General features: G+C 72.9%; 55 protein-coding genes and 1 pseudogene (2 of these 56 running past the window's edge). 34 read left to right on the forward strand and 22 right to left on the reverse strand.

The genetic code is table 11. From position 1 onward, the window contains the following. The 11 genes from ACWGSR_RS23425 to ACWGSR_RS23475 all read left to right on the forward strand — a co-directional run. Positions 1-175: the 3' end of a phosphopantetheine-binding protein gene (locus ACWGSR_RS23425; protein ID WP_453568684.1), read on the forward strand. It extends 947 nt beyond the left edge of the window; only the last 175 of its 1122 coding nucleotides appear in the window; the start codon falls outside the window, past its left edge; its stop codon occupies positions 173-175. A 56-nt stretch (positions 176-231) separates the two neighbouring features. Beyond that, positions 232-489 (forward strand): phosphopantetheine-binding protein, encoded by a 258-nt coding sequence (locus tag ACWGSR_RS23430; RefSeq protein WP_366377409.1) that lies wholly within the window; start codon positions 232-234, stop codon positions 487-489. Further along, complete coding sequence (locus ACWGSR_RS23435) at positions 486-1733, forward strand: acyl-CoA dehydrogenase family protein (protein ID WP_453568686.1); 1248 nt, start codon at positions 486-488, stop codon at positions 1731-1733. The genes ACWGSR_RS23430 and ACWGSR_RS23435 overlap by 4 nt, the downstream gene beginning before the upstream one ends. A 103-nt stretch (positions 1734-1836) precedes the next feature. Then, a complete protein-coding gene (locus tag ACWGSR_RS23440; RefSeq protein ID WP_376232821.1) occupies positions 1837-3024 on the forward strand; it encodes an acyl-CoA dehydrogenase in 1188 nt (395 codons plus the stop codon). Then, positions 3021-3626 (forward strand): 4'-phosphopantetheinyl transferase family protein, encoded by a 606-nt coding sequence (locus tag ACWGSR_RS23445; RefSeq protein WP_453568689.1) that lies wholly within the window; start codon positions 3021-3023, stop codon positions 3624-3626. The genes ACWGSR_RS23440 and ACWGSR_RS23445 overlap by 4 nt, the downstream gene beginning before the upstream one ends. After that, the gene (locus tag ACWGSR_RS23450) at positions 3623-4747 is read left to right on the forward strand and encodes a hypothetical protein (RefSeq protein ID WP_453568691.1); all 1125 of its coding nucleotides are present in this window, start codon (positions 3623-3625) and stop codon (positions 4745-4747) included. The genes ACWGSR_RS23445 and ACWGSR_RS23450 overlap by 4 nt, the downstream gene beginning before the upstream one ends. Continuing rightward, on the forward strand, positions 4747-6327 hold the full coding sequence (locus tag ACWGSR_RS23455; protein ID WP_453568693.1) for an amino acid adenylation domain-containing protein: 1581 nt from the start codon (positions 4747-4749) through the stop codon (positions 6325-6327). The genes ACWGSR_RS23450 and ACWGSR_RS23455 overlap by 1 nt, the downstream gene beginning before the upstream one ends. 10 nt (positions 6328-6337) lie before the next feature. Next, positions 6338-6859, forward strand: coding sequence for a flavin reductase family protein (locus ACWGSR_RS23460; RefSeq protein ID WP_376232815.1), 522 nt, complete (start codon positions 6338-6340; stop codon positions 6857-6859). Between the two features lie 93 nt (positions 6860-6952). Further along, positions 6953-8551, forward strand: coding sequence for an AMP-binding protein (locus ACWGSR_RS23465; protein WP_453568695.1), 1599 nt, complete (start codon positions 6953-6955; stop codon positions 8549-8551). Positions 8552-8573: 22 nt separating this feature from the next. Further along, entirely contained in the window at positions 8574-8987 is a 414-nt protein-coding gene (locus ACWGSR_RS23470; protein ID WP_376232812.1) for a nuclear transport factor 2 family protein, read from the forward strand. Positions 8988-9059: 72 nt separating this feature from the next. After that, entirely contained in the window at positions 9060-11993 is a 2934-nt protein-coding gene (locus ACWGSR_RS23475) for an AfsR/SARP family transcriptional regulator (RefSeq protein ID WP_453568808.1), read from the forward strand. Here ACWGSR_RS23475 and ACWGSR_RS23480 read toward each other — a convergent pair. Further along, positions 11987-12196 (reverse strand): hypothetical protein, encoded by a 210-nt coding sequence (locus tag ACWGSR_RS23480; RefSeq protein ID WP_453568697.1) that lies wholly within the window; start codon positions 12194-12196, stop codon positions 11987-11989. The genes ACWGSR_RS23475 and ACWGSR_RS23480 overlap by 7 nt on opposite strands. 213 nt (positions 12197-12409) lie before the next feature. Here ACWGSR_RS23480 and ACWGSR_RS23485 point away from each other — a divergent pair, with 213 nt between their 5' ends. The 7 genes from ACWGSR_RS23485 (at position 12410) to ACWGSR_RS23515 (ending at position 20750) form a co-directional block, all read left to right on the forward strand. Continuing rightward, positions 12410-13330, forward strand: coding sequence for a LysR family transcriptional regulator (locus ACWGSR_RS23485; protein WP_376232807.1), 921 nt, complete (start codon positions 12410-12412; stop codon positions 13328-13330). A gap of 122 nt (positions 13331-13452) precedes the next feature. Then, complete coding sequence (locus ACWGSR_RS23490) at positions 13453-13722, forward strand: acyl carrier protein (RefSeq protein ID WP_376232805.1); 270 nt, start codon at positions 13453-13455, stop codon at positions 13720-13722. Positions 13723-13734: 12 nt separating this feature from the next. After that, on the forward strand, positions 13735-16896 hold the full coding sequence (locus ACWGSR_RS23495) for a non-ribosomal peptide synthetase (protein ID WP_453568700.1): 3162 nt from the start codon (positions 13735-13737) through the stop codon (positions 16894-16896). After that, positions 16893-18506, forward strand: coding sequence for an amino acid adenylation domain-containing protein (locus tag ACWGSR_RS23500; RefSeq protein ID WP_453568702.1), 1614 nt, complete (start codon positions 16893-16895; stop codon positions 18504-18506). Before ACWGSR_RS23495 ends, ACWGSR_RS23500 begins: the two co-directional genes overlap by 4 nt. Then, positions 18503-19159, forward strand: a complete 657-nt coding sequence (locus tag ACWGSR_RS23505; RefSeq protein ID WP_376232802.1) for a 4'-phosphopantetheinyl transferase family protein — start codon at positions 18503-18505, stop codon at positions 19157-19159. The genes ACWGSR_RS23500 and ACWGSR_RS23505 overlap by 4 nt, the downstream gene beginning before the upstream one ends. Then, positions 19156-19929 (forward strand): thioesterase II family protein, encoded by a 774-nt coding sequence (locus ACWGSR_RS23510; protein WP_453568704.1) that lies wholly within the window; start codon positions 19156-19158, stop codon positions 19927-19929. The genes ACWGSR_RS23505 and ACWGSR_RS23510 overlap by 4 nt, the downstream gene beginning before the upstream one ends. Before the next feature lie 5 nt (positions 19930-19934). Beyond that, positions 19935-20750 (forward strand): thioesterase II family protein, encoded by an 816-nt coding sequence (locus ACWGSR_RS23515; protein ID WP_453568706.1) that lies wholly within the window; start codon positions 19935-19937, stop codon positions 20748-20750. 56 nt (positions 20751-20806) lie between these two features. Here the strand turns inward: ACWGSR_RS23515 and ACWGSR_RS23520 are convergent, their stop codons facing one another. Next, positions 20807-21403, reverse strand: coding sequence for a short chain dehydrogenase (locus tag ACWGSR_RS23520; RefSeq protein WP_376232798.1), 597 nt, complete (start codon positions 21401-21403; stop codon positions 20807-20809). Between the two features lie 69 nt (positions 21404-21472). On the opposite strand from ACWGSR_RS23520, the gene ACWGSR_RS23525 reads away from it, so the two are divergent. Together ACWGSR_RS23525 and ACWGSR_RS23530 are read left to right on the forward strand one after the other, a co-directional pair. Continuing rightward, complete coding sequence (locus ACWGSR_RS23525) at positions 21473-22339, forward strand: LysR family transcriptional regulator (RefSeq protein WP_453568709.1); 867 nt, start codon at positions 21473-21475, stop codon at positions 22337-22339. Between the two features lie 40 nt (positions 22340-22379). Beyond that, positions 22380-23042, forward strand: coding sequence for a DUF5701 family protein (locus ACWGSR_RS23530; protein WP_453568711.1), 663 nt, complete (start codon positions 22380-22382; stop codon positions 23040-23042). A gap of 37 nt (positions 23043-23079) precedes the next feature. Here ACWGSR_RS23530 and ACWGSR_RS23535 read toward each other — a convergent pair whose 3' ends face one another. From ACWGSR_RS23535 to ACWGSR_RS23570, 8 genes are all read right to left on the reverse strand, one after another. Next, the gene (locus ACWGSR_RS23535; protein WP_453568713.1) at positions 23080-23592 is read right to left on the reverse strand and encodes a cupin domain-containing protein; all 513 of its coding nucleotides are present in this window, start codon (positions 23590-23592) and stop codon (positions 23080-23082) included. A 112-nt stretch (positions 23593-23704) separates the two neighbouring features. After that, positions 23705-24580 carry a YihY/virulence factor BrkB family protein gene (locus ACWGSR_RS23540; RefSeq protein WP_376232791.1) on the reverse strand — a complete coding sequence of 292 codons (876 nt, stop codon included), beginning with the start codon at positions 24578-24580 and terminating at the stop codon, positions 23705-23707. 138 nt (positions 24581-24718) lie between these two features. After that, the gene (locus ACWGSR_RS23545) at positions 24719-26602 is read right to left on the reverse strand and encodes an anthranilate synthase family protein (protein WP_453568715.1); all 1884 of its coding nucleotides are present in this window, start codon (positions 26600-26602) and stop codon (positions 24719-24721) included. 28 nt (positions 26603-26630) lie between these two features. Next, positions 26631-27287, reverse strand: a complete 657-nt coding sequence (locus ACWGSR_RS23550; RefSeq protein WP_453568717.1) for an isochorismatase family protein — start codon at positions 27285-27287, stop codon at positions 26631-26633. A 103-nt stretch (positions 27288-27390) separates the two neighbouring features. Next, a complete protein-coding gene (locus tag ACWGSR_RS23555; RefSeq protein ID WP_376232786.1) occupies positions 27391-28563 on the reverse strand; it encodes a 3-deoxy-7-phosphoheptulonate synthase in 1173 nt (390 codons plus the stop codon). 292 nt (positions 28564-28855) lie between these two features. Further along, entirely contained in the window at positions 28856-29557 is a 702-nt protein-coding gene (locus ACWGSR_RS23560; RefSeq protein ID WP_453568719.1) for a 4'-phosphopantetheinyl transferase family protein, read from the reverse strand. Between the two features lie 107 nt (positions 29558-29664). Further along, complete coding sequence (gene car / locus ACWGSR_RS23565; protein ID WP_453568721.1) at positions 29665-33066, reverse strand: carboxylic acid reductase; 3402 nt, start codon at positions 33064-33066, stop codon at positions 29665-29667. A gap of 377 nt (positions 33067-33443) precedes the next feature. Beyond that, the gene (locus ACWGSR_RS23570) at positions 33444-34310 is read right to left on the reverse strand and encodes a helix-turn-helix domain-containing protein (RefSeq protein WP_376232783.1); all 867 of its coding nucleotides are present in this window, start codon (positions 34308-34310) and stop codon (positions 33444-33446) included. Between the two features lie 103 nt (positions 34311-34413). Between ACWGSR_RS23570 and ACWGSR_RS23575 the strand changes: the two genes are divergently transcribed. The 3 genes from ACWGSR_RS23575 (at position 34414) to ACWGSR_RS23585 (ending at position 37876) form a co-directional block, all read left to right on the forward strand. After that, on the forward strand, positions 34414-35943 hold the full coding sequence (locus ACWGSR_RS23575; RefSeq protein ID WP_453568723.1) for an MFS transporter: 1530 nt from the start codon (positions 34414-34416) through the stop codon (positions 35941-35943). 401 nt (positions 35944-36344) lie between these two features. Next, positions 36345-37376: an ArsR/SmtB family transcription factor gene (locus ACWGSR_RS23580; protein ID WP_453568724.1), complete on the forward strand. Its 1032-nt coding sequence runs from the start codon at positions 36345-36347 to the stop codon at positions 37374-37376. An 83-nt stretch (positions 37377-37459) separates the two neighbouring features. Then, positions 37460-37876 carry a hypothetical protein gene (locus ACWGSR_RS23585; RefSeq protein ID WP_453568726.1) on the forward strand — a complete coding sequence of 139 codons (417 nt, stop codon included), beginning with the start codon at positions 37460-37462 and terminating at the stop codon, positions 37874-37876. A 101-nt stretch (positions 37877-37977) separates the two neighbouring features. Here the strand turns inward: ACWGSR_RS23585 and ACWGSR_RS23590 are convergent, their stop codons facing one another. Next, the gene (locus ACWGSR_RS23590; protein WP_453568728.1) at positions 37978-39495 is read right to left on the reverse strand and encodes a hypothetical protein; all 1518 of its coding nucleotides are present in this window, start codon (positions 39493-39495) and stop codon (positions 37978-37980) included. A gap of 94 nt (positions 39496-39589) precedes the next feature. Continuing rightward, positions 39590-40126: a hypothetical protein gene (locus tag ACWGSR_RS23595; protein ID WP_453568730.1), complete on the reverse strand. Its 537-nt coding sequence runs from the start codon at positions 40124-40126 to the stop codon at positions 39590-39592. Between the two features lie 214 nt (positions 40127-40340). Here ACWGSR_RS23595 and ACWGSR_RS23600 point away from each other — a divergent pair, with 214 nt between their 5' ends. Next, complete coding sequence (locus tag ACWGSR_RS23600; protein WP_453568732.1) at positions 40341-40712, forward strand: hypothetical protein; 372 nt, start codon at positions 40341-40343, stop codon at positions 40710-40712. A gap of 175 nt (positions 40713-40887) precedes the next feature. Here the strand turns inward: ACWGSR_RS23600 and ACWGSR_RS23605 are convergent, their stop codons facing one another. Continuing rightward, positions 40888-41571: an HNH endonuclease gene (locus ACWGSR_RS23605; protein WP_453568734.1), complete on the reverse strand. Its 684-nt coding sequence runs from the start codon at positions 41569-41571 to the stop codon at positions 40888-40890. A gap of 164 nt (positions 41572-41735) precedes the next feature. Further along, complete coding sequence (locus ACWGSR_RS23610; protein WP_453568736.1) at positions 41736-42992, reverse strand: MFS transporter; 1257 nt, start codon at positions 42990-42992, stop codon at positions 41736-41738. 138 nt (positions 42993-43130) lie between these two features. Between ACWGSR_RS23610 and ACWGSR_RS23615 the strand changes: the two genes are divergently transcribed. Next, positions 43131-44012, forward strand: coding sequence for a winged helix-turn-helix transcriptional regulator (locus ACWGSR_RS23615; RefSeq protein WP_453568738.1), 882 nt, complete (start codon positions 43131-43133; stop codon positions 44010-44012). A 64-nt stretch (positions 44013-44076) separates the two neighbouring features. On the opposite strand, the gene ACWGSR_RS23620 is transcribed toward ACWGSR_RS23615, so the two are convergent. Together ACWGSR_RS23620 and ACWGSR_RS23625 are read right to left on the reverse strand one after the other, a co-directional pair. After that, positions 44077-44742 (reverse strand): MSMEG_1061 family FMN-dependent PPOX-type flavoprotein, encoded by a 666-nt coding sequence (locus ACWGSR_RS23620; RefSeq protein WP_453568740.1) that lies wholly within the window; start codon positions 44740-44742, stop codon positions 44077-44079. A gap of 283 nt (positions 44743-45025) precedes the next feature. After that, a complete protein-coding gene (locus tag ACWGSR_RS23625; protein WP_453568742.1) occupies positions 45026-45445 on the reverse strand; it encodes a winged helix-turn-helix transcriptional regulator in 420 nt (139 codons plus the stop codon). A gap of 87 nt (positions 45446-45532) precedes the next feature. Between ACWGSR_RS23625 and ACWGSR_RS23630 the strand changes: the two genes are divergently transcribed. Continuing rightward, a complete protein-coding gene (locus ACWGSR_RS23630) occupies positions 45533-46378 on the forward strand; it encodes an NAD(P)H-binding protein (RefSeq protein ID WP_453568743.1) in 846 nt (281 codons plus the stop codon). 243 nt (positions 46379-46621) lie between these two features. Beyond that, a complete protein-coding gene (locus ACWGSR_RS23635; RefSeq protein WP_453568745.1) occupies positions 46622-47095 on the forward strand; it encodes an ATP-binding protein in 474 nt (157 codons plus the stop codon). Positions 47096-47151: 56 nt separating this feature from the next. Here the strand turns inward: ACWGSR_RS23635 and ACWGSR_RS23640 are convergent, their stop codons facing one another. After that, complete coding sequence (locus tag ACWGSR_RS23640; RefSeq protein ID WP_453568747.1) at positions 47152-48183, reverse strand: alpha/beta hydrolase family protein; 1032 nt, start codon at positions 48181-48183, stop codon at positions 47152-47154. Between the two features lie 182 nt (positions 48184-48365). On the opposite strand from ACWGSR_RS23640, the gene ACWGSR_RS23645 reads away from it, so the two are divergent. Further along, a complete protein-coding gene (locus ACWGSR_RS23645; RefSeq protein WP_453568749.1) occupies positions 48366-49016 on the forward strand; it encodes an N-acetyltransferase family protein in 651 nt (216 codons plus the stop codon). Then, positions 49013-49906, forward strand: coding sequence for a PaaX family transcriptional regulator C-terminal domain-containing protein (locus ACWGSR_RS23650; protein WP_453568751.1), 894 nt, complete (start codon positions 49013-49015; stop codon positions 49904-49906). Before ACWGSR_RS23645 ends, ACWGSR_RS23650 begins: the two co-directional genes overlap by 4 nt. Positions 49907-49958: 52 nt before the next feature. On the opposite strand, the gene ACWGSR_RS23655 is transcribed toward ACWGSR_RS23650, so the two are convergent. Then, a complete protein-coding gene (locus ACWGSR_RS23655) occupies positions 49959-50432 on the reverse strand; it encodes a DUF6194 family protein (RefSeq protein WP_453568753.1) in 474 nt (157 codons plus the stop codon). Between the two features lie 87 nt (positions 50433-50519). On the opposite strand from ACWGSR_RS23655, the gene ACWGSR_RS23660 reads away from it, so the two are divergent. After that, a complete protein-coding gene (locus ACWGSR_RS23660) occupies positions 50520-51221 on the forward strand; it encodes a MerR family transcriptional regulator (RefSeq protein WP_453568755.1) in 702 nt (233 codons plus the stop codon). A 94-nt stretch (positions 51222-51315) separates the two neighbouring features. Here the strand turns inward: ACWGSR_RS23660 and ACWGSR_RS23665 are convergent, their stop codons facing one another. After that, positions 51316-51465: a hypothetical protein gene (locus ACWGSR_RS23665; RefSeq protein ID WP_376232752.1), complete on the reverse strand. Its 150-nt coding sequence runs from the start codon at positions 51463-51465 to the stop codon at positions 51316-51318. A 361-nt stretch (positions 51466-51826) separates the two neighbouring features. Further along, positions 51827-52105, reverse strand: a complete 279-nt coding sequence (locus ACWGSR_RS23670) for a GlsB/YeaQ/YmgE family stress response membrane protein (protein ID WP_384119022.1) — start codon at positions 52103-52105, stop codon at positions 51827-51829. Positions 52106-52360: 255 nt separating this feature from the next. Here ACWGSR_RS23670 and ACWGSR_RS23675 point away from each other — a divergent pair, with 255 nt between their 5' ends. Together ACWGSR_RS23675 and ACWGSR_RS23680 are read left to right on the forward strand one after the other, a co-directional pair. Then, positions 52361-53173: a DUF6042 family protein gene (locus ACWGSR_RS23675; protein ID WP_453568757.1), complete on the forward strand. Its 813-nt coding sequence runs from the start codon at positions 52361-52363 to the stop codon at positions 53171-53173. Next, positions 53170-53427 (forward strand): annotated as a pseudogene (locus ACWGSR_RS23680) (kinase); the annotation flags it as partial. The gene ACWGSR_RS23675 and the pseudogene ACWGSR_RS23680, both read left to right, overlap by 4 nt. Before the next feature lie 231 nt (positions 53428-53658). Here ACWGSR_RS23680 and ACWGSR_RS23685 read toward each other — a convergent pair. Then, the gene (locus ACWGSR_RS23685) at positions 53659-54036 is read right to left on the reverse strand and encodes an STAS domain-containing protein (RefSeq protein WP_376232749.1); all 378 of its coding nucleotides are present in this window, start codon (positions 54034-54036) and stop codon (positions 53659-53661) included. Positions 54037-54194: 158 nt separating this feature from the next. Here ACWGSR_RS23685 and ACWGSR_RS23690 point away from each other — a divergent pair, with 158 nt between their 5' ends. Together ACWGSR_RS23690 and ACWGSR_RS23695 are read left to right on the forward strand one after the other, a co-directional pair. Continuing rightward, positions 54195-54662, forward strand: a complete 468-nt coding sequence (locus ACWGSR_RS23690) for an ATP-binding protein (RefSeq protein WP_376232747.1) — start codon at positions 54195-54197, stop codon at positions 54660-54662. A gap of 122 nt (positions 54663-54784) precedes the next feature. Next, a complete protein-coding gene (locus ACWGSR_RS23695) occupies positions 54785-55081 on the forward strand; it encodes a hypothetical protein (protein WP_366377358.1) in 297 nt (98 codons plus the stop codon). Positions 55082-55356: 275 nt separating this feature from the next. Here ACWGSR_RS23695 and ACWGSR_RS23700 read toward each other — a convergent pair whose 3' ends face one another. Next, positions 55357-55864, reverse strand: partial view of an ATP-binding protein gene (locus ACWGSR_RS23700; protein WP_453568760.1) — the 3' end only. The gene runs 1502 nt beyond the window's last position; 508 of the gene's 2010 nt are visible here — the last part of the coding sequence; its start codon lies off the right edge, out of view — the gene reads right to left on this strand; its stop codon occupies positions 55357-55359.

A 55864-nucleotide genomic window follows, 5' to 3' on the forward strand; every position in this document is an offset into this window, starting at 1 on the left:
CGCCGCGCCCGCCCTCACCGCCGTCCCCGGCTTCAACTCCTTCCAGGTCGTCGAGATCGTCGAGGCCCTGGAGGAGCGGCTCGGCATCGAGTTCGCCGCCGAGGACCTGCTGCCGGAGAACCTCCACCGGGTCGAGGACCTGCGACGGCTCGTCGCGAGCGCCCGCGCCCGCTGACGACCGGAGCGCCCGGCCCTCCCCGTACCCCTTCCCACCACGACAGGAGCACCACGATGGACCCCCGCTTCACCGAACTGCTCGCCCCCTTCCTCAAGTACCTCGGCGACCAGGAGCTCGTCGAAAGCTCCGACCTGCGCAAACTCGGCCTGGACTCGATGCAGTCCATCGAGCTGCTCTTCGCCATCGAGGACACCTTCGGGCTCTCGCTGCCCGACGAGGACCTCAACGACGCGACCTTCGCCACCGCCGGCGCGCTGTGGAAGGCGATCACGGCGGCCGAGGGCGCCCAGGGTCTGGCGGACGTGGCATGAGCGCCGACACGGCCCTCGCGCCCGAGGCACCCGAGGCACCCGAGGCATTCGAGACGCCCGATGCTCCCGACGCCCCGGCGGACGCGTTCACCGGACGCACCCCCGTGGAGCGCGCCCGCCACGTGGCGCGGATCGCCGCCGAGCACGCCCGCCGCCACGACCGCGACGCCGACTTCCCCGTCGAGGCGCTGGCCGCGCTGCGGGAGTCCGGACTGCTCGGCCTGACCGTCCCGGCCGACCACGGCGGACTCGGCGGCTCCCTGACCGACCTGCTCGACGTGTGCGTCGAACTCGGCCGCGCCGACATGTCCGTCGCGATGATCCTCGGCATGCACTGCCAGCAGGTCGCCGCCGTCACCGGACACGCGGGACCGCGGCTGCGCGACGCGCTGCTGCCCCGGATCGCCGCCGGCGAGCTCTACCTGGCCTCCGTCACCACCGAGGCGGGCAAGGGCGGGCACCTGCTCACCGTCGAGTCCGAGGCCCGCGGCGACGCGTCCGGCCTGGCCATCGACCGGTTCGCGCCGATCGTGACCGGCGGCGCCCACGCCGACGGCTTCCTGATCACGGTACGGGCCCCCGACGCGGCCTCCCCGACCGAGGTCTCCCTCGTCTACGCCGACCGCGACCAGCTCTCCGTCGAACCGAGCGGGGAGTGGAACCCGATGGGCATGCGGGCCAGCCACAGCGGCTCCCTCCGCCTCACCGGGCACGTCCCGGCCCACCAGGTGGTCGGCGCGCACGGCGCCTTCTCCGTCATCGCGAGCGGGGTGTTCGGACCGCTGGCCCACCTCGCGTGGTCCGCCGCCTGGCTCGGCACCGCCGCCGGCGCCCTCTCCCGGGTCGTCCACATGCTGCGGAGCCCGGCCGGACGACGCCGCTTCGACCTCGGCTCCGAGCTGCTGCTCTCCCGGCTCTCCGCCGCCCGCCAGCGGATCGACACCGTGCACGCCCTGCTCCGCCACACCGCCGGTGTCGTCGACGGCACCGCCGACCTGTCCCAGCCCAGGATCCAGCTCCTCCTCAACGCACTGAAGATCACCGCCTCGGAGCAGTGCCACGCGGCGGTGGACGACCTGGTCGTCGCCGTGGGACTGCGGGACGGCTACCTCAAGGACTCGGACACCCGGCTCGAAGCGGCCCTGCGCGACCTGCGCTCGGCCCCGCTCAACTACAGCAACGACCGCCTGCACCAGGCGGACGGCCGGCTCGCCCTGCTCGACCCGGAGGTACGCCTTGTCTGACCAGGCCGCTCTGCGGCCCGCGCCGAGGGGCGCGGCCGGATCGGCACCACCACCGCCCACCGGGACCGACCGCTCAATACCCGCCCCCATCCAGCCCGTTCCCGTGACGCCCGTACTCGCCGAGTCCGTTCCCGCCGAGCCCGTCTCCGCCCGGCCCTTTCCCACCCAGCCAGTCTCCGCCCGACCCGCCTCCGACCGGCCCGTCCCCGCTCCCGGCACCACCGCGCTCGACGCGCTGCCGCCCGGGGCGGACGGGCGCCGGATCTGGGCCGCGCTCGGCGGCTCCGGCCGGCTGGCCGCCGTCTACCGCGACGGCGACCCGGCCTCCGGCGTCGTCCCCGACGCGCTCGGCCGGCTCATGACCGACGTCGACGCCCGCTTCGGGATCGGCGCCACGCTCTCGGTGTGCGTCCAGCTAGCCACCTCCGTCCCCCTGCTCGCCCTCGGCGGCGACCCGGCCGCGCGCGCCCTGCGGGACGCCCTCGCCGGCCGCGCCGTCGTCGCGCTCGCAGCCACCGACGAGGGCTCCGGCGCCGACCTCGCGGGCCTCGGCACCACCGTGGCCGTCGAGGACGACGGAGTGACGGTGACCGGCACCAAACGCTGGATCACCGGAGCCCTGTACGCCGACCACCTGCTCGTCCTGGCCCGCCACCGCGAGGGCCGCCACTTCACCAGCTTCACCTGGGTCCTGGTCCCGGCCGACGCGCCCGGGGTGAGCGTCGAACCGGCCGACACCGCGCTCTTCGACGGCTCCGGCACCGGACACGTCCGCCTGGACGGGGTCCGGCTGCCCCGGGAGCACGTCGTCGGCCGGGTCGGACGCGGCATGACCTCCTTCGCGGCGCACATCGCGGTGGAACGCCTGACCGGCACCCTCTGGGGCGTGGCCCTGTGCGCGCGGACGCTGCGCGGGACGAAGCGGCGCCTCCAGGAACGCGCCTACGGCGACGGCACCCTGTGGCAGCTGGAGAGCGTGCGGCAGCGCTTCGCCGCCTGCCTGCTCCGTACGCACGAACTCGCCGCGCTCGCCCACCGGCTCGGCGACCGCGTCGCCGAGCGCCACGACACCGCCGCGGCGGCCCTGCTCAAGGCGAGCGCGGCGAAGACGGTCGACGCCGTCCTGGCCGAGTGCGCCCAGCTCCAGGGCGCCGAGGGCTTCACGACCTCCGGCGCCCAGTGGACCCGGGCCCAGGCGGCCCTGTGGGGCATCGGCGGCGGCACCACGGAGATCGTGCTCGCGGCCGTGGCCGGAGCCGCCGACCCCCTCCTCGCGGAGCTGCCCTCATGAACGTCATCGAGATCGTCCCCGACGTGTGGACCGCGTCGGGACGCGTCACCGCACCGCCGCGCGGCCATCCGGACGACCTCGCGGCCGCCGCCGGCATGGTGGCCTGGCGGGCGGAGGAGTTCCTCGCCGGCCGGGCCCTGCTGCGCACGCTCCTCGCGGAGGTCGCGCCCGGGGCCGAACGCCTGCGGGTGGCCCCCGGGCCCCACGGCAAGCCCCACCTGCCCGACCGGCCCGACCTCGGCATCAGCGTCGCCCACGACGAGGGACACTTCGCGACCGCCGTCGCCGTGGGCCGCGCCGTCGGCGTCGACGTCCAGCAGCCCGCCCCGCACCTCGCCCCCGGCGTCGTCCGCCGCTGCGTCCGCGCCGGGCACGAGGCCGTCAACGCCCTGCCGCCCGCCGAGCGCTCCCTGGCGTTCGCCTGGATCTGGACCGCCCAGGAGGCCTGTGTGAAGGCCGAGGGCAGCGGCCTCGCCGGCGGCCCCTGGACCGTCGACGTGGGCCTCGGCCAGAGGGAGGGCACCTGGAAGAACTTCACCTGGCGCAGTCTGCGCGACACATCGGAGACACCCCTGAGCTGCGCATGGGAGGCGGCCGGATGAACGGCGTGGCGAACGACCTCGTGAACGACGCTGAGAAAGACCTCGCGAACGATCCCGAGAACGACCTCGCGAACGACCCCGAGGAAAACCTCGCGAACGACCGCACGCACGACTCCACGCCCGACCCCGCGAACGACCCCCCGACCCGTACGGAGAACACCCCGGCGCCCGTACCGGCGGGCCCGACCACCCGGCCCGGCCCGCCGGAGCTGAGCTGCTACACCGCCGCCCTGGTCGCCTACCTGGAGCCGGAGCTGCCCGACGTCGCCGACCGGCTCGCCGAGGCCGTCCGGCTCGCGGTCCGCACCGACCACCCCAGCGGCCGCCTCGCGTTCTCCCACCACCACCGGATCGACCTCACGGCCGGCTCCGGCGGGCTGGTCCACCGGGGCGCCGCCCACTGGCCCGAGGCGCTGGCCGCCCTGCGCGCGGAGGCCGACCGGAACGGCCGCGTCCTCGCCGTCGCCAACACCCGCACCGTCCCCTGGTCCCCGGCGTACGGGACCTCCACGGCGGCCCACTGGATCCTGCTGGAGCCGGTGCCCGGCGGCCCCGGCGCCTGGCGGGTCACGGACCGGTTCGCCGCCCTCCTCCCGGAGGGCGAGCAGCACCCCCACACCGGCGTCGTCGACGACACCGCCCTGCGCTCCCTGCTCACCCCGCTGGGCACCCTGGCACCGCAGTACGCCCTGCGCGACGTCCACGCCCTCGGCGAGGCCTCGGAGACGCCCGCCCCGGACCACTACGGCTGGCTGGCACGGCACTCCGCCCCGGCCGCCACCGCCCCGCCCGGGGGCCGCTGGCTGCACGAGCCGTCGGAGACCCTCGGGTTCCTCGCCGACCGGCTGGGCGCGGACCCCGACCTGCTGGCCGCCCACGCCGACGACCTGTGGGCCGTCGCCCGTCACCAGCGCCACCGCCTGGACCTGCTGGCCCGCACCGGAGCGGTCTCCCGGACGGCCGCGGAGGCCGCCGCGGACGCCTGGGGCGAGCTGCCCCGCTCGCTCCGCTTCGCCGTCACCTCGGCCGAACGCGGCCGCCCCCGGCCCGGCGTGGTCGCGCGGGCCTTCGCCGGCCTCGTCGCCGCCACCACCCGCGTACAGAAGGAGGAACAGCGCTGATGTCCGTACGTCCCGAGGCACCGCAACCCCGGCTCCACGACTGGTTCGCCCGGTCCGCGCACCGCCACGGGGACGGCCGCACCGCCCTGGAGGTCGACGGCCACCACCTGGGCTACGCCGCCCTCTCCGCCCTCGCCGACACCGTCGCCGGGACGGTCCTCGCCCGGCACGCCGGCCGGCCGGCCCGGGTGGGACTGCTCGCCTCGCGCTCGGTCCTCGCGTACGCCGGCTACCTGGGGATCCTCCGGCTCGGCGCCACGGTGGTGCCGCTGAACCCCGCCTTCCCCCTCGCCCGCAGCGGCGACGTCGCGAAGGAGGCCGGACTCGACCTGGTGCTCGCCGACGCGTCCCTGCCCGACCTGGACGCCCTGCCCGTCCCGGTGCTCCGGCTCACCGACCGGGACCTCCTCGACCCGCCCGCCGAGCTTGCCGAGCCCGCCCCGCCGCCCGCCCCCGCCGTCTCCGGCGACGACCTCGCGTACATCCTGTTCACCTCCGGCTCCACCGGCCGCCCCAAGGGCGTCCCCGTCACCCACGACAACGTCGCCGCCTACCTCGGCCACGTCATACCCCGGTACGGGCTCGGCCCCGGCGCCCGGGTGTCGCAGACCTTCGACCTCACCTTCGACCCGTCGGTGTACGACATGTTCGCGGCCTGGGGCTCGGGCGCCACCCTGGTCGTGCCGACCCGCGACGACGTCCTCTCCCCGGTGCGCTACGTCAACGAGCGGCGGATCACCCACTGGAACTCGGTGCCCTCCGTCGCGGCCATCGCGATGCGGCTGCGCGCCCTGAAACCCGGCTCCATGCCCACCCTCCGGTGGAGCCTGTTCTGCGGCGAGGCACTGAAGACGGCGCACGCCGGGGCCTGGGCCGCCGCCGCCCCGAACAGCGTGCTGGAGAACATCTACGGCCCCACCGAGATGACCGTCACCTGGACCGAGTACCGGCTCCCGGCCGACCCCGCCGACTGGCCGGACACCGGCAACGGAACCGTGCCCATCGGCACCCCGTACCCCGGCCAGGAACACCTGGTCCTGGACGACGACGGGCGCCCCGCCGACGAGGGAGAGCTGTGCGTGCGCGGCAGCCAGCGCTTCCCCGGCTACCTCGACCCGGCGGACGACGCCGGCCGCTTCCACGCCTTCGACGGCCGGCGGGCCACCGCGTACGACGGCTCCGGGCCCCTCACCCCGGAGCACTGGTACCGCACCGGCGACCGGGTGCGGCGACAGGCCGACGGGGTGCTGGTGCACCTGGGCCGGATCGACCACCAGCTGAAGATCCACGGCTACCGGGTGGAACTGGGCGAGATCGAGCTCCTGCTGACGCGGCAGCCCGGCGTGACCGACGCCGTGGTCCTGGCCGTGCCCGGCCGCAAGGGCGAGCCCGTGCTGCGCGCGGTCTGCACCGGCGGCCCGGCGGACCCGGCCGAACTCCTCGACGCCCTGCGGGAGAAGCTGCCCGCCTACATGGTGCCGGCCACCGTCGGGTTCACCGAGGCCCTGCCGCTGAACGCCAACGGAAAGGTCGACCGGGCCGCCCTGGTCGCCTCCCTGTCCCGACCGGAAGCGGCCTGAGAGGCGAACCATGACCATCGACACCACCCTTCCCGGCGCGCCCCTGCTCGACCAGGGGGCCTTCCGCCGCACCATGGGGCGCTTCCCGAGCTTCGTCACGGTGATCACCACCGGGACGGCCGGCGGCCCCGCCGGATGCACGGCCACCGCCGTGCTCTCGCTCTCGCTCTCGCCGGCGAGCGTCCTCGTCTCGCTGCGCAGCGAGAGCCGCACCCTCCGGGAGATCCGCGCCTCCGGCGCCTTCGCGGTCAACGCCCTGGCCTGGGAACAGCGCGCGCTCGCCCAGCGGTTCGCCACCGGTGACCCGGAACGCCGGTTCGACGGCGTCTCCCACTCCTGGACGGACGGCGTCCCGGTACTGGACGACTGCTCGGCCACCGTGGTGTGCCGGCTCCGCGACACCGTCGAGGCCCTGGACCACACCCTGCTCATCGGCACCGCCGAACGGGCCGAGCACGCCCCGGACGCCCCCATGGTGCTCCTCGACGGACAGGCGCACCGGCTCGCACCGGCGGACTTCCCCGCGCTCTGACCTCTCCGCGGCCTCTTCGCCGCCGCCTTCCTTCCCCCTCACACTCCACCCTCCTCCCCTCCGACTCTTCGACAGACCCAGGAGACCCCTCCCGTGACACCGTCCACCCAGACCGCCGCAGGTCCCCTCGACACCCGTCACGAACTGCTGCACTCCTTCCTCCTGTCCACCGCGCCCGCCGCCCCGGACAGCCCGGCCGTCGTCGAGTTCGTCGCGAACGGCTCCGTGCGGACCACCCGTTACGGCGAACTGGCCGACCTCGTCCGGACGTACGCAGCCGACCTCGACGCGCTCGGTCTCGACATCGGGGACAGGGTGATCCTGGAGTCCGACACCTCGGCCCACTCGATCGCGCTGCTCCTCGCCTGCTCGACGGCGGGCCTGCCGTTCGTCCCGGTCAGTCCGGAGACCCCCGACCAGCGGCTGCGGACGATCATGGAGACCACCGGCGCCGCCCTGCACCTCCAGACCGAGGAGGGCAAACGGGAGGACGTGCCGGGGACGGCGGGAACGGCCCGGTTCGGCTCCGGCCGGCTGCGCCTGGAGCGGCCCCCGCACCCGCGGACCCGCCGCAGGTCCGAGCTGTGCCCGACCGACACCGCCTACATGATCTTCACCTCCGGCAGCACCGGACGCCCCAAGGGCGTCGTGATGAGCCACCGGGCGGTCACCTCCTTCTACCGCGGCATGCTGGACCAGGGCATCGTGGGCCCGGGGGACCGGGTCGCGACCACCTCGCCCCTCCAGTTCGACTTCTCGCTCCTCGACATCGGCCTCGCCCTGGGCAGCGGCGCCGCGGTGGTGCCGGTGCCGCGCGGTCTGCTGCGCTGGCCCAGCCGTTTCCTGCGGGTCCTCGCCGACACCGGCGCCACCCAGGTCAACGGCGTGCCGTCGATCTGGCGGCAGAGCCTGCGCCACCTGCCCGACCGGCTGGCCGAGCTCACCGGGGTGCGCGGCGTGCTCTTCTGCGGCGAGGACTTCCCGCTGCCCGAACTCCGCGCGCTCCAGGGGCTGCTGCCGCAGGCCCGGCTGATCAACTGCTACGGCGCGACCGAGTCGATGGCCTGCTCCTTCACCGACGTCCCCCGCCCGATCCCCGCCGACCTGGAGAAGCTGTCCATCGGGTACGCCCACCGGGGCGCCGAGATGCTCCTGGCCGACGAGACCGGCCGGCTGATCGAGGAGGCCGGCGTCCCGGGCGAGATCCACCTGCGCACCCCGGCCCTGTTCACCGGCTACTGGGACGACCCCGTGGCGTCGGCCGCCGCGCGGGTGCCCGACCCGGCCGAGCCGCGCTCGGGCCAACTGGTGCTGCGGACGGGCGACCTGGCGTACCGGGGGCCGCACGGCGAGTTCTACTTCTGCGGACGGGCCGACTCCCAGGTGCAGATCCGGGGCAACCGCGTGGAACTCGGCGAGATCGAGCGCCGGCTGCGCGAACACCCCGAGGTCGCCGAGGCCGTGGTCCTCCTGGTCGAACGGGAGGGGGACGAGCCCCGGCTCGCGGCCTGCGTGGTGGCGCGGGACGGCGCGGACCCCCTCGACGACGGCCGGCTGACCGACTTCTGTGCCGCGTCGCTCCAGCACTACATGGTCCCCGACACGGTCCACGTCCTCGCCGCGATGCCGGTCTCGACGAACGGCAAGGCGGACCGCAGGGCGCTGGCGACGCTGCTCGCCGGGACCTGCTGAGCCGGCGGGGGAGGGGGACACGGTGAACCGGACCGAACGGTGGCCGAAAACAGCGCCCGCGGACCACGTATACCTCAGTTATGCGTATCTCAACGCACGCGACTACGACGCCCTCGCTTCGCTCCTCGACGCCGACGTCGTCTTCCGGGGACCGGACGGCGCGGCGGCATCGGGGCGGGAGGAGGTGATAGCGGCGGAAAAGCGCAGACGGTTCGTCTATACGCTCGACGAGATCTGGAGCGCGGCGGGAAGAATGGTGGTCACGGGCATTCTTCGTCAACCGGAACCAGGATGTCCGGAAGTGGATTTCGCGGCCATCTTCGTCATGTCGGAATGTGGCCTGATCGTTTCCCGGCAGACGTATGTTTCGCGGATCATCCCTGATGAGGCCGATACCGGGACGGGAACTGGCCGAATCGTATCCATGGAGTCATAGGCCCTCACCGGACTGCCGGGGGCATGTTAGTTTGGCAAGCCCGCGAAAGGGAGCCGCACCGATATGCCGACGATGGCCGACGAACCCATTTACCGCGTCCTCGGGCCGCTACAGGTAACGGGAGCGTCGGGTGAGGCCTGTCGCATTCCCCGGGGACGCCAGCAAGTCGTGCTCGGCGCGCTTCTTCTGGAAGTTAACCGGGTGCTCAGTACGGAAAGTCTCATCGACGCCATCTGGGGCGAGGCGCCGCCGGTGACCGCCCGCACCCAGGTGCAGATGTGCGTGTCCGCGCTGCGCGCCAACCTCTCGGTGATCGGGGAGGGCGCCCGGCTGCTCACCCGGGAACCGGGATACGTCCTGGAGGCGACCGGGGACCTGCTGGACGCGGCGCTCTTCTCCCGGTACCGCAGGGAGGCGCACGAAGCGGCGGAGGCCGGCCGGTTGGAGGAGGCCGCCGCGCTCACCCGGCGGGCGGCCGACCTGTGGCGCGGCCCCGCGCTCAGCGGGTGCCGCAGCGAACGGCTCCAGTCCATGGCGGCCCGGCTCGACGAGTACCGGCTGATCAACCTGGAGACCTACGCCGACCTGGAACTGCGGCTCGGCCGGCACGCCCGCCTCATCCCCGAACTCTCCGCCCTGGTGGCCGCGTACCCGCTGCGCGAACCGCTGCGCGGCCGGCTGATGCTGGCCCTGTACCGCTCGGGCCGGCAGGCCGAGGCGCTCGAGGCCTTCCGGGAGGGGCGGACCATCCTCGTCGAGCAGCTGGGCATCGAACCGGGCGACGAGCTGCGGGAGCTGGAGTCCGCGATCCTGGCCGCCGACCCGGAACTGCGCCCGCCCCACCCCCGGCCGGCCGCCGACCGCCCCGCGCCGACCTCCCCGCACCGCGCCGGGGCACCCTCCGAGGCCCTGGACCCTCCCGGCAGAATCGTTCCTTTCCAGTTACCGGCCGACAACGCCGACTTCACCGGCCGCACCCAGATCGTGCAGGCCGCCGAGGAACTGCTCCTCGCGGGCGGCGACGGACGGCCGACCCCGATCGCGGTCCTCGCCGGACCGTCCGGCGTCGGCAAGAGCACCATCGCCGTCCACCTCGGACACCGCCTGGCCCGCGCCTTCCCCGACGGACAGCTCTACTGCGACCTCGCCGACGCCGACCCCTCGGCGGCCACCGCCCTCGACGCCCTGGGCCGGTTCCTGCGCGCGCTCGGCATACCCGGCGCGCAGATCCCCGGCCCGATCGAGGAACGCGCCGAGATGTACCGCGGCCTGCTGGCCGACAAACGGATGCTGATCGTGCTCGACAACGCCTCCGGCCCCCAGCAGGTCCGCCCCCTCCTGCCCGGCAACGGCACCTCCTCCGTCATCGTCACCGGACAGGCCGGCATCACCGGACTGCCCGGCGCCCGGTTCCTGCACGTGGACGTGTGCAGCCCCGAGGAGTCGATCGACATGCTGGCCGCGGTCATCGGCGCGGAACGCGTCGCGGCGGAGCCCGAGGTGGCCGCGGACCTGGTACGGCTGGTGGGACGGCTGCCGCTGGCCCTGCGGATCATCGCCGCCCGCCTGGCCGCCCGCCCCAACTGGTCCCTCGCGTGGATGCGCGACCGGCTCTCCGACGAGAGGCACCGGCTGGACGAACTGTCCCACGGCGAACTGGCCATCCGCTCCAGCCTCGCGCTCACCTACGACGGGCTGACCGAGGAGGGCCGCCGGCTGCTGCGGCTGCTCGGCCTCCAGGACGGCGGCTCCGTGCCCACCTGGGTGGCGGCCGCCCTCCTGGACGCCGACCTGTTCCGCGCCGGGGACCTGCTGGAATCGCTGGTGGACGCCCAGATGCTGGAGGTCGACGGCACCGCGTCCCCCACCGAGCCCCACTACAGGCTGCACGCCCTGGTCCGCCTGTTCGCCCGCGAGGAGCTGGAACGGCACGCCGACCGGGACCGGGCCGACCTCGCCCTCACCCGGCTCGTCGGCGGCTGGCTCGCCCTGGCCGACGAGGCCCACCGGCGCCTGTACGGAGGGGACTTCACCATCCTGCACGGGGACGCCCCGCGCTGGCACCTGCCCGAGGCGCGGACGGACCGGCTCCTGCGGGAGCCGCTGTCCTGGCTGGAGACCGAACGGGCCAACCTCTGCCACGTCGTGGACCTGGCGGCGGCGACCGGACAGGCGGAGGCGTGCTGGGACCTGGCCGTCACCCTGGTCACGATGTTCGAGTCACGCTGCTACTTCGACGACTGGCAGCGCACGCACGAGAAGGCCCTCGAAGCGACCACGAGGGCGGGCCTGATCCGGGGCCGGGCGGCCGTCATGTGCTCGCTGGGCTCGCTCCACCTCACCCGCTCCCGGCCGACCCGGGCGCGCGCGGCCCTCGAACCGGCCCGGGAGGCGTTCTCGGAGCTGGGCGACGTCCGGGGCCTCGCGCTGGTCCGGCGCAACCTGGCCATGCTGGCGCAGCGCCAGGGGGACCAGCGGGCGGCCCTGGCGCTGCACCGGCAGGCGGTGGCGGACTTCCAGGCGGTCGACGACCACGTCGGCCAGACCAACACCCTCGCCCACCTCGCCCGCCTCGCCCTCGACCAGGACCGCCTGGACGACGCGGAGCAACTGCTCGACGGGGCGCTGGACATCTGCCGGCGGGCCGGCAACGAGCGGATGGAGGCGCAGGTGCGGTTCGTGATGAGCGACCTCATGCAGCGCCGCGCGTGCTACCCGGAGGCCGAACGGCTGCTGCGCAACGTCCTGGACCTGGTGCGCTCACGCGGGGACATCGCGGGCGAGTCCCGCATCCTGCACCGGCTGGGATCGGTCAACGCCCGGCTGGGACGGTTCACCACGGCGCAGCGCCTGCTGCGCGAGGTGGCGTCCATCCGCGAGCGGACGATGGACCTGGTCGGCGCGGCCGAGGTCCGCCTCGAACTGGCCCAGCTGGAAGCCGACCAGAGCGGACCGCCGGCCCACGCCGGGCCCGGACGCGAGGACTCGGACGCCGTGCGTCACTGACCCCCGCCGCCGGGCCACGGGGTGTCACCGGCCGGGGCGGGCGAGGGGGTGGGCTGGGGCCACGGGGTGTCACCGGCGACGGTCCGCACCTGCTCGGCCGCGGCGGCCCCGCCGGTGGACGGTGCGCCGAGGGCCGTGACCGTGGCGGTGACCGTGGCGGTGATCAGGAGGGCGGTGTGGAGGACCGCGAGGCGGATGCGCACTGGAATCTCCCCGTGTGTGGTGGTGGACGGGCCGGGGTGCCGGCTGTTCAGAAAGGTACGGACCGCCGCCACTCATCGGCTATCGGTCCGGCCCCGCACCGCTCCCCGTCGCGGCGGAGAGACCAGTACCGGATCAGTAGGGCACCGATAGGGCGTCTGCGAAGCATGGGGATCCGCACAGCAGTCCTGTTCTGTACAGAGAGGATTCGGACTGTGGACACTCCTCAACTCCACGCCTTCGTGGCCGTGGTGGACATCGGAAGCTTCACCAGGGCGGCCGCCCGGCTGAACCTGTCGCAGCCGACGGTCACCACGCGTGTGAAGTCCCTGGAGCAGGGACTCGGGGTCACCCTCCTCGAGCGCCTGCCGAGCGGGGTGAGACCCACCGCCGCCGGCCGTCAGCTCCTGCCCTACGCACGGGAGATCATCTCGCTCACGGGCCGCGCCCGGCAGGCCATCGTCGCCGGGGGCCAGCCGCACGGCCGGGTCGACGTCGGAACGGTGGAGAGCCTGACCAGCTACCGCCTGCTGCCGATGGTCGAGTACCTCTACCGCCGCTATCCCAACGTCCAGGTCGCCCTGCACGCCGGCGCCGGCCCGGACGCCGTCGCGGCCGTCCGCGAGGGGCGCCTGGACTGCGCCTTCGTCGTCGGCTCACCGGAGGAGCACGAGGGCCTGGAGACCCAGGTCCTGTGCCCCGAGCCCATGGTGCTCGTGAGCAGTCCCGGCCACCCGGTGACCGGTCGCGGCCCGGTCGGCGGGGACGTGCTGCGGACCACGCCGATCATCCGGGCCGACACCCGGGCCGGCTACCAGCTCCAGTTCGAGCAGGCGCTCGGCCTGCTCGACGGACCGGACCGCCCCCGCGTCTTCGACCTGGACTCGATCGACGCTGCCAAGCGCAGCGTGGCCCTGGGCATCGGCCTGGCGTTCATCCCCCTCGTCTCGGTCGAACGGGAGCTCGCCGACGGCACCCTGGCCGTCGTCGACTGGGTGCCGCCGTTCGAGACGTGCACCCAGGTCGTACGGCGACGGACCCGGACCCCCAACAGCGCCCTCGACGCCCTGGTGGCCACCGCCCTGGACGTCGCCGCGGAACACCTCGACGACGACCGCGTCCTCGCCGCGGGCTGACCGACCGGCCCCGCACCACGACCCGGAAGCGGCACCCGGACCCAGGAAACAGCAGCACCCGGCCCCCGGAACCGGAAGCGGAACCACCGCTCCCTCTCCCGTACCAAGAAAGGCCCCGCCCCATGACCGTCTCCGCCACGGAGCAGTCCCTCCCCGACCCCGCCGGCTCCGCCTCCACCACCGACCGGGTCCACGCCGCCGTCACCCGGCGCCTCGGCGAGCAGCCACTGACACCCGACACCGAACTCACCGCGCTCGGCGTCGACTCCCTCATGCTGCTGCGCATCCTCGGCGACCTCGCCGCCGACCCCACGCAGGAGATCGACCCCTACCTGCTCGCCGACGTCGTCACGGTCGCGGACCTCGTGGCCTTCGTCGACTCCTGGAACTGAGGGGAGCGGGACATGAGCGGCATCCCCGTCACGGCCTCCCAGCGCAGCCTGCTGTTCATCCAGGAGGCCATGGAGCGCAAGGACCTCTACAACATCAGCTTCCGCATCGCCTTCGACGGCGAGGCGGACCCCGACGCACTGCGCTCCGCCCTGCGCCGGCTCCTCGACCTCCAGCCGACCCTGCGCACCGAGTTCGCCCTCGACGGCGGCGAGGCGAGGGCCCGCATCACCCCGACCGGCGCCGTCCCCCTCGAAGTGGCCGGCAGCACGGCCGAGGGCGACGACTGGCAGCGGCACCTGGACGAGGAGAGCGCCGCCTTCGCCCGCCTCGCCGTGGACCTGCGGACGGCACCGCTGTGCCGTTTCAAGCTGCTCACCGCACCGGGCCGCAGCGCCCTGCTGTGCAACGTCCACCACTCCGTCAGCGACGGCGTCTCCATGACCGCCCTGCTCGACGAACTGACCGAGGGCTACCGGCTCGCCGTCGAGGCGCCCGGCCCGGCCGCCCCCGCCGGCCCGACCGCCGCGGAGCGCGAACGGCACCTCGCCGCCGAACTCGCCGCGCAGGTAAGGGCGACGGAGGCCGCCGTCGAGGCCGGCGAGGTCAAGCGGCTCGCCGCCGAACTGGAGGGCGTCCCGCCGACCACCCTCTACGCGACGCCCACCCGCCCCGCGAACACGTCCTTCGCCGGAGCGGACCTGAACCTGCTGCTCGGCGCCGACGAGCGCGAGCTCGTCGAGCGCACCGCCCGCACGCTGTCCACCACCCCCTTCGCCGTGCTGCTCGCCTGCTACGCGGCCCTGCTCGGCGAGTACTCCGGCCAGGACCGGGTGGTCGTGGGCAGCCCGTTCTCCACCCGCCGCACCATCGCCTCGCACGACCTCGCCGGGTTCTTCGTCAACACCCTGCCGCTGGTCCTGCCGGCCGGCGACGTGCCGTTCGACGCGCACGTCGCGGCCGTGACCGAGGTGGTGCGCGAGGCGAAGCGCTACCAGGCGGTGCCCTTCGACGCGCTGGTGGCCGAGGTCGCGCCCGAACGCACCACCAACCGCAACCCGCTGTTCCAGTCGATGTTCGCCATGCAGGACGAGCTGCGCACCCGGCTGGAGTTCGCCGGCGGACTGCGCGGCACGCTCCGCTTCGTCTCGCAGGAGGCGGCCCGCTTCGACCTCTGGCTGGGCGCCACCCCGGTCGAGGACGGGCTCCTGATCGAGGTCGAGTACGACGAGGACCTCTTCCCCGCCCCGTACGCCGAGCGGTTCCTCGACGAGTACCGGCAGGTGCTGCTCGGGGCGGCCGCCGACCCGAGCACCCCGCTGCACCGTCTGACGGCCGGCCTGGAGACCCGTACCGTCCCCGGCTTCCGGCGCGCGGCCGAGGCCGTCACCGACAGTCCGGGCGGACTGGTCGGCCTGGTCCGGGAGGCCGCGCACCGGCACCCCGAACGGCTCGCCGTCACCGACCCGCGCGGCCCCGGCCTCACCTACGCGGAGCTGCTGCGGCGCACGGCCCGCGCCGCCGCCGCCCTGCACGCCCGCGGGGTACGGCGCGGGGACGTCGTCGCCGTCGTCCCGGAGAGCCTCGCGGACACCGTCGTGGCCATGCTGGCGGTCCTCTGGTGCGGCGCCGCCTACCTGCCCGTCGACACCACCCTGCCCGAGGACCGGCTGAGCTACATGATCGGCCACTCCGGCTGCTCGCTGGTCATCGGCTCCCGGCGCGTGACGCCCGACGAGCCGGAGCGCACCACCGTCGCCGCCCTCCAGGAGGCGGGCTCCGCCGACGCCGCGCCGGAGCCCCCGGACGGCACCGCCCCCGTCTACGTCATGTTCACCTCCGGCTCCACGGGCCGCCCCAAGGGCGTCCTCATGGGCCAGCCCGCCCTGGTCAACCTCCTGCACTGGCAGATCGACACCCTGCAGATGGGCCCCCTCACCCGCTTCCTGCAGTTCGCGCCGCTCGGGTTCGACGTCTCCTACCAGGAGATCTTCCCGACCCTCGCGGCCGGCGGCACGGTCCAGGGCCTCGGCGACATCGACCGGCGCGACCTCGCGCGGGTCGCCGCCCTGGTCGAGGAGGAGCGCCTCACCCACGTCTACCTGCCGGTCGCCGTCCTCGGCGCGTTCGCCGACGCCGTCCACGACGGCGGCCACCCGCTCACGGACGTGCGGCACCTCTGCGTCTCCGGCGAGCAGCTCCACCTGGACAGCCGCTCCCGGCGGCTCCTGGACCGCCACGGGGACCTCACCCTGGTCAACCTGTACGGGCCCACCGAGACGCACGCCGTCACCGGCCACGTCCTGACCGGCGGACCCGGCCACGACCGGCCCTCCCACGTGCCGATCGGACACACCCTGCCCGGCGTCGACACCCACCTCCTCGACCCGCACGGCAGGCCCGTGCCGCCCGGCGCGGTCGGCGAGCTGTACTTCGGCGGCGTCTGCCCGGCCGAGGGCTACCTCAACGACCCCGAACGGACCGGGACGGCGTTCCTGCCCGCCCCGGACGGCACGGGCCGCGTCTACCGCACCGGCGACCTGGCGATCCTCTCCGAGGACGGCACCCTGGCCTTCCTCGGCCGCCGGGACTCCCAGGTCAAACTCCGCGGCCACCGCGTCGAACTGGGCGAACTGGAGCTCGCCGCCGAGAAGCTGCCGGCCCTCCGCGCCGCCGCGGCCGCGGTGCACGGCACCGGCGAACGGGCCGCCCTGTGCCTGTTCGCCCTCCCCGCGCCCGGCGCGGCCGTGGACGCGCGGGAGCTGCGCGACGCCCTCCGGGCCGAACTGCCGCCGTACATGATCCCGCGTCACGTCCTGACCATCGACGCCATGCCGCTCACCGACAACGGCAAGATCGACCGCAAGGCGCTGCTGCGCCGCTTCGACCGCGGCGAGTTCACCGAGGCCACCGCCGCGAAGCCGGCCGGGACCTGGACGCCGAGCCCGGCCGAGGCCCTGGTCCGGGACGTCTGGACCCAGCTGCTCGGCAGCGAGCCGACCGGCGCCGACGAGTCCTTCTTCCTCCTCGGCGGCAACTCCTTCGACGTCCTGCGGCTGCTGAACACCGTCGCGGAACGCACCGGAGTGCGCGTGCCGGTGGTCGAGTTCTTCCGGACCCCCACCATCCGGGCGCTTGCCGACCACCTCACCACCGACCGCGGAGCGACCACATGACCACCACCCTGCCGTCCACGGCCTCCCCGTCCACCGCCTCCCCGCTCCCCGCCGGCCACACCGTCCTCGACCTGATCGAGGGCCACGTCCGCCGGGCACCGGACCGCACGGCCGTGCTGTGCGGCCCGGACCGGATCTCGTACCGCCGGCTGTGGGACGCGGCGCACGAGGTCGCCGAACGCCTCCTCGCGCACGGCTGCTCCCGGGGGGAGACGGTCGCCCTCGTGGGCCCCGGGAACACCGCGTTCATGGCGGCCGCCCTGGGCGCCTGGCTGGCCGGCGCCGCCTGGGTGCCGATCGACCCGCGCCTGCCCGAGGAGCGCGTGCGGTACGTCCTCGACGACACCGGCGCCCGGATCGTCCTCGCCACCGCCGGGAGCGGCACCGGACCCGACACCGGTCTGCGCACCGAACGGGTCGTCCTCGACGGGACGGACACCGCCGAGGACGCGGATCCGGACGCGCTCGCCGCCAGGGAGGAGCGGATCCGCCCGCACCGGGCGACCGCCGGCGACCGCGCCTACCTCATCTACACCTCCGGTTCCACCGGACGCCCCAAGGGCGTCGCGGTCGGCCACCACGCGCTCGCCGTGCACCTCCTCGGCGCCCTGGAGGCGTACGGCCTCACCCCCGAGGACGTCCTGCTGTCCTTCGCGTCCCCCAGCTTCGACGCGGCGGTCGAGGAGATGTGGGCCCCGATGGCCGGCGGCGGGACGGTCCTGCTGCGCGGCGCCGCCCTGTGGACCGGACGCCAGCTCTTCGAGCGGGTCCGCGCCCACCGCGTCACGTACATCTCCTGCACCACCGCCTACTTCGAGGCCTTCTTCGGCGAGGAGCTGTCGGAGGACGACATCGCCTCCCTCGCCACCCTGCGCGGCGTCGTCTTCGGCGGCGAGGCGGTCAACCCGGCGGTGGTCCGCCACTGGTCCAACGGACCGCTCGGATCGATCCCCGTCTGCAACACCTACGGCCCCACCGAGACCGTCGTCACCGCCACCCTGTACTGGATCGGCGAGGGCTGGCAGGGCGACCGGGTCCCGATCGGACACTGCCTGCCCGGCCACCTCTCCGTCGTCCTGGACGCGGCGGGCGAGGAGGTCGGCGACGGCGGCACGGGCGAACTCCACCTGGGCGGCCCGTGCGTGGCCGAGGGCTACCTCGGCCGGCCCGACCTGACCGACCAGCGGTTCGTCACCCTGCCCGGCCGCGACGGCACGTACTACCGGACCGGCGACCTGGTCGCCGTCCGGGGCCCGGAGCTCCTCTTCCTCGGCCGCGCCGACCGGCAGGTCAAGATCCGCGGCTTCCGCATCGAACTGGAGGAGATCGAGGCGGCGCTCCAGGCCGCCGACGGCGTCCGCACCGCCGTCGTCGGCGTCGAACAGCGGGCCGACGGAGGCGACCGGCTCGTCGCGGACGTGGTCCCGGCCGACCCGGCGGACCGCGAGGACCCGGTCGTCTTCCGCTCCGCGCTGCGCGGAACCCTGATGCGGACCCTGCCGGACTACATGGTGCCCTCCGAGTTCAGGCTCCACGCCGACCTCCCGCTGGGCGTCACCGGCAAGGTCGACCGGGCCAGGGTGCGGGCCGGGGCGGGCGACACCCCGTGACACCGGCCCCCGCCGGGCCCCCGCCCTCCGTCGAGGTGGGGCCCGGCGTGTGGGTCGCCCTGGCCCGCGCCCACCGGGACGCCGCCCCGGCCCGGTGGGCGACCGCCGCCGACCACGACGACGCCCGGCGGCTGCCGCCCCGGCGGCGGACGGACCGGCTGCGGGCGCGCGGTCTGCTGCGCGCCCTCCTTCGGGACCGCTTCCCCGCCGCGGCCGGCGCCGCCATCGGCTACACGCCGTCCGGCCGCCCGACCCTCCTCGGCCACCCCGGCCTGGGCATCAGCGTCAGCCACGTGGCCGAGGCCTGCGCCGTCGGCGTCGCACACGGCCGCGCCGTCGGCGTCGACGTCCAGTCCCCGCCCCCGGACGTGACCGACCCGGTGATCCACTGGTGCGCCCCCGCCCACCACGAGGCGCTCACCGCACTGCCCCCGGCAGACCGGGCCCGCGAGTTCACCTGGATGTGGACCGTGAAGGAGGCCTGCGGCAAAGCCCTCGGAACCGGTCTCGCGGGCCCCGCCCTCACCCTCGACGTCCCCCCGGGCGCCCGCGCCGGAACCTGGGGCGCGTACCGCTGGGTGAGCCTGCGACAGCAGTCACCGATACCCCTGAGCTGCGCCTTCAGCAGCACGGAGAGAGGAACACCCCCGTGACCGAGCAGCACTGGCTGCACCCGCTCCGGACCGCCGACCAGGACCGGGGGACACCGCTCGCCCGGCTCGTGTGCCTGCCGCACGCCGGCGGCTCGCCGTCCTTCTTCCGCGACTGGCCCCGGCACCTGGACCCCGCCGTCGAGGCCCACGCGATCTGCTACCCCGCCCGCCACCACCGCTTCACGGACCCCGCCGTCACCGCCATGCCGGACATGGCCCGGCAGGTGGCCGAGGCCCTCGCCCCCCTCGCGGACCGGCCCCTGTGGCTCTTCGGACACAGCATGGGCGCCGCCGTCGCCTACGAGACGGCCCGCGTCCTGACCGACGCGCACGGGGTACGGCCGGCCGGGCTCGTCGTCAGCGGCTTCCCGCCGCCGCACCGCCTCCCGCCCGCCGGCACGATCCACCTCCGGGGCGACGACGCGATCGTCGCCGACGTCCTGGACATGGGCGCGGCCGACAGCGCGCTCCTCGCCGAACCGGAACTGCGGGAACTCCTCCTGCCGGCCCTCCGCGCCGACTACACCCTCATCGAGACCTACCGGCCGGCCCCGGCCGAACCCCTCGACGTGCCGCTCGTCGTGGCCTACGGCACCGACGACGAGGACGCGGCGGGCCCGGCCGCCGAATGGGCCCGCCACTCGTCGCGGAGCACCGAGGAACTGGCCCTGCCCGGCGGGCACTTCTACCTCCAGGACCGGGCCCCGGAACTCCTCGCCCGCCTCTCGGAGCGCATCCTGACCGCGTCAGCCGCCCAGGGCAGGGGCTGAGCGGCGTGACGGGAACAGCAGGGGCCACGAGGACCACGAGGACGACGAGTGCGGCGGAGGACCGGACCCGGAACGGGCCGTGGCTGCTGTCCGGCCCGCACCGGCCCGGCGCACCACGCCTGTACTGCTTCCCGCACGCCGGCGGGAACCCGGTCGAGTACCTCCGCTGGGCCGAACTGCTGCCGGCCGTCGAGATCCACGTGCTCCACCTGCCCGGACGCGGCGCCCGCCACGACGAGCCGGACCCCGGCTCCGTCGGGGACCTGGTCGCCGCCCTGACCGACGGGCTGCTCGCCGACACCGGGTTCGGCGACCCGCGACCGTACGCCTTCTTCGGCCACAGCTTCGGCGCCCTGATCGCCTACGAGACGACCAGGGCGCTCCGGGACGGGGGCCGGAGGCTCCCGGCGGAGCTCGTCGTGTCCGCCTTCCCGGCACCCCACACGCCGCTCCCCGCCCCCGACCCGGCCGGGCTCTCCGACGCCGAACTGCTGCACGCGGTGGCCGACCGGCACGGCGGGATCCCGCCGGAGGTCCTCGACTCCCGGCTGCTGCACGTCCTGGTCGCCCGCCCGCTCCGCGCCGACCTGCGCCTGGTCGCCGCGTACCGGCACCGCCCGGACGTCCCCCTGCCGGTCCCGCTGACCGTCCTCGGCGGCACCGACGACCGGGTGACGGAACAGGCCCTGGACGCCTGGCGGGAACACACCGCGGAATCCGTCACCGTCCACCTGTCACCCGGCGGCCACTTCTACCTGCGGGACCACGAGGAGCGCTTCCTGGACCGCCTCCTCGACCTCCTGACCCCGCTCACCCGGTGAACCCGTGCCCGCACCGTCCTGTCCCGCACCGTCCGGAAGGACGGTGCCGGCCGGGGTCAGAGCGCGTAGACGCGCCCCGTCTGCGCGCCCTCGACCGAGCGGACGTACGCCTCGGTGACGTCCTTGAGGTCGACCGAGCCCAAACCCGGGAAGTAGGAACCGAAGTCGGGCAGGGACTCGGTGAAGACGTTGGGGCTGACGGCGTTGATCCGCCGGGGCGCGATCTCGACGGCGGCGGTGCGGACGAACGCCTCCACCGCGCCGTTGGCCAGCGCGGCGGCGGACCCGGTACGGACGGGCTCGCGGACCGGGATGCCGCTGATCAGGGTGAAGGAGCCGCGCTCGGCGACGTGGTCCAGGCCCTGGCGGACCAGCTCGATCTGCGGGAGGACCTTGCCGGTGAAGGCGGAGTGCCAGTCCTCCGGGGTCATCTCGGGCAGCGGCTTGTAGGGGACGTGGCCAGCGGCGCTGACCACGGCGTCCACCGGGCCCGCCGCCCGGTACAGGGCCGCGATCCGCTCGGGGTCGCTCACGTCGTACCGCAGTTCGCCGGAGGTGCGGCCGACGGTCACGACGTGGTGCCCGCGCTCGCGCAGGGCGCCGTCCAGGGCCCGGCCCAGCGTGCCGGACGCGCCGATCAGGAGAATGTTCATGCCCTCGACGGTGGCACGCGCGCCGCCGTGAGGGAAATGCCCACTCTTCAGGACTTATGCTCGGTGGTCATGAATGTGGACGTGCGGCACCTGCGGGCTCTCGCGGCGATCGGGGACGAGGGATCGGTGACCGGGGCGGCCCGCGTCCTGCACATCACCCAGCCCGCCCTGTCGCGCACCCTGGAACAACTGGAGAGCCGGCTCGGGGTGCGGCTGGTCGAGCGCACCACCCGCCGCCTGGAGCTGACGGAGGCGGGCACGCGCCTGTGGGAGCACGCCCACCGCATCCTGCGCCAGCTCGACGACGCCCTCGCCGAAGCGGCGGCGCCCGCCCGGGAGTCCCGGCCCCTCAGACTGGCGTTCGCCTGGGCCGCCCTGGGCCGCCACACCGTCCCGCTGCTGCGCGCCTGGCGGGAACAACACCCGCGGGTACGGGTGGAGATCCACCGCCTGGACGACCCCGAGGCCGCCGTACGGCACGGCCGGGCCGACCTCGCCCTCCTGCGCGTCCGCCCCCACCCCGGCGCCCCGCTCGCGCTGGCCGAACTCGCCAGCGAACGGCGCCTGGCCGTCCTGCCCGACCACCACCCCCTGGCCGGCCGCTCCGCACTGCTCCTGGAGGACCTGGCCGATCAGGTGGTGGCCCTGTGCTCCACGGCGGCCACCACCGGACCGGAACTGTGGCCGCGCGGAAGGCGCCCGGTCACGATCGACGTCCCCGGAGTGGACGAGTGGCTGACGACCATCGCCACGGGAGAGGCGGTCGGGGTCACCGCCGAAGGCACCAGCCACCACCACTCCCACCCCGGCGTGCGCTACGTCCCCCTGGCCGATGCCGCCCCGGTCCCGGTCTACCTCGCCTGGCCGACCGACCCGGCGCACCCCGCCACCGCGGACTTCGTCCGCCTGACCCGCCACCACCTCGCCCACGCGTGACCCGCCCCTCCCCGCCCCCCGACCGCGAAACGGACCCACCGTGCCCCACACCACCCCGCCTCCGCTCCCGGCGCTCCCGGACCTCGGCGCCCAGGCCGACCGACTGATCGGCCTGGGCGTGTCCGAACTCGCCGGACTGACCGCCGAAGAGGTGCGGTCCTTCGCCGCGGAGGCCGGAGCCGAGACCGGGGGCTCCCTGCTCGCCGTCCACCCCCGCGCCCTTCCCGCCTCGGCGCTCGCTCCGCTGCTGCGCCACGCCGGACGGCCCGGCTTCGTCGTCACCGACATGTCCGACGTCGACCTCTTCGCCCCGACGGCCGTCGAGCTGCCCGACGGCCCCCTCTACCTCGTCGACGGCGTCGACCGGGGCGACCACCTGTCCAACTGGAGCCCCGACGAGGCCCTGCCCGCCCTCACCGCCGAGGGCCGCAGCCCCCTGCTGCTCACCGAGGGCATGCACTGGGTGCTCCAGACGCCGGACGTCCTCGTCCGCAACCACTGCTTCATGACCATCGGCTCCCGCCTGCACAAGGCCAACGGCTCCTGGGACGCCCGCACCCCGGCGATCTGGATCAGCAACGGCACCGGACGGGACGGCCGCGAACGACGCAACGCCCCCAAGGTCGGCTGGTGCTGGTGGAACAACCGCCACACCTGGCTGGGCTTCGCCTCCACCACCGACCGCCGCCGCCCCGCCGCGTGACCGCTTCGAAGGTACGGGGGCCCGCGACGGCTCCGGACTACTCCTCGCCCTCGAAGCTCTCGTCCTCGAAGTCCTCCACGAAGTAGCTGTCGTGCTGCACGCGGAACCGCCTCAGCTCCTCGCCACCTCGCTGCGACATCTCCGAGAGCCGCTCGAAGTACTCCTCGCGCGGGGCGCCCGGCGAGAAGAGCGCCAGCATGGACACGGGCTCGTCGGTCACGTTCTTGAAGGCGTGCAGGCCGCCGACCGGCACGTACAGGAAGTCGCCCGTGCGGCCCGTGACCCACTTCTCGCCGTTGTACAGCTCCAGCTCGCCGGAGAGGACGTAGAAGGACTCCGACACCGTCCTGTGGAAGTGGGCCCTGGCCCCGGCGGACCGCGGTCCCAGCTCCATCCTGTACAGGCCGAACTCGCCACCGGTGGACTCGTGGGTGGCGAGGTAGTGGGTGGAGGCGCCGGGCGAGGAGATGTCCGGTGGGCTGTCGGCCGGGCGGAAGACGGCGTTCACCTCGCCCTTGTCGCCGTGGTGGCGGGCTTCCGGGTACGACATGGCGCGTTCCTCTCTGCGGGAGACCACCCGCATGGTGACTCCCGCGTCCGCAGGGGCGCATCGGACCTGCGGATGATCGTGGGCCGCCCGCACCGCGCCGGTACGGGCCCGCTCACTTCCCGGACCGCGCGAGCACCGCGTTGAACTGCGCGCCGGCGAGCAGGGCCAGGTTGGTGAACCACAGCCACACCAGGAAGACGACGATCCCCGCCAGCGAACCGTAGAGGCGGCTGTAGGTCCCGAACTGCGTGTAGAGGGTGAAGGCGGCCGAGGCGCCGAGCCAGAGCAGCGCGGCCAGGACGCCGCCCGAGAAGCCCCGGCGCTTCTCACGGGCCTGGGCGGGCCCGGACCGGTAGAGGATGAGGACGAGGCCCGTGACGATCGCCAGGAGCACCGGCCACCGCAGGACGGCCACGACGTCCGTGCCCGGGTGACCGGCGGCCGCCGCGAGCCGGCGGGCCAGGGGGCCGGTCGCGACGAGGCTCGCGGCGCCCGTGACGAGCAGGGCCAGGAGCGCGCCGGCGGTGAGGACGAGCACGTGCGCCGCGCGCAGCGGCGGCCGGGTGTCGGGCATCCGGTACATCGTGTGCAGGGCGCGCCGGAAGACCGCCAGATAGCTGGAGGCCGACCACAGCGCGCTCAGGACGCCGCTGATGAGCAGGGCCCACAGGGAGGACGGCGTCGAGGTGAGGCCCTCCAGCGCCTCGCGGAGCACCTGCGCCGACTGGGGAGGGGCGTAGGAGGTGAGGTCGAGGATCAGCCGCTCGCGGGTGCCGGCCCCGGCCAGCCCCACCAGGGAGACCGAGACGAGCAGGGCGGGCACCAGAGCCAGCACCGCGTAGTAGGTGAGGGCCGCCGCGTAGTCGGCGATGTTGTCGTGCCAGAGGCGCACGGCGGTGCCGCGCAGGGCCGAGCGCACCAGCCGCAGTGACTCGGCGGTGCGGTTGCCCGGAGTGCTCCGGCGCGTCCGGAGGATGTTCGCTGCCACGACGTCCTCCTGCCCCGCGTCGCCGCTCTCACCCCGGGCCCCGGGATCCGGACCGGGGAGGGAGCGTCGTGCACTTTGCACACCCCGAGCGCCCCGACGGCCGTCCCGCGCGGCCGAGGGGCGCCGGGCCCGCCCGGATCAGCCGCTCGCCACCTCCGTGAGGAGCGAGCCGATGATCCGGGGCCCGTCGACGGTCAGCACGGACTCGGCGTGGAACTGCATGGACACGAAGCCGGTCGCCCGCAGACCGTGCACCTCGCCCGTCCGCGGGTCGCGGCTGACCTCGACGCGCCCGTGCGCCGGGTGCTCGAAGGAGTCGCCCGCGGAGTGCGCGGCGAAGGTGTTGTAGAAGCCCACCCGCTCCCGCGCGCCGAAGAGGTCGATCTCGTGCTGGGCGCCCTGGTTGGGCGTCGGCCGGCGGACCAGGTCGAGCCCGATCAGGGTGCTGAGCACCTGGTGGCTCAGGCAGACCGCCATGAAGGGCCGGCGCTCCTCCAGGAGCTGGGCCACCGCGGACCGCAGGTGCGCGATCTTCGGGTCGCTCGTCTCGCGCGGGTCGCCGGGGCCCGGTCCCATCACGACCAGGTCGTGCGCGTCGAAGCAGTAGCGCTCGTCGAAGCGCCGTACGCTCACCTCGCCGCCCAGCGACCGGATCTGATGCGCGATCATCTCCGTGAAGGTGTCCTCGGCGTCGATCACCAGCACCTGCCGGCCGGACAGCGGCCCGTCCGTGCCGTCCCGCGCCTCCTGGTCCTTCAGCCAGAAGCCGGCGATGTGCTCGTTGCGCTCGTCGAGGGCCTCACGGACCGCGGGGTGCGCCCCGAACCGGATGGGCTCGGGGTCGCCGAGCGCGGCGAGCAGCCCGGCCGCCTTGGCCCGGGTCTCGTGCACCTCGGACTCGGGGTCGGAGTGGCGCACCAGGGTCGCGCCGACCCCGATCCGCATGACGCCCTCGTCGTCGATGTCGGCGGTACGGATCAGGATCGACGAGTCGAGGGTGCGGCGGCCCGCGGCGTCGCGGCCGATCAGGGCGGCCACACCGCTGTAGTAGCCCCGGCCCTGCGGCTCGTACCGGCTGATGACGCGCGCGGCGCTCTCCAGCGGTGAGCCGGTCACGGTCGGCGCGAACAGCGTCTCGCGCAGGATGTCCCGCACGTCGCGGTCGGTCCGCCCCTCGATGAAGTACTCGGTGTGCGCCAGCCGCGCCATCTCCTTGAGGTAGGGGCCCGTCACCCGGCCGCCCCGCGGGCAGATCCGGGCCATCATCTTCAGCTCCTCGTCGACGACCATGTACAGCTCGTCGGCCTCCTTGGAGTCGGCGAGGAACCTCATGACGCCGTCGAGCTCGGGGCCGCCCGCCGGATAGCGGTAGGTGCCGCTGATCGGGTTCATCACGGCCGTGCCGTCGTGGACGCTGATGTGCCGTTCGGGCGTGGCGCCGACGAACGTCCGCTCGCCGGTGTGCACGAGGAACGTCCAGTACGCCCCCGCCTCCCGCTGCACCAGGCGGCGGAAGAACGACAGCGCCGCGGACGGGCCGAAGTCGGGCAGCTGTGCCGTGAACGTGCGCCGTATGACGAAGTTGGCGCCCTCGCCGGTGCCGATCTCGTCCGTGACGACCCGCCGTACGATCTCCGCGTAGGCCTCGTCGTCCAGGTCGAAGTGGCCGGCGGTCACCTTCACCGGCTCGTCCGGCAGCAGCGGGAGCGTCGCGCGCAGCGGCACCGAGGCCTGCTCGCGCACCGACATCGCCAGCAGCGGCGCCCCGTCGTCGGGAGCGGCGAAGCCCCGTTCGGCGAGCTGGCGGTAGGGGATGAGCGCGAGCAGTTCCGTACGGGCGCCCGCGCCGTCCTGCGGGGGCAGGTCGAGGTCGGCGAGCGACGCGATCTCCGTCACGTCGCCGGCCAGCAGTTCCAGGGTGTCCGGGTTCGCCGTCTCGGGCCGGTGGATCAGTGCGAACGCGCCGGCCGAGCCGTCGAGGATGCGCGCCAGGAGGTCGTGCGCGCTGTCCTGCCTTGCCATGGGGATTCCTTTCGGCGGTGGGGCGCGGTCAGAGCGCCGTGCCGCCCGCGTCGAGTTCGCTCAGCACGGTCTTGGCGGACACGACGCGGGCCGCGCGCTGTGCCGCGTAGTCGAGGGCGAGCCGGTGGTGTCGGGCCGAGAAGTCGGCCACGGCGTCGGCCACCAGGAAGGGCTGGATGTCGTTGGTGAACGCCTCGACCGCCGTCATCAGGACGCCCACGTGCGCGTACACACCGCAGACGATCAGCTGGTCGCGCCGGTGGAAACGCATCCGCTCCAGCAGGTCGGACCTGAAGAAGGCGCTGTAGCGCCACTTCGTGAACGTCCAGTCGCCGGGGCCCGGTTCGAGGGGCTCGACCACCTTGCGGTGCTCGGGCGTGGGGTCCATCCCCGGCCCCCAGAAGTCCTTCAGCAGGCCGCGCTGCTCGGGCGTCATCCCGCCGGGCTGGGCCGTGTACGCCACGGGGACGCCGAGCTCGACGCACCGCTCGCGCAGCAGCGCGGTGTTGCCGACCAGGGCGTCGCCGGGCGCCTCGGAGCGCGGGAACGGCTTGAGGAAGTACTCCTGCATGTCGTGCAGCAGCAGTACGGCCCGGCGGGGGTCCACGGGCCAGCCGACGGTGTTCTCCGGCAGCTCGCCCTCTTGGGGCATCGGGTAGGGCTCGATCGGGGGGATACCGGACATGGGCCGGTCGGTCCTCTCTTCACGGTTCACGGGGGGACATCCACTGACGGGGGATGTCGACGGCTGCGGATGTGCGTGGGCGCGCCGGTGCGCGGCGCCGGGTTCAGCCCTGCCAGGCCGAGACGACCTCGACGGCCTGCTGGGGGTTGAGGCGGGGGTCGCAGAAGCTGAGGTACTTGTCGCCCAGGCGGGCGAGGCCGGACTCGTCCGTCACGCACTCGGTGACGGTGTCCGGGGTCGTCTCCAGGTGCAGGCCGGCCGCGACGCCGCCGTTCTGGCCCACCGCGGCCTGGAAGTTCTTGACCTCGCGGACGACCGTGTGCACCAGGCGGGTCTTGAGCCCCTCGGGGCTGGAGACCGTGTTCCCGTGCATCGGGTCCGACAGCCACAGCACCGGGTGACCGGCCTTGGCGACCGCCTCGACCAGCGCGGGCAACCGCTCGCCCGCGTTGTCGGCCCCCATGCGGGAGATCAGCGTCAGCCGGCCGGGCCGCCGCTGGGCGTCCAGGCGCTCGCACAGGGCGAGCAGCCGGTCGGGCGTCATGGTCGGGCCCACCTTGACGGCGACCGGGTTGGAGACCGCGGCCAGCAGCCCGATGTGGGCACCGTCCAGCTGCCGGGTCCGCTCGCCCACCCACGGCCAGTGCGTGGACGTCAGCAGCAGCGAGCCGTCCGGTTCGCGCCGCAGCAGCGGCAGTTCGTAGTCCAGCAGCAGCGCCTCGTGGCTGGTCCACACCGGCACTTCGAGGTCGGAGCGGCTGGCGGTGCCGCGCCAGCCGAGGTAGTGCATGGTGTCGCTCGCGGCCCGGTAGCCGCTCAGCAGGTGCCGGGGGTCCGGGCGGCGCAGCGCCGCGTCCGGCTCCGGCCGGTTGACCATGTGCCCCCGGTACACCGGAAGTTGGGCGCCGTTGACCGTTTCGGTCGGGGAGGAGCGGGGCTTGCCGTACTGCCCGGCTATCCTCCCCACCCTGATGATGGGCTTGCCCGAGGCCAGCTTCATCGTTCCGGCCAGCACGTCGAGCAGCGCGGCCTTGCGCGTGACGTCCTCGGGGGTGGCCTCGGCGGGGTCCTCGGCGCAGTCGCCGGTCTGGATCACCTGCAGATGCCCGGCGGCGGCCTCCATCAGCAGCGCGCGCAGACGGCGCACGGCCTCGGCGTCCACGAGCGCCGGCATCCGTCCGAGGTCCGTACGGACCTCGTCCAGGGAGGAGTGCTCCTGCCAGTCGGGCTGCTGCAGCGCGGGCATGGACCGGAGATAGGACTGAATGTCGATCATCGTTTTCCTCAGCGAGCACGCCGGAGGGGATCCGGGCGGGGGCGGACGTGGTCGACTTGCGGGGGGCGCGGACGGGAGCGTGCCGACCGGATCGGTCCGGGCAACGCGGTGTCCGGCGGTTCACGGAAGGTTTCGGCGGGCCGTGAACGATTTCGGAGAGCGCCGTGCGCCGCCGGAATGTTCTTCTCGGCGGCCGAGCACCTGGGTGCTTCGTTTCAGTGCGTGCATCGATCCGTCGCACTCAACTTTCGGCCGACGGAATGGATTGTGCAACGACGGCGCAAAGAATAAGTCAAGTACACTCGGGGCCGGGGCCGGAAAAGCTGGAACGGGTTGTCGCCGTAAGGGATACGGCCGTGAGCAGAAGTCCCCGGAACTGTTTCCATTCGCCCGTGAAACCCCGAATTCTTCGCGCCCCGACTTTCGGGCCCGGTATGAGCAGACGGGCGGAGAACATGCCGTCGTCGGGAGAGACGGTGACCAGCACCTGATCGAAATCCAACCGCCGGCCGGTCAGCGGATACCAGGCCTTGTAGACGCTCTCCTTCGCGCTGAAGACCAACCGGTCCCAGCTGACGCCGGGCCGGCGCGCCCCCAGCTCCGCGATGTGGGCGCGCTCCTCGGCCGCGGTGACGCGCGCGCGGACGCCCCTGGTGGGGATCGGCGCGTCGGGTTCGGCGTCGATGCCGACCGCCACGACGTCGCGCGCGCAGGCCACGGCCGCGGCCCGGTAGCCCGCACAGTGGGTCATGGAACCGACGACACCGGCCGGCCACCGGGGAGCGCCCGCGGCGTCGGGCAGGATCGGCGCCGGCGGAACACCGAGCCGTGCGAGAGCCGTGCGCGCACAGGCCCGTACGGTGGTGAATTCCTGGCGCCGGGCGACGCCCGCCGCGGCGACCACCTGTCGCTCGGCAGGAAAGAGAACATCACCCGGGACGTTCCCGAATCGTTCCGCGAAGAAAATCGGAGAGGGCAGGAGAGTTTCGATCAACGCAACCTCGGTCCATTGAAGAGAAGACGCACGGCCCGGCAGGAATGCGATCGTTCCCGCCGAATCGATGTGCGCGCCGGACGTCGGACCCGTCTGCTCGGTCGATTTCAGGCGGACATGAGCGACGTCAGGTCCCTGGCGTACTTCTCGATGAGCGAGGGGGAGATGTGCGGGACGTCCTCGTCGGCTCCGATCCGCGCGGCCCGGACGGCCGCTCGGAATCGTTCGGAGGGAATTCCGGATCCGCGTACGGCGGTCTCCGGGTCCTTGAATCCGTGGAGGAGCGGCAGGGACGAATGCTGCCGCTGTTCCTCGGGGAGCGCCCGCATGGCCGTCTCGAACCGGTCGAGCCAGTCCGCGTAGTCGTCGATCCGCTCGATGCGGTGGCCCGCGTCGCCCAGCCAGTCGACGAAGGTGTCGAGCGAGATCCCGTCGTCGTGCGGGTTCACCAGACTGAACGTCCGGTACCCGTCCGCGAGCTGTCCGCCCAGCGACACGACGGCCGCGGCGGTGAAGTCCACGGGCAGACCGTCGTAGTGCGCCCTCGGCCGCCTCTCCTCGCCCTCGGCGCGGTAGAAGGACGCGGGCGCGAGGCCGGTCGCGAGCACGCTGAAGAGGAGCCGGGAGAACATGTCGGGGACGTTGAGCTGCCCGCCGTAGTCGCTGTGGGCGAGGATCATGTTCGACCGGAACACGGTGACCGGGAGGCCGCACAGGTCGTGCGCCTCGCGCAGCAGCACCTCTCCCGCCCACTTGCTCGTCGCGTAGCCGCCGGCGTACCCGGCGTCGACCGGCTGCACGGGGAGCGCCTGACGGATGTCGGGGTCCTCTCCGAGAGCGGGCGTCCGGGAGGCGGCGACGGCCACGCTGGACAGGTACGTGAACGGCTTCATCCGCCCGGTGAGCGCCAGCCGGATCAGCTCGGCGCTGCCAAGGACGTTCGCCTCGAACAGGTGGTTGTAGGGCAGCACGTGGTTGACGAGGGCGCCGGCGTGGACGATCACGTCCACCTCCTCGGACAGCCTCCGCCAGGTGTGGTCGCCCAGCCCCAGCTGAGGCTCCGCCATGTCGCCCGCCACGACCTCCAGGTGGTCGGCGGCCAGGGCCTCGAACCGCTGCGCCAGCCGCCCGTCACCGCCGGAGAACGACTCCTCCAGACGGCTCCGCGCGGCTGCCACGTCCCTCCCGCGCACGAGGCAGACCAGCCGGCCGTCGGACTGCGCCAGCCGCTCCAGCCACTCCATGGTCAGGAACCGTCCGAGGTATCCGCTCGCCCCCGTCAGCAGCACGGTCCGGGGCGACACGGGAAGGGGCAGCCGCTTGGCCCCGGCGAGCGTCTCCGCGTCGATGAACTTCTCCAGGGTGAGGTCGGAGGCCCGCACCTCGGTGCTCTCCCGTCCGTGCACCGACGCGAAGTCGGGCCGGTTCAACCCGTTCTTGCGCTTGGTCTCGATGTGGTCGGCCATCTGCTGGAGGTCGGTGGCCGAGCTGATGATCATGTCCACCGGGACGCGGACCCCGAAGACGTCGTCGAGCAGGTCGGAGAACGCGACCGCCGTGAGCGAGTCGCCGCCCAGGTCCCTGAAGTGCGCCGAGGGGCCCACCTCGACCCCCGAACCGGCGAGCAGCGCCTGCACCGCACGCTGGAGCGTCTCCAGCACGGGGCGGTCCGCGGCGCCCCGGCGCACGTCGAGGAGTTCCCTGTCCTCCCGCGCGGTGATGTCCGCGTACAGCTCCTCCAGCCGTGCCCGGTAGCGTTCGAGCAGACGGGGGCGCAGCAGCTTCCGGTGGTCCGACAGCAGGCCGTTGTCCTGGCTGAACGGCTGGGTCTCGATCAGGAATTCACGCGGTATCTCGTAGGAATTGAGCCCCTCCTCCTTCGCGACGCGGACGAAGGATTCACTGAGTTCCTGCCGCAGCTCTTCCGTCCGGCCCTCGAAGCGGGCGAGCGTGTCCGCGGAAGGGACGACGACAGCCAGCAGATAGGACCGTTCGCTGTTTCCGTACACGAACACCTGACGGACCAGCGGGCTGTAGGCGAAGATGGCCTCCAGGCGCGCGGTCGCCACGAATTCGCCCTGCGAAAGTTTCAGCACGCTTTTACGGCGGTCTATTATGGTGTGCCGCCCCGGCCCGGTCTCCGCGACGATGTCACCCGTCCGGTAGAAGCCGTCCTCGTCGAGGAATTCTGCCGTCAGCTCGGGATGGTTGTAATAGCCGGGTATCAGGGCGTCGGTCTTGAGCAGCAGTTCTCCGCGGGGGTACGGGGAATCGGTGCGGTAGTAGCCGAGTTCGGGGACGTCGATGATTTTGTGGTCGACGACCGGCGGGCTCAGCATCTCCCCGTCCACCGAGACGGCCGCGGCCTCGGTGGAGCCGTAGATGATGTGCAGGTCGAGACCGAGGAGGGACTCCATGAAGGCCGTCAGCTCGGCCGACAGGGGAGCGGACGCGCAGCCGGCCCAGGCGACGTCGCCGCCGAGCAGGTCCACCCGTATCTCCTCCTTGACCAGGGCCTCCAGGGCGGCACGGTCCGTGGTGGCCGCCGTGGTCCGCCGGTCGAGTTCGCTCTGGTACTTCTGGAAGATCAGCTCGCATATGCGCGGGATCAGCGAGAGCTCCGTCGGGCGCGCCAGCGCGATGTCCTCGAAGAAGGTCGACAGATCGCTCCTGGCCGTGAAGTACGTGATGCCGCCCCGCGCCAGGGTGTTCTTCAGCGAGGAGTGGCCGGCGACGTGGCTCATCGGCATGTAGCTGAAGGTGACCGTCTCGTCCTCGGAGAAGAGCTTCGACCACGCGCCGCCCCACATCGCACTGGTCAGGCGGTCGGTGTACATCGCGCCCTTGGGCGTTCCCGTGCTCCCGGAGGTGTAGATGAGCATCGCCAGCGGGTCGTCCCCGTCGGCCGGAACGAACAGCGGCGCCTCGGGAAGGCCGGCCCCCCGGCGGAGCACCTCGGGAAGGGTGTCGAGGCGCACGGAGCGCCCGGCGCCCGCGAGGCGGTCGCGCGCCTCGTCCAGCGCGTCGACGTGGTCACTGACCTCCGCGTGGAAGTCGAAGACCAGGACGCGCTCGACCGACGGGCTGTCGAGGGCGAGCTCCACCGCCCTGTCCAGGCGCTCCACGCTCGCGGCGACCACGCGGGACGCCGTCTCGTCGACGATGGCCCTCTGCTGGGACGCGGGCGAACTCGTCTGGAGCGGAACGCTCACGACCCCGAGGTACGTGCACGCCAGATCGACGACGGTGTAGTCGCCGCTCGCGAAACCGAGTACGGAGACCCGGTCGCCCGGCTCCAGCCGGTGGCCCGCGCCGCCGTGCCATTCGCTCGCCACCGCGCGGACCCGCGCCCATAATTCACCGAAGCCGGTCTTCTCGTAACGCGGGAGAAGCCGGTACGAAACACGGCCCGTCTCCGGGTCCCGCACGAATTCCTTGGCACGTTCTCCGATGGCCGGCCGATCGGCATGGCGCACCATCACGCTTTCCATCACTTGCGCAAGTCGCATTTTGATCTCCGCGTCGTGTACGGACCTGGTCTCGGCTGACAGTAGAGCTGGCAGTGAAGGGGAAGGGGCGGCCGGTGTTCTCCCGGCGCCGCCGCGCCGCTTCGGACAGGGAAGAATCATCGAATTCGGACACGATGCACTGGCCCGTGGGCAGGGAAAACCCAGGGCGTGCCACTCTTGCTTGCGCTACAACGCTACCTACTCAGGCCCCTCGTTGATAAATATGAAGAACGTATATGTCAGGTTGCCCGGCGAAAGCGACTGCCCAGCTTTTCACGTGCCCGCACGGCGAATGGAGAACGGGAACGCGGGAATACGCCGACACCGTACGCGCGGGGGCCCGTACGGTGTCGGCGAGAGGAAAGCGAGGGCGTCGCTCAGTCGTCGCGCAGGGAATCGGCGGGGCGGCGGCTCTGATGGGTCAGGACCTGGAGGGCGTCGGCGGAACCCGGGTCGTTCGGGGTGTAGACCTCGAGCCGGTGGTCGGGGCTGTCGGGCTGCAGCCAGACCTGGTAGTCGACGCTCACCGCGCCCACGGTCGTGTGCCGCATGCGCATGGTGCCCGTCGTACAGTCCGCCACGTCCCGATTCGCCCACAGGGCCGAGAAGTCGTCGCTGCGCATGGTGAGTTCGCCGATCAGGCCCGCCAGACGCGCGTCGGTGGGGTAGCGGCCGGCGGTCAGCCGGAGGTACGCCACGTGAGCACGCGCGAGCGCGTGCCAGTTGGTGTACAGGTCGCGCGTCACCGGGTCGAGGAAGAACATCCGGGGGATCGACAGACGGCGCTCAGGATCGTCCGGGGTCTCGAAGGCGATGTGCTCGGCCAGCAGGGCGTGTCCGCTGCGGTTCCACGCGAGCACGTCCCCGCGACGGCCCAGGACGATCGCTGGCGTCGCCTCGCCGAGGGACTCCAGGAGCGCGAGGACGCGCTTGTGGGGCTCCTCCACCGGAGGCTCGGCGAGCCGGGGCGTCGGCGAGTGCCTGGCGAGGTTGTGCAGGTGCATGGTCTCGGTCGCGTCGAGCTGTAACGCCCGCGCGAGCGCGTCGAGCACCTGCTCCGACGCCGTCTCCGCCTGCCCCTGCTCCAACCGTGTGTAGTAGCCGGCGCTCACCCCGGCGAGCTGGGCGAGTTCTTCCCGCCGCAACCCGGGGACACGGCGCCCGTTCCCGTGGGTGCGCAGCCCGATCTCGTCCGGGGTGACCCGGTCACGGCGGCTCTTCAAGAACGTTCCGAGGCTCTCCACGACCGCAAGCGTAAGCCGATCGTCCCCGCCGGTGGGTATACCTGTCAGGTATACCCCCAGCAGAGGGCTGGCTGTCCGCCGGGCGATGGCCGACGGTCGAGACATGTCGGAACAGCACACACACAACTCCCCGGGCCTGCGCGCGTGGCTGGGACTCCTCGTCGTACTCGGCCCGGTCCTGCTGGTGTCCATGGACGGGTCGATCCTGTACCTGGCGATGCCCCGGGTCAGCCAGGACCTCACCCCCACGGCCGACCAGGCCCTGTGGACCCTGGACATCTACGGCTTCGCGGTCGGCTCGCTGCTGATCGCGTTCGGCAACATCGGCGACCGGTACGGCCGTCTGAAGCTGCTGATGATCGGAGCGACCGTCTTCGGTCTCGCGTCCGCGGCGTCCGCCTTCGCGCCCAGCCCCGAACTCCTCATCGCGTCCCGCGCGCTGATGGGCGTGGCCGGCGCGACCCTCCTGCCGTCGGCGCTGGCCGTGCTGAGCGAGCTGTTCACCGACCCGCGGCGCCGGGCGCAGGCCATCGGCATCTTCGCCGCGGCCTTCGCGGCGGGGTTCGCCATCGGCCCGGTGGCGGGCGGCTTCCTGCTCGAACGCTTCTGGTGGGGTTCGGTCTTCCTGATCAACCTCCCCGTCATCGCCCTGTTCCTCGTCTTCGCGCCCATCCTGCTGCGCGAAGTCAGCACGACCCGTACCGGCCGCGTGGACGTCTTCAGCGTCGTGGCCTCCGCGGCCGGCCTCCTGGGCTTCGTGTACGGCCTCAAGCACGCCGCCGCCGAAGGGTTCTCGCTGCTCTCCGTCCTCGTGGGAGCGGGCGGCCTGGTGCTCCTCGCCCTGTTCGTGCGCCGGCAGCGGCACCTGGAACACCCGCTGATGGACTTCTCGCTCTTCCGAGACCGGGTCTTCACCGTCGCGATCATCACGGGCCTGCTGCCGCTGGCGGCCTGGTCGGCGGCCGCCTACCTGTCGGGCGTCTACCTCCAGTCCGTCCTGGACCTCCCCGTCCTGCGGGCGGCGCTCCTGGCCCTGCCCGGCGCGGTGGTCCTCATCGTGACCTGCGTCGTCACGCCCATGGTCGTCGACCGCATCGGCAAGCGGACGGTCCTCATCGTCTGCCACTTCTCCATCGCGGCGGGACTGCTGTTCCTGCTCCCCACCACGATCACCGGCGGGGTCGGCTGGTACATCGCCTCCACGTCCATCGCGGGCCTCGGCTACGGCATCTCCTTCAGCGTCGTCGCCGACACCGCGGTCGGTGCCGTCCCGGCCGAGCGGGCCGGTTCGGCCGGTGCGATCGCCGAGACCAGCAACGAGATCGGCAACGCCCTCGGCATCGCGCTCATCGGCTCCCTCGCCGCGCTGCTCTTCCGGCTCCAGGGCCCCGACCTCGCGCCCACGCTCGACGAGACCCTGCAACTGCCCGGTCTCGCGCCCGCCGTGGTCGCGGACGCGAAGTCGGCCTTCGTCACCGGCCTCCACGCGGCCGTGGCGGTGGCCAGCCTCCTGCACGCCGCGCTCGGGATCCTGGCCCTCCGCTGGCTGCCCAGGACCACGGGCGAGGAGCAGGCCCAGGACGCCTCCTCCTCCGAGGAGAAGTGGGAGCACGCGGAGAGCACGCCCCGGTGACGCCGGTACGGGCACCGGAGGCCCCGGCTCCCTCCGTCCTCCCGCCCTCCCCCTGATCGACGAGGTCGACAGGAGCGGCAGGCGCCCTCCACGAACAGCCGTGCCCCGGCCCGCAGCCTCCCCCCTGCGGACCGGGGCACGGCCGTGCCCCGCACGGCGGTGCCACGGGCCGCCCGACGGCCCTCCCCTCCGCCCGGTGGACGAGCCACTCCGTTCCTCCGCGCGCCCCCCCGCTTGCGAACCGCCGTCCCGCCCACGGGAAGTGCCGTTGTCGTGCGGCCCCGCGTGTCCGGCTTGCCCGCCCATGGGAACCAGGCCACCGTTCGCAACAGTGCATGACCTGCGCACCGCAGTGCATGACCTGGCATCGCACACAGCGCGGAACGGGAGAGCGGCGACCGGTGGGGCTGCGGATCCATTTCACGTACGAGGACCTGGCACACGTGGTCCTGGCGGAAGAACCCGACCCCTTGTGGGAGGGGCTGCTCAGCCTGCATCTGCTGCAGAACCGGGACGCACCCCTGGTCTACGGCCGCTGGAGGAGGACGACGGGCGGTCTCGTCACCCCGGAACTGCTCCGTCTGCGGCGACTGGCCCCGCCGCACGGCTACTCGGCCGACTTCCTGACCCCGTCGGCGGCGTCCGCCGGGTTCGAGGCGGGTGTGGAGGCGCTCCTGACGACGCCCCGTCGCCGGCTGCGGACCGACCTGGCGGAACTCGCCCGGGCCCGGCCGCTGCCCGGCTGGGCCCGCCCCCTCGCCGAGGGCGACACACAGGCGTTGTGCGGGCTGGCCGGTCTGGTGCGCGGACACCACGAGCGGTTCGTGGCCCCGTACTGGCCCCACGTCCGTTCCCGGTTCGACGAGGCGAGGTCGGTGGCCGCCAGGGCGTTCCTGCGGTCCGGGTTCGCGGGACTGGTCGAGGGGCTGCATCCGAGCGTGCGCTGGGCGGCGCCGGTGCTGCACGTCGCGGGGCCGCACCTGGAGGGCGACCTGTACCTGCGGGGGAGGGGACTGCGCATCATCCCGTCGTTCTTCTGCTGGCCGGGGCCGATCGTGCTGAAGGACGGCACCCTGCCACCGGTGCTCGTCCACCCGGTCACGCACGACCCGCGCTGGCTCTCGCCCCCGTCACCCGCCTCCGCCACCACCCACCGGGCGCTCGCGGCGCTGCTCGGCAAGGCGCGGGCGGCGGTGCTGGAGGAGGTGGCCGAGGGCCGGACCACGAGCGAACTGGCGAGCAGGGTGGGCCTCAGCCCGGCGACCGTCAGCCACCACGTGGCCGTCCTGCGGGAGGCCGGTCTCCTCACCAGCCGGCGGATCGGCGGCGCCGTCCTGCACAGCGTGACCCGCCTCGGCGCGGACCTCCTGGAGCACGGGATGACCAGCGGCATTCGACCGTGCTCGAAACCCGTGGCGCCGGCCGGGAACTGACCGGGACCATGGACGCGCGGGAGCAGCGGATCCGCTGACCCGACCTGCCCGCACCCGGAGCACCCTCAGGGAGATCACGAAACATGCCCACCAAGCGCTCTCTGCCCGGAGTCCTCGGCGCCGTCACCTTGGCACTGGCCTCCGTCTTCACCGCCGGCCCCGTCCAGGCGGCCCCGGCCGCCGTCGCCCCGACGTCCTCCCCGGCCCCCGCGCGCACGGAGCTGCTGCCGCCCGGCGCCGGCGTCGGCTGCAGCCCGGGGAACTTCTGCGCCTCCGTCTGGGACCCGACGGTGAACCGGTTCCGCGTCTTCTACTTCTACAACTGCACCCGGTACCACCTGTCCAACTGGGGCGACTGGGGCGAGGCCAAGAACAGCCAGAGCGGCGGCGCCGTCGCGACCGTCTACGGCTCGGGCGGCAACGTGATCCGGACCTTCCCCGCCGACAACAGCGTGTACGCCGTGAACTGGGCGCCCGTCTACTCCATCCGCAACTGCTGATCGGGGACACCGCCCATACGGATCCGCACCGCCGAGAAGGCGGGCGTCCCACCGGCCACGAGAACCGGGGGCGAGTCCCGTAGCACCCGGAAGCGGGACGATCACGGACGACGCACCAGATCCGACATCACGGCGAGCGGTAGCGACGGGTTGGCGGCCGCGGCTTCCGCCACCTGCCGGTCGGCGTCGGTGAGCAGCTCGGTGACGACGTGCGGGAAAAGGGCCGGGTGGCCGGCGGCCAGGGGCCGTGCCCGCGCGTCCGCCAAGCAGTTGCGCAGCGCCGCCCCCGTCGCGTTGCGGTGCCGCGCGACCTCACGGAGCGCCTTCCGTACGGGGGGTTCGCCCCGGGTCAGGTCTTCCAGCAGCGCCGGGGTCGCATCAGGGTTGGCCGCCACCCCGGCGGCGACACGGGCTCCGTGCCGGCCGACCATGGCGCGCAATCGCGCTTCGGAAAGACCCGGGTGCGGAGCGACGGCCTTCACCACCTTCGCGTCCGGGTCGACGGCGAGCGCGTCACGGATCCCGGCCGGCAGATCGCGTCGCAGGGCCACCAGCATCCGTACGGCCGGATCCTGCGACCGGGCCAGCTCCGCCACTTCGGCCGGACCGGCGACGGCGATGCGCGGCAGCAGAGCGGTACCGACCTTGACGGTGGCCGCCAGGCGGACGAGCACATCGAGCGGGACGCGCGGATTGTGGGCGAGTCCGCGCCGTACGTCGTGGCCGGGATCACCGGCCAGCGCGTTCATCAGGTCGGCGCCGATCGCGGGATTCCCGGCGAGGTCGGCACGGACACCCGGGACGGGATCCACGGCGAGCCGCCCGTAGGCCTCCGAAGGGAGATCGGGGCGAGCGGCGAGCGCCCAGCGCAGCAGCGCCGAAGGATGGGCGGCGAAACGGGCCACGGAATCGGCGGGGGCAGCAGGGTTCCCCAGTACCGTCCGCTGTATGTCGTGCACGGTGGACTCGTGGGAGCCGTCGCACGAGGCGCCGGGCGGGAGATCGCAGTCGAGCCGCGGGCACTGCGGTTCGTGCACGAACGGCGTCTCCTCGCGCTCGCAGACCGGACACCACCGCGCGGGAGGCAGCCCCTCGCCGGTGAGCAGCGCCGCCAGTACGGCCGGTGGCGTCGCCTCGTTGAACGCCACGGCGCGGCGGACCTCGGCGTGCGGATGCTCCGCGAGCCCGGCGGCGACCGACGGCGCGGCCTGCGACGCGAGCTCGGCCACGACCCGCACGTCCGTGTCGGCGCCGAGCGCTTCCACCACGTCGGCCGGGAGCCCGGGACAGGAAGCGAGCCTCTCCCGGCGCTCGACAAGGGGGTCCGTCGCCAGCAGGAACGCCCATGCGGGGTTTCCGGCACCCTTGTCGAGCAGGGCCAGGGCGGCGTCCGGCTGTACGGAAGGGTCGATGTCGGCGGCGGTCAGGCGGCCCGCGTACGCGAGCCGGACGGCGCTCTCCTCGACGCGCAGCGCCAGCGCGACCGCCTGCGCACGACTGAGATCCGTACGGCCGGCGAGTCTCTCGGCGATGTCGTCGTCCGCGACCGCGATCAGCCGGTCGACCAGCTCGGGCGGTAGCGCGGCATTGGCGGCCAGCCCGCACAGGAGATGATTCACGAAGGGCATACTGCCGGGGCCGGGACCGAATGGCTCACGATTTTCCACGCCACCGAGCCGACGGCGACATCGGACGTGCTCTCGACGCCCGCGCCTACCGAGCCGTTTCCGCCTTCGCGTCGGGTGACCGTCGATCCCGGCGGCCGGGACCGGGGAACGCGCCCGAGTCCGCCGCGCACTCCTCCCGCGGCAGTTCCCGTACGGAGGGCCGTGGGGCCCCGGGTGCCGGGGACGGCACCTCGAAGGCGTAACAGCCTGTCACCGTCCTTTCGTACACGAAGACGTATGCTCGCGGCGGCCCCTGACCGAGCACCTCCGCGACCACGGTGACGGCCTCGCCCTGCCGCGTCACGCCGAAGAGGCCCTTGGCGGGCTTCGAAGGGGAGAAGACCCGGGCGATCTCCGTATCGGGAAGGCTGCCGTCGGCCGCCGCCTCGCCCAGCCGGTCGCGGAGCACCTCGACGTTCTTCCGCAGGTCCTCGCGCGCCCGGGCGTCGTCACGCGCCGGCTGTGTCCCCAGCCAGACCGACACACCGACGACGACCACGAGCAGCAGGCCCAGAACGGTCAGACATCCGTCGAGAAGGCAGCCGAACGGTGCACCCGTCCGAACCTGTGATCGTCTCGTCATGGGCACAGCGTGTACCGCGGGTACACGACAGGCCCACCCGCTTCCCCAAGTCGTGACCGAAGCGCGTCATCACCGGCGGAGCCTTCCTCTCGTCGGAGTCGGGAGGATCTCCGACGACGTCCGTCCCTCTCCCGACGCCACGGGCGCGCATCCCGACCGGTGTGTACGGGACAGCCTTCGGGCGTGGGCGACCGGCGTGCCGAATCATCTGCCCGTGGCATCTCCCCAAGCGGTGCCACCACTTCTCGACCACCTGGGCCTGGACCTCGCGGAGACGAGCGACACCCCACAGCTGACCTGGATCCAAGACGCCATGGTGACCCGTCCCGGAAGCGCCCCGCCCCGCAAACTCCACCTCGTCTTCCGCCTCCACGTCACCGACACCGTCCGTGCCCGCCTGCGCACCGTCGAACACGACGACACGGCCGGAGCCGGCCACCTGATCTGGAGCCACTACGAGGACACGGCCGGCAAGGCGCTGTTCCCGCCGGTCCCGCTCGCCGGACTGGTCACTCCCACGGCGCCGCTCGACGCCGCCCAGGCCTTCCTGCCGCCCCTGGACGACGCCACCTACCAATGGATCTGATGTTCCGTCGGGAACCGTCCACGCATGCGGATGGGCTTCGAGCCCCGCGGTCCGGGCGTCGTGGTCGGTTCCGCCAGGAGTGTCAGCGCCGCCCGGCATGGTCGCGCCCGCCGCGAACCCGATGCGCGAGCACGCCGACGCCTTCGTCGCCTGCTCCCATGACTCCGATCGGGGACTACGCGGCGGGGGTGTAGTGGACGACGGTGGTCTCGCACGCCTCGGCGTACACCTTCAGCGCGTCGGCCTCCGTATGGTCCGCCGCCAGGCCCCAGCGCAGCTTCGTCGCCGTCCATTCGCCGATGTAGCGGCAGTGCGTCTCGGGCGGCGACGGCATCCACTCGGCCGGATCCCGGTCGGCCTTCGCCCGGTGGGAACGCGCGGTGACGGCGACCAGACTGCTCGCGGCACCCTGGTCGTTCGCGTAGGCCTCACGACGAGCGGCCGTCCACCCTCCCGCTCCGGAGTCCCAGGCTTCGGCGAGGGGGACCGTGTGGGCGATGTCGAGCTTGCCGTGGTCGGTGACCTCGGCGTTGTCGTAGGGGGACAGCCACTTTCCGCCGGTCAGCTCGCAGCCGGCCGCGACGGCGGGTTCCTCGACGGCTTCGGCGAGGAGGACTTCGGCGCGGGTGTCGCAGCCGTCGGCCGCGTCGAGGCCGGTGTTCCAGTGCTCGAAGGAGCCGGAGGCGTAGCCGGTGCGGTCCTCGTCGGCGACGAGGAGCCGGCCGACCGCGTCCTCCAGGAGCAGCGCCGCCGGAACGGGCGCGGCCCCCGTCGTGGCCGCGGCGGTGGGGGAGAGGGGAGTGAACGAGGTCAGGGCGAGGCAGAACGCGGCGGTGCCGCGCAGCAGGTTCGTGATCACGCCCGTAGACATAGCGAACCCGCGTCGCGGACATGCCGGAGTCGGCGTGCGTACCGGAAGCGCGGACGGCTGTGGTTCCGAGGAGGAACGTTCCGGCGCGGAGCTGCCGGATTCACCCGTGAGGGCGACTTCGCGGTGGGCTTCGCGCCCCGTGGAGCCGGGCGTCAGGCGAGGTCGCGGTGGCGGCCCACCCCGGTGGAGAAGAGGTAGAGCGGGGGCAGCAGCGCGGCGGCGCAGACGGTCCAGAGGGCGGTGTGGGCACCGGCCCAGGTGGCGAGGAGACCGGCGGTGAGCGCGCCGAGCGGCAACGCGCCCCAGGAGACGAAGCGGACCGTGGCCATCACGCGGGACAGCAGCTCCGGGGGCGACTGGGTCTGCCGGTAGGTGCGGGTGGTGATCGAGCCGATGACGGTGCCGAAGGCGAAGCCGGCGTTCCCCAGGGCGAACCAGTACGCGTCCCCCGCCGACGTGGTCAGCGGGGCGAGCAGGAGCAGTGCGCCGCCGGCCAGGTCGGCGGCGATGATGCCCCGCGCGGTGCCGAGGCGGGTGGTCACCCGGACCGCGACGGCGGCGCCGGCGAGCGCGCCGACCCCGTCCATGGCGAGGACGAGACCGAGCTGTACGGAGTCGAGACCGGCCTCGCGGACGAGGTAGAGGGGGGTCAGGGCGACGAGGGCCGCGTTGAGGAAGTTGGCGGCGGTCGCCCAGATCATGCAGGGCCGCATGACCGGGTGTCCGGTGACGTACCGCCAGCCCTCGCGCATCAGCCGGAGCGCGCTCTCGCCGGTGCGGGGGGCGGGGTGGCTCTCGGGGAGGGTGCGCAGGAGCACGGCGGAGGTCAGATAGCTGGCGGCGTCCATGACGAGCGCGCCGACCGGGCCGGTCGCGCCGATCAGGACGCCGCCGAGGGAGGGGCCGCCGGTGTCGGTGACGGCGTGCGTGCCGGACATGACGCTGTTGCGGGCGGCCAGCTGCCGGGCCGGGACGACGGCGGGCAGGAAGGTCGAGTTGCCGATGTCGAACAGCACCGTCGCCGCGCCTGTGACGAGCGCCGCGAACAGCAGGTGCGGATACGTGAGGGTGCCGAGCCACCAGGCGAGCGGCAGCGACCCGAGCGCCGCGAACCGTACGAGGTCGAGCGCGACCTGGAGCCGGCGCAGCGGTACGCGCTGCGCGACGACGCCAGCCGGGAGGCTGAGCAGCAGCCAGGAGACCTGTCCGGCCGCGGCGAGCAGGGCGACCTCGAAGGCGGTGGCGTCGAGGACGGTGAGGGCGACGAGCGGCAGGGCGAGGGCGGTGACGGCGGTGCCCGCGCCGCTGACGGTGGCGGCGGCCCAGAAGCGCCAGAAGGCGCCCGTCGGTGAGGTCTCCCGCTCGTCGTCGTGTCGGTCGTGTTCCGGAATCGTTCGTGTCCCGCCCATGCGGAGCCCACCCCTGAGTCTTGTCAGTCTCTTTTGGGAACTCACTCGTCCCGGGTGAGTTTCTATCGGGAACCGACCTCATGGCGCAAGATGGTCCCGACGAGCGGCCGCCGTGCGCGGAGGAGTGGAGGCGCTGTGATGAGGTCGGTTCCCGAGCGGGACGCGGCGTGCGCGATCGCGCAGGCGGCGGCGGTGGTCGGCGACTGGTGGAGCCTGCTCCTGATCCGGGAGACCGCGCGGGGGCACCACCGGTTCGACGCGCTCCAGGAGGAGCTGGGCATCTCCCGGAAGGTGCTCACCGAGCGTCTGGCGCACCTGGTGGACACGGGGGTCCTGGAGAAGGTCCCGTACCAGGACAGGCCGGTGCGGCACGAGTACCGGCTGACGGAGAGCGGCCGGGGACTCCTTCCGGTGCTGCTGTCGATGCAGGACTGGGCGGACCGCTGGGTCTTCGGCGACGGCTCGCTCAGCGGCACCGCCGACGAGGCGAGCGCGGAGGCACGGCGCGTCGCGGGCCTGGTGGGCGAGCGGCTGCCGCGCCTGGAGCTGCGGGGCCACCGGGACGGCGCGCCGGTGGACCCGGTGGCCGACGGCGTGGCCACCGTCCTGTTCTGCTACCCGGCGACCGGGGCCCCCGGCCCCCTGCCGGACGGCTGGTCGGGCATCCCCGGGACCGTCGGCTGCACGCTGGAGAACCGGCTCTTCCGGGACGCGTACGAGGACTTCCGCGCGGCGGGCGCGGAGGTGCACGGCGTCAGCACCCAACGCCCGGACGAACAGCGGATGTTCGCGGTCGAGGAGGGCCTCCCCTTCACCCTCCTCTCGGACGTCGACCTGTACCTCGCCGCCGCCCTGCGACTGCCCACCTTCCGCGCCGGGCAGCTGCTGCGGCTGAAGCGGGCCGTGCTGGTGGTGGACCGCGACCGCGTGGTACGGCACGCGCGCTTCCCGGTCACGGACATTCCGGCGGCGGTGGACGAGGCGCTGGCGGAGGTGCGGCGGCTGGCGGGGGAGGACTGAGGGTGAGGGCGCCCTCGGGCGGTGGAGAGCCCGGTCGCCGAGGAGGGGCGGGACTCGGCCCGGTTCACTCGTGACGCAGACGCAGCGACTCTCGCTCGCCCTCCTCGATCTGGTCGATGGTCAGGCCCGGCAGGTTCATCTGGGCCAGGGTCACCTCGGCGCTGCTCGGCTGGGCGTCGGCGGGCACCCACTGCTCCGGTCGCCAGGCGTTGGCGCGCATCAGCGACTTCGGGCAGTGCGGATAGACCTGCTCGACATCCACCACGATCGCCGTGACCGGCGGCTTGCCCACGGGAGTGAGCCGGTCGAGCAGCTCCGGGCGGGCCGAGACGCAGGCGCGGCCATTGACGCGCAGCGTGGTCGGGCGGCCGGGGACGAGGAAGAGCAGTCCGACGCGTCCGGTCTGCAGCACGTTGTGCAGGGTGTCGAGCCGCTTGTTGCCGGTCGCGTCGGGGATCGCCAAGGTCCGCTCGTCCAGCACCGAGACGAACCCGGCCGGACCGCCGCGCGGTGTCACGTCCGCCCGGCCCTCGGCGTCCGCGCTGCCGATGAACACCAGCGGGGAACAGCCGATCAGCGCCCGGGTCTCCTCGGTCAGGCGGTCGATCTCCTTGCGGAGCGCGTGCGGGTTCGGCTGCGGGTAGAGCTCGCGCAGCCGGTCCGTGCCGGTGAGGGCGTCCGCCCGGAGGGATGCGAAGAGCGAGCCAGGGGCCCCGGTGTCGTTCGTCATGCGGACGACCCCGGAAGACGACCGAGCCGGTGCCCGGCCGGGTCGTGATCCCGTCCGCGCCGACCGGTATGACCGACCGGACGGACATTCGCGCCGATGCGCGCCTCGCGGCTGTCAACCAGGCCGTAAGGATCACCAGGGCACCGGAAGCACGGGGCGTCCTCCCTGTCGTTCGGCGCGACGTCGGAGCGCCGCGAGATGCTCCGGGGCCGGCCAGGCCGTGCCGCTCGCCTCGAACGGTTCCTCCACCGGGACGACTCGCGTGTGGTCGCGGCGTTCCCCGTCATCGGATGTCGTGGTCGGGGTGGGCCCGGTCGTACGCGTGCCGTGCTTCGGCGATGGCGGTGCGGTGGGCGAGCGACCAGTCGGCGAGTGCCTTGACCAGGTGGGTGAGGCCGGCACCGGTCTCGGTCAGGCGGTAGTCGACCCGGGCCGGGACGGTCGGGTACACGGTGCGCAGCACGAGGCCGTCGCGTTCGAGCCTGCGGACGGTGAGGGTGAGCATGCGCTGGGAGATGCCGTCGACGGCACGCTGCAGTTCGCGGAACCGGCGCGGCCCGCTCGCGAGTTCGACGATCACGAGTACCGACCACGTGTCGCCGATGCGGTCCAGGACGTCGCGGATGCCGCAGTCGGGATGGTCTTCGCGGCCACAGGGGTCGAGGTCGGCGGGGGCGGTTACTCCGGTGTGAGTGAGTGACATCAGACTGCCTTCTTGTGGCCGGCGGACGTGCGATCGAGGATCAAGCGTAGTTACCGATGAGAACCACGACGGAAGAGTACGACTGACATGATCTTGGTGACGGGAGCGAACGGGAACCTCGGCGCGGCCACCCTGGCCGCGCTGCGTGCCCTCGGCGTCGCTGCGACCGGCGGCAGCCGCACACCGGGTGAGAGGATGCGGCACCTCGACTTCGACGCCCGCGCGAGCCTCGACTTTTCCGGGGTGTCGACCCTGGTGCTGATCTCCGCCGGTTACGCCGAGGACGACCGGGTCGTCGAACGGCATGCGGCGGCCCTGGACGCCGCCGTGCGCGACGGCGTCGACCACGTCGTCTACACGAGCCTGACCACGGCAGGCGACCATCTCGGTTTCGCGCCGGCGCACCGTGTCACCGAGCGCCTGGTGCGGGCGAGCGGACTGCCGTGGACGATCCTGCGCAACGGCCTGTACGCCGAGCTCTTCGGCGGTCTGCTGACATGGGTCGGTGACGGCGTGGAGTCCCCGTTCGGGAACGGTGCCCTGGCCGCGGTCGCGAGGGCGGATCTCGCCGATGCCGCGGCGGCCGTCGCGGCGCATCCGGCCCGGCACGGCGGGCGGGTCTACGACCTCGTCGGTACGCCGATCACGGCGGGTCGGGTGGCCGATCGGCTCGGGGTCCCGCACCGCACCATCGGGCTGGGGGAGTACCGGCGCAGGCTTCTCGACGAGACGACGGGACTCCTGCCGTTCCAGCCGCCCATGCTCGCTTCGATCGCCACGGGCGTCCGACACGGCTTCCTGGACGGCACCACTGCCGACCTCGCGGATCTTCTCGGTCGCCCGGCCCGCGACCCGCTGGCCGTGGCCGTTGCGGTCGCGTCCGCCACGCGACCGGAGCAGGCCTCCGGCGAGCTCGTGCGCGGTGGGCGGTGAGGTGGTCGACGTCGGCGGACGGCCGCAGCCGGATGCCGGGACCGACCGCGTAACCACGGTCGGCGAGGATATGGCCATTACCCGCCGGACGAATCTTTGATTTTCCGCTCGTGCGGCTCCACTGCCGGTTGATTACGGTGACCGTTCGATTCCGGGGCCCCGTCCGGGGCGGTGGAGTTGATCAAGCCCTTCTGTGTCAGAACCGGTTGACTGGGTAATCGTGCTGTGCCGACAGGAAAGAGGGTGAATTCGGTGGAAACGCATGTCAATGGCGAGGACGGTGTCCAGCCCGAGTCCGGTGGGCTGCTCATGTGCGCCGGTTACGGACTGGACAGGGACAGCAGCTGCATCGCGGACGCCCGTCACCGTGCCGCCGTCTTTCTCGAAGAGGCGCGCACCGAGCACCGTGTGCCGATCTCCGATCGCGCGAAGGACCTGACCGGCCTTGTGGTCAGCGAGCTGGTCACCAACGCCTACAAGTACGCTCCCGGGATGGTGCTGGTGGAGGTGCGCGTCACCGCCGGCAGTGTCGACATCGTGGTGTGGGACAGCGACCCGGCCGTTCCCACGGTCCAGGCCGCCGACCCGGACCGGGTCGGTCACCACGGCGTGGAGATCATCAGGGCCATCGCCGAGGACCTTTTCGTCGAGCGGGGGGAAGAGGGCAAGTGCGTTACGGCCCGTATCGCCCTGTCCGACAACCTCAGCCCGGTATAGGGGAAAGCCGTTTTCCGCGCCGCAGGGCCGTTTCCGGGACTTTTGCCGAACGATCCTCAAGGTCTCCGAGTTTCCGGATGCTCCGTAGTCTCGGGAGCGGCCGCGACGCCTCCTCGGTGAGGAGGAAGCCGATCCACGAACCGTGCCTGGTCGGCGAGGAACCCGTCGGTGTACAACCGCCGGGGAGCGAACAGCGCGGTCAGTGTCAGGCGCCAATCGGAGCGTTCCAGGTCTTCGTCCACCAAGGAGTGCGTGGCGCCGGGGTAACGGGCGACCGCCAGGGACGCCGGCGGCAGGAGGTCGCGGTAGACGGTTTCGGTGTCGGTGACGTCCACGTTGACGTCGCGCCCGGCCAGTACCAGGAGCAGTGGCGTGCCGTGCATGGCGCGCAGGTCGGCGGTCGCGTCCGAGCGGTGGTTCCGGGCGATGAAGGCCCACCGAGCTCTGGTCATGCCGTCCGTGTCACCGGTGGCGGCACGGTACTCGGCGAAGGACGCCTTTCTGTCCAGCAGGTTCAGAACGGTCTCCCGGCGGCGTAGCGCCGTCTCCTTCTCCCTGGGGGTCGCACCGTCGCGGTCCAGTTCGGCGAGGAGGTTGTGGCGACCCTGCCGCAGCCAGTTGACGGCCGGGGAGACGGCGATGACGAAGTGCAGACCCCGGTCCCGCGCGGCGACCTTGGGCAGGACCCAGCCCGCCTGGCTCGCCCCCCACAGGCCGATGCGGCGGCCGTCGATGTCCGGACGTCCGCGGGCCCACGCCACGGCGGCCAGGGTTTCCCGCGCCCGGTCGTCCATGCTCTGGTCCAGCCAGTCGCCTCCTGATCCCCCGACTCCGGGCTTGCTGAACGACAGCGAGGCGTAACCGGACCGGGCGAAGGCCTCCCACAGCGGTCGGTAGAACGTCTCGTGCGTCGCGTCGACCGGGCCGTCGCCGTGGACGAAGACCACCAGCCCGAACGGCCCCCGCCCGTGTCGGGGCAGGGCCAGTACGCCTTCGAGCGGTTGCCCCCGGTGGTGCAGGACCACCTTCTCCTCGCGCAGCGCGTAGGTGTTCTGCCACACCACCGTGCCGCCGAGCCCGGCGCCCATCACTACTACCGCGACCAGTATCCGTAAGGCCGTTCTCCACCTGCTCGGTATCGGCCGTCCTCGCGTCCGGAACACTTCGGCCTCCCAAGAACTATCGCTTCACCAACGATCGTATCAATAGTGAACGTATTATGCTTGATAGATCAAGGCGGGCGAGGGGAAGACGGAGGAGTCGGGTGGACATGACGGCGGGCAAAGCCCATGCCCCTGGAGGCGGCCGGCCGGCGGTGCGCAGGGGGATACCCGAGGGCGGTGAAGAACGAGTGGCGGCGTTGTACTGGGAGGCCTTCGGCCGCAAGCTGGCGCCGGCACTGGACCCGCCGGAAACGGGGCGCGCGTTCATCGCCGCCCACCTCCACCGGGACCGGGGCGTCGTCGCCCTCGTCGACGGCCGGGTGGTCGGAGTGGCCGGCTACCGCCTCGGCGACCGCGCGCTGACCGGCGGCAGCGTGAAGGACGTCCTCTCGACCTACGGCCCGTTCCGCGGGCTGCCCCGTCTGGTGGTCCTCGCCCTGTTCGAGCGCACTCCCGCCGCGGGCGAGCTCGTCATGGACGGCATCGCCGTCGACGCGGCGCACCGCGGCGAAGGCATCGGTACCCTCCTGCTCGGGGAGATCGCGTCCCTCGCCGCCGAGAACGGCTGCCGCCGGATCCGGCTGGACGTCATCGACACCAACCCCCGCGCCAGGGCACTGTACGAACGGCACGGCTTCACCGCCCGGCACACCGAGCACACTCCGTACCTGCGCCGCCTGATGGGCTTCGGCGCCGTCACCACCATGCGCCGACCGGTCACTCCGGCCGACGTGACCAGCGAGGGAAAGGCCCGATGAACACCACCACGCCCGCGCGTGCCGAACGGCCGGAGATCCCCACGCGGCTGGTCGTGCAGAGCCTGGTCCGCGAAGACGGAACGGTCGACGCCGACGAGTTGTACGCCGTCGCAGGCCTGCTCGGCATGAGCGACCAGCAGGTCAGACTGTGCGTCACACGCCTGGTCGCCGAAGGGCGCTTCACCCGACAGGGCCGGGGCCGCAAGGCCACCCTGCGCGCCGTGGCCGACGCCACCGGATCACTCGCGCCCGACGCCTCCTACGTCCGCCACGCCTACCGGCAGGACGCCGGACTGGCCCCCTGGGACGGCACCTGGCACCTGTACGCCTTCGCCGTTCCGGAAGCCCGGCGTGTCGCCCGCGACTCCCTGCGCGAGCACCTCCTGCACCTCGGCGCCGCGCCCGTCCAGAACGGCCTGTACGTCACCGCCAACCCCGTCGGCGAACTCGTCGACGCCCAGGCCCGACACCTCGGCATCGAGGACACCCTCACCCGGCTGACCACCACCGACCTGCGCATCGGCGATCTCACCGGTCCACGGGAACTGGCCGCCGCGCTGTGGCCGCTCGCCGAGATCGCCCGGCGGCACGAACGCCTCGCCGCCTTCGCCGAAACCTGTCTGACCCTGCTCGGGGCAGAGCCGGGACTCACCGATGTCGAACGGCTCACCACGGCCGTGGAGCTCGCCGCCCGCTTCACCGAGGCGATGGACCCCGACCCTCTCCTGCCGCCCGAACTCCTGCCGCAGCCCTGGCCCGGACGCCATGCCCGCCGGCTGGCGGCCGACTGCTGGAAACACCTGGACGAAGCCTCGCGCACGGGCTCCGGCCCCGGCCTTCGCCTGTTCGCGCTCTACGCCGACGCGCTCGGCCCGGAGGGCGCCGGGTGACCGGCGGGGAAGCGGGCCCGCGCCCGCTCCTGCCACAGGCCGTGGATCCCGCTCATGTCGCCGAGTCGGCGCGCCGCTCGTGGCGCGCGCGTGCGAGGCGGTGGGCCGTTCGCAGCAGCTCACGCGTCGACGCTCCGGTGCGTTCACCCGGGTTCACCACCGCCAGCCAGCCGGCGCCGCCGTAGACGGGGTGTGCGATCACCACGTCGGCGGTGCTGGGGTCGACCTCGGCGGAGGCCGACTCGCGCGGTGCGCGACCGGTCCACCGGACGAACGCCTCCTTCCCGGCGGCGACGTTCACACGGAAGGTGTCCGGCCGGTCCAGACGGGATGCCTCGTCGCCGGGGTAGTTCTTGGTCACGACGGTCGCGAAGGGCCGGCTCGCCGTCGGGGCGACGCCGTCGGGCGCGTAGTAGAAGAACGCGTCGCCCCGGCCGATCGCCGGTGTGCCGTCGCCGGGTGCGGGCCTGAGGACCAGGACCCCGTCGAGGCCCGCCACGAAATCGATGATCTCTTCACTCGTCATGTGCTTCAGCGTTCCATTAAAGTGCTTGTGGAGACTTTGAGGCGCAGGTACGGGGTTTTCGGGATGGCAAGTCTCAAATCGGGAGGCATGCGCACGGCTGATGTCGCGCGTCGCGCCGGGTGCTCGGTCCAGCAAGTGCGCAACCTCGAACGTGACGGCGTACTTCCACCCGTTGCGCGTACGGCCATGGGTTACCGGACCTACGACGAGGTGCATCTGCAGTCCGCGCTGGCCTACCGGGCCCTTGCCGCGGGCGTGGGACCGGTCGGGGCCAAGGACATCGTCCGGGCCTTCCACCGGAGCCCCGTTTCACAGGCCCTGGCCCTCCTCGACGCGGCGCACGCCCGCCTCGACGCGGAGCGCGAGGGTCTGAGGCGGGCCGAGGAAGCCGCCCGCGCGATCTCCGGCGAGCCGATCGACGACGTGCGCGCCTCGGACTCGATGAGCATCTCCGAACTCGCCACCGCCCTCGGCGTGCGTCCGTCGACGCTGCGGCACTGGGACGCGGAGGCTCTCGTCGTCCCCGACCGCGATCCGGCGCGCGGCACGCGACGCTACACACCGGCTCAGGTACGCGACGCGCGGATCGTCCATCAGCTGCGCAGGGCCGGGTACCGCGTCACGGCCCTCCGGATCCTCATGCCGCAGCTGCGGCGCACCCGCCGATCGGAGGAGGTCGCCTCGGCGCTGGCCGCCAGGGACACCAGCATCACCACGCGCTCCAGAGCCCTTCTCGACGCTGCCTCGGCGCTCGGCGCCGTACTCTCGCTGAGCGAGCGGGCGGACTGATCAGGGGACGGCCGTGAGGCCCCGTACGGACCTGCGGCGCGCCTCGAAGCACGACGGCCGTCCCGGCCCGTCCGTGGACGGGCCGGGCGAAGCCTCACTCCTCGTGGTCCGACGGGTTTCCGAGAGGCTCCGGCTGCGTGTCGGGAAGAGGGGCCGAAGGCGGGAACAGGAATCCTTCGAAAGCGTCCAGCACGAACATCATGCCTATGAGCAGCAGGGGGACGAGCAGAGCCAAAGCCACCATGACGCCTCCTGACAGGGGTGCCACGGGAGGTGGCGTGAAGCAGAAGGTTTCGATTCACCATGAGCCAGAAGGACGAAGATCGCATGTCCGGGTGAAGGCGTCCCGTGGGCCGTACGGGTCGTTTTCCACGGGCCGGTGCCCTGACCTGCTGCTTGTTCCGCCAGGAGGGTGGTTTGACGGCTGCCGGCGCGTTCCTCGGAGCCTGGACTCATCTGACGAGCGGTTTCACCCGCCCCCGGCAGGGGCGTGGCGGAACCCGTCGGGCAGGAGCGCGCGGTCGGCCGGGAAACGCCGACGGCTCCCGCCCTGTGAACAAGGGGAGAGCCGTTCGGGAGTGACTTCGGCGTGCGGTTCTCGCGTGTTACGCGTGGCGGTGCGAGTGGCGGTTGCCGGTGACGAGCCGGTAGAGGGCGAGCAGGATGACGGAGCCGACGATCGCGGCGATCCAGGTGGAGATCTCGAAGAACCCGTCGACGGAGTCGACGCCGAAGATGACCTTGCCGAGCCAGCCGCCGAGCAGGCCGCCCGCGATGCCGATGAGCATGGTGATGATGATGCCGCCGGGGTCCTTGCCCGGCATCAGGGCCTTGGCGATGGCGCCGGCGATCAGACCGATGAGGATCCACGCGATGATGCCCATCATGCTCTCCAGTTCGTCGTACAAGGAACTTGTCAGGTGGTCGTCTGGACCAATCGGGCTTGAGTAAACGTTCCCCACCGAAAAATTCCAGCCGCCTTCTTCCCGGAGAGCGGCGCGGTGAGGCCGGCTGGTCGTACGTCGCACGGGAACGCGCCATTTGAGCCGTAACCACCGGAAGTGAACGAAACCGACTCCTCGCAGCACCGCGGTGCGTACGCTGCAAGCGTTCGACCGCCCTTCGAGGAAGAGCAGTGGATGACCGAGAACCCGTCTGTGCCCGGACCGCGCCGGGACTTCGCGATGCACAACGGCTGGTGGGCTTCGGGCTGGACCCACGTCCTTCCCTGCCAGGCCTTCCCGCTGACGATGCTGATCAGCACCGCGAGTCAGCCCGGTTTCACCGGCTCCCTCGACGAGCTCCTGGAGGAGGCCTTCGACGGCCACTGGGACATGCTCGGCGGCGATCTCGACGCAGCGCTCACGTTCTCGTGGCCCGACGAGGAGTGGGACGACGAGGACGCGCCGGAAGGGCGCGAAGCGTTCGAGGCGAACCACTGGAAGAAGTTCGACGCGGTGCTGACGGAGGCCGGCTTCCCGGTGCCCACGACCGTGCGGGAGCTGTCCGAGCTCTATCTGACCTGGGGTCTGGTGCACCGGGAGGAGACTCCGGAGGGCACCCGGTGGTCCATGCCCGACCCGCTGCCGCTGCCCGATGACCTGCTGCCCCTGGACGCCGAACTCGCCGAGCGGCTTGCCGGGATCCGCTGGGAGACGCACACCGATCCGCTCGTCAACAGGCTCGTCAAGCACTTGGCCGACGATCTGGGCGAACCGCGGGAGGTCCTCACCTCCCTCGACCGCCTGGCCGTCGCCACCGGCCAGGACGCCGACGACGTACGCCTCGCCCTCGTGGCGCTCGTGAAGTCCGGCGACGCCCGGGTGTGGCGCGGGCAGGAGCCCGCCGACACGGAAGGCCTCGAGGCGCATCGGCGCTTCCGTCTGGTCATGGACTGGGACCGCTTCAACGAGGACCGGGTGCACGTGATCGTCAAGACCGACGACGCATGAGCGGGGGCGTGCCGGACGCCGTGGGGACCGAGGACACGCGCCTGATCGTGGTCCGCGGCAACAGCGCTTCGGGGAAGTCCTCCGTCGCGGCCGGCCTGCGCGCCGAGTTCGGCCGCAACCTCGCGATCGTCGGCCAGGACAACCTGCGCCGGACCGTGCTGCGCGAACACGACCGCCCAGGGGCCACGAACATCGGCCTGATCGACCTCACCGCCCGCTACGCCCTGGACAACGGCTTCCACGTCGTCGTGGAGGACACCGTCCGACGGATCCTGCGCGAGAGCGGCCTGGACCGTGTGTCCGCGATCGACCGCTGACGGACCACGCCCTCCCGGCGTTCCCGGCCCGGCCCCCTGGGAGCCCCTGACCGGTGACGCCGGCGCGAACGGCTCGTACACCGCTCCGTGCCGCCGTCCCCTGCCGCCCGGCCGTCGCCGGAACCGCACCGTCGGGCGCCCGCGTCGTTCCAACCGTGGCGAGGGGCGTCAGGCGTCGAGGGCCTGGGCGAGGGTTTCGTGGCAGTCGATGACGGTGTCCAGGCCGACGAGGCCGATGGTGCGCAGGACGGTGTCGGTGGTTCCGGCCAGGCGGAGCCAGCCGTCGGCCTCGGTGAGGGCATGGTGGGCGGTGATGAGGACGTTGATGCCGCTGGAGTCCATGAAGGTGACCTCCCGCATGTCGGCGACGACGCGGGGGCCGGGAGTGTCGGGGACGGCCAGTGCCTGGCGCAGGGTGTCGCCGGTCGTGTGGTCGATCTCTCCGCTCAGGGCGACCACACGGACGCCCTCGATGTCGGTGGTCGCCGCCGACAGCCGTCCGGGCTGTCCGGCGTGTCCGGTCCCCAATGTCTCTCCCCTAGTCATGCGAGTGATCCTGGCATATGCATACCCGTGTGTGTAGGGCCGTTGGGCCCGGCTTGCGGGAGGGCCTCCTTCGGCAGCAGACGGGGCGAAGGACAGGGCGTCATCCGCGGGCGTGCGGGTAGGCGTCGCTGACGGGGAACGGGGAGTGAGTGACGGCTGTGACGGAATCGGATTCGGTGAAGGACCACGGGACGGCGTCGGCGGACCGGCCGCTGCGGATCGCGTCCGCTCTGCGCGGGGACGACGACGACATCGCCCGGGCCCGCCGTCTGTCGGCCGACTTTCTCGCCCGCGTCCGGACCGAGCACGGTCTGGACGTCTCCCGCCGCGCGGTCGACCTGACCCGGCTTGTGGTCAGCGAACTGGTCACCAACGTCCGCAAGTACGCGCCCGGCCCGGCATCACTGGACCTGAGGATCGACGGTGACGCGGTCGAGATCACGGTGTGGGACCGCGACCCGGTTCTGCCCGTCGCACGGGCCGCGGACGTCGGCCGGGTCGGGCAGCACGGCCTGGAGATCGTCATGGCGGTCGCCCGCAGCTTCGAAGCGCGCCGTGAACAGGTCGGCAAGCGCATCATCGTCACCCTCGCCCTGACCGACGACCCCGGTGACACCCTCGTCTGACACCAGCCCCCGCGGACAAGGCGCTCCACCCGCGCGACAGCCGTGGGGGAGGGGAGTCGTCACCGGCGGGCCGGGTCCGCCGCCCGTACCCCCTTGTCAGTGGTGGTTGAGAAGCTGATCGGATGGATGGTGACGAGCAGCTGCTGCGCGGCCGGGTCTACGGCCGTGACCACGACGACCCCGACCCCGGCCCGAGAGCCGGTCGGACCTATGCCGAACTCGTCGGCGGGCCGCTGGACGGTCTCCTGCTGGACATCCACGGGTGGCCGCCGGCAGAGGTGGACGACGGGGTCGCCCTGGCCACCGAGCTCTCCCGGTGGCCGGGCGGGCGCGCGCTCTACGACCCGCGCCCCGGCGAGCCGCGCGCCCCGGGCCCGGGCGTCGCCTGCCGCTTCTACCACACCGGAGACATCCCCTGACCTGCGTTCCCCGGCCGTCGGCCGAGCGGGGTGGCCGTGCACGAGCACCGGCTCGGTCTGGATCGAGCAGGAAGATGCCGGACACGGCCATCGAGGGCCCTGAAGGCCTGACGGGCAGGCAGAAGGTGCCGGCGGCGGCCGAGGAGTGGGGCCGGACGGCGCCGCCGTGAAGGTGCTACGGGGCGTCCCTCGAACCCGGGGACGACGCCGGCGGGTCGCCCCACGAGTACGGCATGCCGGCGAGGGCGCCCGAGCCGGAACACGGGACGCCCCGCTCACTCCGTCAGGATCGCCTCCAGCGCGGCGAACGGATCCGTCAGCGTGGCCAGGCGGTACGCGCCGTCGTAGACGCTGTCGCCGATCTGCTTCCGGGCCGACAGCTCCGCACTGCGCCGCAGCGGCTGCAGCTCGGGAGTGCCCCGCTGAGGATGTCCGACCATCCGCCAGAACACCTCACCCGTCCCGTACGCCGAGGCCGCCTCCTCGCCCAGGGACAGCGCCGACAGCGCGACCGCGAGCAGGTCGAGCCCCAGACCGAGGCCGAAAACGTCGCCTATCAGGCGCTTGCCCCGCAGCATGGCCCGGGCATGGCGGGCGGCATCGGCCGAGCGCCGTTCCCGCAGCGCTATCACCGCCAGCTGGTACTCGCTGTAGGACCGCGTCCACTGCTCGCCCGCCGACGCCGCATCGTGCCGCAGCTCCTCGGCCCCCGCCCGGGCCTCTTCGAGCAGGCCGGACGCCGTCAGGGCGAAGACCCGCATCACCCGGCACCGTGCCACCGCG

Source organism: Streptomyces sp. NPDC055632 (assembly GCF_053618675.1).

Excerpts from the sequence above, each read along its gene's own strand:
- ACWGSR_RS23630 (WP_453568743.1), top strand. The coding sequence starts at position 45,533 with ATGATCTTGGTGACGGGAGCGAACGGGAACCTCGGCGCGGCCACCCTG.
- ACWGSR_RS23460 (WP_376232815.1), top strand. The coding sequence starts at position 6,338 with ATGACCATCGACACCACCCTTCCCGGCGCGCCCCTGCTCGACCAGGGG.
- ACWGSR_RS23550 (WP_453568717.1), bottom strand. The coding sequence starts at position 27,287 with ATGTCCGGTATCCCCCCGATCGAGCCCTACCCGATGCCCCAAGAGGGC.
- ACWGSR_RS23660 (WP_453568755.1), top strand. The coding sequence starts at position 50,520 with ATGCGCACGGCTGATGTCGCGCGTCGCGCCGGGTGCTCGGTCCAGCAA.
- ACWGSR_RS23575 (WP_453568723.1), top strand. The coding sequence starts at position 34,414 with ATGTCGGAACAGCACACACACAACTCCCCGGGCCTGCGCGCGTGGCTG.
- ACWGSR_RS23610 (WP_453568736.1), bottom strand. The coding sequence starts at position 42,992 with ATGGGCGGGACACGAACGATTCCGGAACACGACCGACACGACGACGAG.
- ACWGSR_RS23545 (WP_453568715.1), bottom strand. The coding sequence starts at position 26,602 with ATGGCAAGGCAGGACAGCGCGCACGACCTCCTGGCGCGCATCCTCGAC.
- ACWGSR_RS23665 (WP_376232752.1), bottom strand. The coding sequence starts at position 51,465 with ATGGTGGCTTTGGCTCTGCTCGTCCCCCTGCTGCTCATAGGCATGATG.
- ACWGSR_RS23475 (WP_453568808.1), top strand. The coding sequence starts at position 9,060 with ATGGCCGACGAACCCATTTACCGCGTCCTCGGGCCGCTACAGGTAACG.
- ACWGSR_RS23675 (WP_453568757.1), top strand. The coding sequence starts at position 52,361 with ATGACCGAGAACCCGTCTGTGCCCGGACCGCGCCGGGACTTCGCGATG.
- ACWGSR_RS23500 (WP_453568702.1), top strand. The coding sequence starts at position 16,893 with ATGACCACCACCCTGCCGTCCACGGCCTCCCCGTCCACCGCCTCCCCG.
- ACWGSR_RS23625 (WP_453568742.1), bottom strand. The coding sequence starts at position 45,445 with ATGTCACTCACTCACACCGGAGTAACCGCCCCCGCCGACCTCGACCCC.
- ACWGSR_RS23650 (WP_453568751.1), top strand. The coding sequence starts at position 49,013 with ATGAACACCACCACGCCCGCGCGTGCCGAACGGCCGGAGATCCCCACG.
- ACWGSR_RS23435 (WP_453568686.1), top strand. The coding sequence starts at position 486 with ATGAGCGCCGACACGGCCCTCGCGCCCGAGGCACCCGAGGCACCCGAG.
- ACWGSR_RS23555 (WP_376232786.1), bottom strand. The coding sequence starts at position 28,563 with ATGATCGACATTCAGTCCTATCTCCGGTCCATGCCCGCGCTGCAGCAG.
- ACWGSR_RS23620 (WP_453568740.1), bottom strand. The coding sequence starts at position 44,742 with ATGACGAACGACACCGGGGCCCCTGGCTCGCTCTTCGCATCCCTCCGG.
- car (WP_453568721.1), bottom strand. The coding sequence starts at position 33,066 with ATGCGACTTGCGCAAGTGATGGAAAGCGTGATGGTGCGCCATGCCGAT.
- ACWGSR_RS23695 (WP_366377358.1), top strand. The coding sequence starts at position 54,785 with ATGGATGGTGACGAGCAGCTGCTGCGCGGCCGGGTCTACGGCCGTGAC.
- ACWGSR_RS23535 (WP_453568713.1), bottom strand. The coding sequence starts at position 23,592 with ATGTCGTACCCGGAAGCCCGCCACCACGGCGACAAGGGCGAGGTGAAC.
- ACWGSR_RS23490 (WP_376232805.1), top strand. The coding sequence starts at position 13,453 with ATGACCGTCTCCGCCACGGAGCAGTCCCTCCCCGACCCCGCCGGCTCC.
- ACWGSR_RS23520 (WP_376232798.1), bottom strand. The coding sequence starts at position 21,403 with ATGAACATTCTCCTGATCGGCGCGTCCGGCACGCTGGGCCGGGCCCTG.
- ACWGSR_RS23670 (WP_384119022.1), bottom strand. The coding sequence starts at position 52,105 with ATGGGCATCATCGCGTGGATCCTCATCGGTCTGATCGCCGGCGCCATC.
- ACWGSR_RS23430 (WP_366377409.1), top strand. The coding sequence starts at position 232 with ATGGACCCCCGCTTCACCGAACTGCTCGCCCCCTTCCTCAAGTACCTC.
- ACWGSR_RS23595 (WP_453568730.1), bottom strand. The coding sequence starts at position 40,126 with ATGACGAGACGATCACAGGTTCGGACGGGTGCACCGTTCGGCTGCCTT.
- ACWGSR_RS23525 (WP_453568709.1), top strand. The coding sequence starts at position 21,473 with ATGAATGTGGACGTGCGGCACCTGCGGGCTCTCGCGGCGATCGGGGAC.
- ACWGSR_RS23495 (WP_453568700.1), top strand. The coding sequence starts at position 13,735 with ATGAGCGGCATCCCCGTCACGGCCTCCCAGCGCAGCCTGCTGTTCATC.
- ACWGSR_RS23445 (WP_453568689.1), top strand. The coding sequence starts at position 3,021 with ATGAACGTCATCGAGATCGTCCCCGACGTGTGGACCGCGTCGGGACGC.
- ACWGSR_RS23685 (WP_376232749.1), bottom strand. The coding sequence starts at position 54,036 with ATGACTAGGGGAGAGACATTGGGGACCGGACACGCCGGACAGCCCGGA.
- ACWGSR_RS23585 (WP_453568726.1), top strand. The coding sequence starts at position 37,460 with ATGCCCACCAAGCGCTCTCTGCCCGGAGTCCTCGGCGCCGTCACCTTG.
- ACWGSR_RS23645 (WP_453568749.1), top strand. The coding sequence starts at position 48,366 with ATGACGGCGGGCAAAGCCCATGCCCCTGGAGGCGGCCGGCCGGCGGTG.
- ACWGSR_RS23655 (WP_453568753.1), bottom strand. The coding sequence starts at position 50,432 with ATGACGAGTGAAGAGATCATCGATTTCGTGGCGGGCCTCGACGGGGTC.
- ACWGSR_RS23640 (WP_453568747.1), bottom strand. The coding sequence starts at position 48,183 with ATGGGCGCCGGGCTCGGCGGCACGGTGGTGTGGCAGAACACCTACGCG.
- ACWGSR_RS23450 (WP_453568691.1), top strand. The coding sequence starts at position 3,623 with ATGAACGGCGTGGCGAACGACCTCGTGAACGACGCTGAGAAAGACCTC.
- ACWGSR_RS23455 (WP_453568693.1), top strand. The coding sequence starts at position 4,747 with ATGTCCGTACGTCCCGAGGCACCGCAACCCCGGCTCCACGACTGGTTC.
- ACWGSR_RS23615 (WP_453568738.1), top strand. The coding sequence starts at position 43,131 with ATGAGGTCGGTTCCCGAGCGGGACGCGGCGTGCGCGATCGCGCAGGCG.